Source organism: Brucella sp. HL-2, from assembly GCF_025846885.2.
GTDB lineage: Bacteria > Pseudomonadota > Alphaproteobacteria > Rhizobiales > Rhizobiaceae > Brucella > Brucella quorumnocens.
The window spans coordinates 459,510-517,180 of record NZ_JAOYTK010000001.1; the positions used below are offsets into that span (position 1 = coordinate 459,510).

The window sequence follows — 57,671 nt, forward strand, 5'->3', positions numbered from 1 at the left end:
TACGCCATACGCTGGTTCTTGCGCTTCTCGTTGTGTTGAGCACCTCGGTGTTAACTGTGCGCTACGAACCGTTGCCCTGGTATCCGGGTGAAACCCTTGATCTGCCATTTCTTTTCGTAGCAGGTATCTGGTGCGCGATCATCGCAGCACTGGGTTTTACTGGCGTCTATGCCTATCGTATTGCTGAAGAAACGCGTCAGCTTGGTGATGCTTTGGCTGCAACTGAACTTATTTTGCAACGCGAACAACATCTGACGGCGCTCGATGGGCTGGCTGCCGCTGCCGCACACGAGCTTGGCACACCGCTTGCCACCATTACTTTGGTGGTCAAGGAAATGCAGCGCAGTTATGCAAAGAAGTCCGATGGTGATCCGGCACTTGCAGAGGATATTGCGCTTTTGCAATCACAGGCTGCGCGCTGTCGCGAAATTCTGCAACGGCTGACCAGTCTGTCCTCGGAAAACGAGGAACACATGTCGCGTCTGCCTTTCTCATCATTGATCGAGGAAGTGATTGAGCCACATCGGGATTTTGGAATTCTGCTTCAAGTGACCAAACAGGAAGGACCGAAGCCAGAGCCTGTTGTGCGTCGTAATCCAGGGCTGCTTTATGGGCTTGGCAATCTGGTGGAGAATGCAGTCGATTTTGCGCGTGATGAGGTCAGCGTTACATGGGGCTGGACCGACAGCACTGTCAGCGTCACCATTCAGGATGACGGTGAGGGGTTCAAACCAGAAATTCTGGACCGAATCGGTGAACCTTATATGACCAGTCGCGATAGCGCACATAACGGCGGCGGCGGTCTTGGATTGGGACTTTTTATCGCAAAAACTCTGCTGGAACGCTCTGGAGCGCAGATTAGCTTTAAAAATCGCAAGAATCCGGGGCAGGGTGCGGAAGTAAAAGTGACATGGCCCCGTTCCGCTTTCATTGTAAACTAATGAATATATTGCAGAATTAATCTTGGGTTGAAGCGCTGCCGCTTAACGTGCGGTGTTTCATTTTCATCAAATTTTCGTGCTCGTGATTAGAAATTGCATTTAATCACAATGCTTTACGCTCTGTTGCAATTTAAATTTTGCTGAGATTGCTTCAATAATTCAATGGCTATTTGACTTTTTGACGCAGGGATATCAATAAGGAAACAAAAATACAGGCAGGAAGTACCCCATGGAAGACTTGAAGCAGGAAGACACCGAAGCCATTGGCAACGATCCCACCCTCCTTCTGGTTGATGATGACAAGCCTTTCTTGCAGCGTCTTGCCCGTGCCATGGAAGGCCGGGGTTTTCAGGTAACGACTGCAGAATCGGTTGAAGAAGGCATCGCCGCTGCAAAGGCCGCTGCGCCCGCTTATGCGGTCGTAGACATGCGGCTGGGAGATGGTAACGGGCTTGATGTTATTGAGGCTATCCGCTCTCGTCGTACCGACACGCGCGCTATCGTGCTCACCGGTTATGGTAATATCGCGACAGCGGTTAACGCGGTAAAGCTCGGCGCGATTGACTATCTCTCCAAACCTGCCGATGCGGATGAGGTTTTTGCTGCTCTAACCCGTCGTCCCGGTGAAAAGGTTGCACCACCGGAAAATCCGATGTCGGCTGATCGCGTGCGTTGGGAGCATATTCAGCGCGTTTATGAGATGTGCGAGCGCAATGTTTCCGAGACAGCCCGCCGCCTCAATATGCATCGCCGTACTTTGCAGCGCATTCTGGCCAAGCGCGCACCGCGTTAATCTATATCGGTCTCGGGCACATCGAGACCTGCAAGCTCTGCAATCGTCAGACGTGCAGCACCTGCTCTTGCAAAGCGCAACATCAGCGCTTTGCGTGTGGCACCCGCAAGCTTATGCTCCGGTGCATCTCGCAGAATTTCTGCGCCATATCCATCCGATAGAATGAAGCCGCAATCTTCCGGAAAGATTTCGCGCGGCACCGACGGATGCGTCGCGAAAAACAGCCGGTCACAAAAAGCGCGGTAGTCTGGCCATTTCCGGTCTGCCTTCCAGTCTTCGATTGAAGATTTTATCTCAACGATCCAGATTTCACTTTTGCGGCTGACAGCAATCAGGTCAGCGCGCCTACCGGATGCCAGCGGCAATTCCGGTAAAGTTGCCAGCCCCATTTCCAGAAACAGGCGCTGCACACCACGACGCACGAGCATTGCGTTTTCGGACTGGCGTCCGTCAGAAAGGGGGTGCGTTTTGTTGGGAATCACGATTGGCATGGGTACATTTTGCGCCCTCAACTCGCGTTGAGCAATCAAAGAACGTTGATTTTAAGCGGCATTCCAGCGGCTTAATCTTGGAAAAGGTGGCGATAAAATGGCAAAATTACGTTTTTCAATTTACGGTTAACGGCTGGTTAACAATACTGACGCATGTTTTCACATGAATGGGCGATTCGCTCCTGTTGACGATAAGAAGCAATTTAGGGGAAATTCATGAATTCTCGCGTCTTGCGGCTGAGTGCAGCCCTTCTTCTTGGTGGTGTACTGGCCGGTTGCTCAACAGTTGGCGGCACCTTCTACACCGCGTCTTATTCTGCGGTCAGCGACGCTGGTTACACGATCCCGGCAATTCCCAATGAAAAGATTCCGCAGCAATATCGCCGACAGATCGTGAAATATCAGACCGACGAAGCGCCGGGCACGATCATTGTTGAGACGCGCGAGAAGTTTCTCTATTACGTCATGCCTGACGGCAAGGCTATGCGCTATGGCATCGGCGTGGGCCGTGAGGGTTTTGGCTGGTCAGGAACAGCACGTGTCGCCATGAAGCGCGAATGGCCGACATGGACGCCACCGGCTCCTATGATCAAGCGTCAGCCGGAACTGGCAAAATATCGCAATGGCATGGGTCCGGGTCTGAAAAACCCGCTCGGTGCACGCGCACTCTATCTTTATAACAAAGGCGGAGACACTGGCTATCGTATCCATGGAACGCCTGAATGGTGGTCGATTGGTAAAGCTATGTCTTCCGGCTGCGTACGCATGATGAACCAGGATATTATTGATTTGCATGAGCGCGCTGAGCAAGGTGCCAAGGTTATAGTGAGGCAGTAAACCTTACGCTGAAATCAAAAAAGGCCGCTGAGAAGCGGCCTTTTTGCTGAAGTAAAATCGGCAATCAGATCTGTTCGACCTGCTGCACTTCCGGCACGAAATGGCGCAGAAGATTCTGGATGCCATGCTTAAGCGTTGCGGTCGATGATGGGCAGCCAGAGCAGGCGCCCTTCATGTGCAGGAACACTGTGCCATTTTCAAAGCCGCGGAATGTGATATCGCCGCCGTCCTGTGCAACAGCCGGGCGAACGCGAGTTTCGATCAATTCCTTGATGGTTTCGACGATTTCGGTGTCGGCTTCATCGAAGAACTCTTCATCTTCATGAGCGGCGGCTGCGTCTGCGTTGGCATTACCAGCCATGGCTGGCAGGCCCGACATGAAATGTTCCATGATCGTACCAAGGATGGCAGGCTTCAGGTGCTGCCATTCGCCGTCGTCTTTGGTGACCGTGACAAAATCATAGCCGAAGAAGACGCCGGTTACGCCGGGTACCGCAAAAAGCTTGGCTGCGAGCTGCGAGGTGTTGCCCGCGCTTGCCGCGTCGCGGAAATCCGCGGTCCCCTCAGGCATGACAACCTTGCCTGGCAGAAACTTCAGGGTCGCCGGGTTTGGCGTCGTTTCAGTCTGGATGAACATGCCCGTTCTCCGCTTTCAACTCTGGATGGGTTCTAGTGGATTGAGTTTGACGTTTGAATCCCGACCGACATAGATGCTGTTTCAAACGTCAAATTCTAAAAATCCACTAGATTCATAAATTTTCTAGTGGTCTTTTTCTTCCGACATCGGCTCGACGCCTATATTCAAGGGATGCAAATGTCGGAAGTAGACCACTAGTAAGCGCCAATGAGCGAGGAAGCAAGGCTTGCTTCGATCAGCTGCATATCAGTTACGATCAATATAGGGTGATTATGTCACCGCATCAATGTCATCATTGGAAAGTCCTGCGGGGACCACGGTAACGGGGATCTGAAACAGTGCTCGCCCAGCAAGAGATTGGACCAGAGGCCCGGGACCTTCCTTGCCAGAACCAGCAGCCAGAACCAGAATGGCTATGTCCTGATCTTCTTCAATCAGACTTGGCAACTGATCATTGGTGTTGCCTTCGCGAATGATGAGTTCAGGCTCAATGCCCTGTGCTTCGCGCACGGCGGCTGCGAATTTTTCGAGCGTTGAACGTGCGCGTTCTTCTGCTTCCTGCCGCATGATTTCGCCAACGCCGAGAATCTGCTGAAAATCCGAATTATCGATGACAAACAGCATAACGAGCGCGCCATTGGTATTCTTGGCGCGGCGTGCGGCATAGGCGACAGCACGCTCGCATTCGGGCGTGTCGTCAATAACGGCAAGAAACTTGCGGCGGTGGCCGGCTTCGCGGCTAAGTCGTTTGGATACCATGGCGATAATGTGGCATTGCAAAGAGCCGCCCGCAAGCGGGCAGCTCCTGATTATTTATCAGTCCTGCAACCAGCCGATAATATCGCGGACGTGGCGCATGTTTGCCTCTGCAATCACGCTGGCGCGTTCGCCACCGTCTTTCAAAACACTGTCGATATAGGCGGGATCGGCCACCAAACGACGCATTTCATGGGTGATGGGCGACAGCTTTGCCACAGCGAGATCAGCGAGTGCTGCTTTGAATTCGGAGAACTGACGGCCTCCGAATTCGCTCAGGATTTCTTGCTTGGATTTCGATGACAAGGCAGCATAGATGCCGACGAGATTATCCGCTTCCGGACGCCCAGCGAGGCCGTCGACTTCCGTAGGCAAACCATCCGAATCGGTTTTGGCTTTGCGGATCTTCTTGTTGATGGTCTCTTCGTCATCAATCAGGTTGATGCGCGAAAGGTCTGAAGGGTCGGATTTCGACATCTTCTTGGTGCCGTCACGCAGCGACATGATACGCATGGCCGGACCTGAAATCATCGGCTCGGTTAGCGGGAAAAAGCCAGAAACCTGTTCGTCACCAACCTTCATGTCGACACCAATGCCTAGCGAAGCGATGCGATCAGAATAATCGTTGTTGAACTTCTGTGCGATGTCACGGGTCAGTTCGAGGTGCTGCTTCTGATCTTCGCCGACTGGAACATGGGTCGCGCGATAAAGCAGAATGTCGGCAGCCATGAGGCTTGGATAGGCGAAGAGGCCGAGCGAGGCGTTCTCGCGGTCTTTGCCTGCCTTGTCCTTGAACTGCGTCATGCGGCTCATCCAGCCAATGCGCGCAACGCAGTTAAATACCCAAGCGAGTTCCGCATGCTGCATGACGCGGCTCTGATTGAAGACGATGCTTCGCTTGGGATCAATGCCTGCGGCCAGAAATGCCGCCGTGACTTCGCGGGTCGACTGAATGAGTTCAGCCGGATCAGGCGACACGGTCAGCGCGTGCATATCGACGACACAGTAGATGCATTCCTGCGTCTCCTGAACCTCTACCCACCGCTTGATCGCACCCAGATAATTGCCGAGGTGAAGATTTCCGGTCGGTTGGACGCCGGAGAAGACAAGCGGTTTAAACGTGCTCATGACTTTATCCTGATGTTGGCCTCCGCCGGTGGAGAGCGAAGGATTTAAGAATGTCGTTGCATAATCTTACCTAACGTTGAAATCAACTTCAGGAAGATTATGCAACAAATCTAAATTGTTAGAGTGCCGTGCGCGCAATGGGGCGCACGGCACTCTAATCTTTTCGCAGAGGCATAGCGGCCTTTCAAGGGCAATAAAAGCGCATCCCGAAAAGTGTGAAACGGTTTTCGGAAAAGATGCGCGCTTTTACTTGTCGCTCTCAGGCTCTTTCTTCACAGCGCCACGTTTGATACCGCGGCGGATCATTCCGGTATTGGCACCGCCAAGACCAAAGGCCAATGCGAAGTAGACAATCATCGCAGCGACAACCATCGTCGTAACAGTGCCAGCTCTGACCGCGAACGGTGCAGCAGATGAGAGTTCATACGCAAAATGCCCGATGGCAAAATAGATACCTGTCGCCATCACGCCCGCTGCAATCAGCAGGCGCGGAATTCGGGTCAGCAACGGTATATCGCTCCCCCAATGGCCACGCTTAACGAGTGTTGCGAACAAGAGCGCTGCATTGACCCAACCGGCAGTAATTTCGGCAATCGCTATGCCGCTTGGACCCATGCGTTGAAAAAGCGTGATGGCCAGCGACACGTTCACAACCACTGAAATGGCTGCGAAGATCATTGGTGTACGGGTATCTTCGCGCGCGAAGAAGCCCGGAATGAAGGCTTTGATCAGAACAAACGCTGGAAGGCCCAAACCGTAAATCGCGAGAATATTGGAAACGACGATTGTCGATTCAGCACTGAACTGGCCGCGTTCAAACAAAAGCCGCACTATCGGCTCCGACATGACAAGTAGGGCTGCGGCTGCCGGAAGGGTGAGAAACAACGTGAACTCGACCGAGCGGTTTTGCAGGTTCGAAGCCTCTTTCATGTGTCCGCCGCGCAATGCGCGGGAGAGCTCCGGCAAAAGCACAGTCGCAACCGCAATACCCACCACGCCGAGCGGCAACTGATAGATGCGATCAGCATAGACGAGCGAGGAGACAGCGCCTTCCATGCCTGATGCGATATTGGTGTTGATCAGCAGATTGATCTGCGTAATTCCGCCGGTAATCGCAGCAGGCAGTGCCAGCACCAGAAGTCTTTTGACATTTGTGGTGAGGCGCGGGCGACGGAAACCGATTTTGATGCCTGCATTGCGCACAGCAAGCCATACGATAGCCAGCTGCACCACACCGGCCGCCATGACACCCCATGAGAGCCCATAGCCGACAGCAAGCGCGTCGTAGCCCTTCCACCATGCAAAGGCCAGAACGCCAATGAGAATGATGTTGAGGAAAACCGGCGCGATGGCTGCCGCAAAATAACGATGCAGCGAATTGAGCATTCCGCCCATCATTGCCGAAAGCGACATGCAGGCGAGATAGGGGAACATGATGATCGCAAGCCGCACAGTATTGTCGAACTTTACCGGATCATCGGTGAAGCCAGGCGCAATGACTGTGCGCACGATAAACGGCATGGAGAGTTCCATCACGATAGTGATGAAAAGCAGGACCGTGAAAAGAACGCCAAAAACTTCTTCAGAAAAGCGGCGTGCGCCTTCCATGCCGTTCTTTTCTATCTCCTTGGCAAAAAGCGGTACGAAGGCCGCATTGAATGCACCTTCAGCAAAAAGCCTGCGGAACGTGTTCGGGAAGCGGAAGGCAGCATTGAACGCATCCGCCACGGGGCCGGTGCCGAGTGCTGCTGCCATGAACATTTCGCGCGTAAAGCCGAAAATGCGGCTCATCAGCGTGCCGGACGCGACCGTTGCGAACTTTTTGACCAAACTCATTTAATCTAAAAACCTATGCTGCTGCGCGACCGTTGGTCTTTGCGCTGTTTTCCCCACCAAGAACGGCAAGGAGCTTGCGCTTGATATTGCCCTGTCGGGTTGCGTTTGAAATCTTGTGCCCGACGAGATCGGTTACATAGAAACTATCGATCACCTTTTCGCCAAACGTGGTGATGTGAGCCGAAGCAATATCCAGCGAAAGGTCAGAAATAAGGCCGGTCAGTTCCGAAAGAAGGCCGGGGCGATCTAGCCCTTCCACTTCGATGACGGTGAACTTGTCGGACAGCGTGTTGTTGATCTCGACATGCGGCTCCACCTTGAAGGCTTTGGCGCCTCTCTTGGGCTTGGTGCGCTTGGCAAGAACATCCGGCAAATGGGATTTGCCGGAAAGCACGTCTTCGATCACCTTGCCCACACGCTCGGCACGTCTGCGCTCATCGTCGTCAGTGTCGAATTCACGGCTGATCAGGATTGTGTCGAGCGCGCGGCCGTCGCCCGTGGTGAAGATCTGCGCATCGACAATGTTGCCGCCAGCCGCAGCACACGCACCGGTAATAATCGACAGCAGACGCGGATGATCGGGGGCGAGCACGGTGATTTCTGTGACGGCCTCAAAAGTATGTGGTTTGGCCATCGTGGCAAGCGCACGACCATTCCAGTCCGTTTCCCGTATGAAATGGGCGTGGCGTACCTGATCATCGAGACTGACGGTCAGGAAATAGTTGGTGTAGTGGAGGCCAAGATAGGCATCACGTTCTGCTGCTGGCCACTCGGAGAGCTTGTCCGCCAATGCAGCACGCGCCTGCCGGTCACGGTCGGCACGCGGCAATTCGGAGAAGCCGCCCGTCAGAACCAGTTCAGTTTCATAGAAAAGAGTGCGCAGAAGCTGGCCCTTCCAGCCGTTCCAGACGCCGGGGCCCACGCCTTTGATGTCGCAGACCGTCAGGATTAGCAAAAGCTTCAACCGCTCCATCGTCTGAACCGTGTCGGCAAAGTCGACAATCGTTTTGCGATCATTGAGATCGCGAGACTGCGCAACCATGCTCATGGTCAGATGCTCGCGCACTAACCATTCCACGGTTTCGGTTTCTGATGCAGACAGGCCGAAGCGCGGGCAAAGCCTACGGGCAATGCGGGCACCAGCGATGGAATGGTCTTCTGGTCGGCCTTTGGCGATGTCATGCAGAAGAATAGCCACATAAAGTAGAACACGATCACGCTTCATGGTGGTGACGAGATGGTTGGCTAGCGGATGCTCGTTTTCGAGCTCACCGTGCTCGATTTCAGACATGACCTGAATGCAGCGCAGCAGATGTTCGTCCACCGTATAATGGTGATACATGTTGAACTGCATCATCGCGACGATCTTGCCAAAATCCGGGATGAATTTGCCCAGCACGCCGGATTCATTCATGCGGCGCAGGATCAATTCCGGATTGCGCGGCGACGTCAGTACTTCAAGAAACAGGCGATTGGCTTCAGCGTTCTCGCGTAGTTCCCCGTTAATGAGTTTCAGCGAACGGGTGAGCTGTTGCATCGCATCGGGATGAAATTCCAGCCCATGCTTGTCGGCAAGATGGAAGATGCGGATGATGTTGACCGGGTCTCGTTTGAAGACGTCGGGATCAGCAATGTTGATGCGATGATTTTCGGAGACAAAATCTCCACTGGCTGAAAGCTTGCGCTTGCGGCGTGAGAAGGTGAGGAAGATGCGGTTGAAGCCCGGAACATGCTTGGCTTGTTCTTCTTCGAGCGCCGCACAAAGAATACGCGTCAGATCTCCAACATCCTTGGCCACTAGGAAGTAATGCTTCATGAAGCGTTCGACATAGTTCTGGCCCGGATGCGCTGTGTAGCCAAGGCGCTGCGCAATTTCCGGCTGGATATCGAAGGAGAGGCGTTCTTCTGCTTTAAGCGTTGCAAAATGCATGTGGCAACGCACAGCCCAAAGGAAATCTTCGGCCTTGTTGAAAAGGCGCAATTCGGCTCGTGATAGCACGCCGAGCTTGATCAGCTCTTCCTTGCTTTTCACGCGATAGAAATATTTTGAGATCCAGAACAGCGTATGCAGGTCGCGCTGACCGCCTTTGCCTTCTTTCACATTGGGCTCGACGAGATAGCGCGTCTCGCCTGCTTTGCGATGGCGGGCATCGCGTTCGGCAAGCTTGGCCTGGATGAATTCAGGTCCGGTATTTTTGACCACTTCCTCGTCAAAGCGGGTAATCAGTGCGGTGAAAAGATCTTTGTTTCCGATGATGAACCGCGCATCCAGAAGGGCTGTACGGATCGTCATGTCTTCGCGCGAAAGACGAATGCATTCGTCGATATTGCGTGTCGAATGGCCGACTTTCAGCCCCATGTCCCAGAGCATGTAGAGCATATATTCGGCGACCTGTTCGCCCCATGGGGTCTGTTTGTACGGCAGCAGGAACAAGAGATCGATGTCGGACCCCGGAGCCAGCCCGCCGCGCCCATAGCCGCCAACGGCGACGATCGCCATGTTTTCAGCTTTTGACGGGTTCGTCATCGGATAGGCTTTGGTGCTGGCAAATTCGAACAACGCGCTGATCAGCGTGTCCATGAGATAAGACAGGCGTCGAACACAAAGTGTGCCGCCGCCATCTTTCATCAGCATGCTTTCCGCATTCGCACGACCGCGTATCAGAGCATCTTTAAGCGCTTGCAGCACGACTTTACGCACGGACGGGCTTGTGTAGCTCTCATCTGTGGAGTCAGCCAGTTCGTTTAGCTTACGACGAAGTGTTTCGGGATTGACGATTTCTTCAAGCTTCAGGTCGTGTGCGCTCATGCGGCTTTGATGTCCGGCTTGCAGGGAAGGGCTTGCGGTTATCATCCTATAGCCGGTTTTAGATATGGTGAACATACTCCCGCTGCGATCCGATAACGACAAGCGCATACAAACAAAAAGGCCGGGCATTGCCCGGCCTTTCTCGTGTTTTAAAGCATTTCCAGCAAAAGTGAGAACCGATTTCGCGTTCGGAAATGCGTAAAAACAAATAGTTACAGCGGTTCCAACGATTCAATATTAACTGGAACCGCTGTAGTCGTCTTTTCAGCTGGTCGCATTATAGGCTGCAATTGCTGCCATATTCACGATATCTGTATCTTTTGCGCCGATATTGACGATCTGCGCTGGCTTGTCGAGACCGACGAGCAGCGGACCGATAATTGTCGCGCCACCCAGCTCCTGCAACATATTGGCTGCAATCGAAGCCGAATGATTGTCAGGCGTGACGATGACATTGGCCGGACCTGACAGCCGAATGAACGGATACCGGTCCATCAGCTTCGGGTTGAGGGCAACGTCTGCGCTCATTTCGCCATCGAATTCAAAATCGACATGACGCGTGTTTAGAATACGAACTGCTTCCTGAATGCGTGCCGAGCTTTCGCCGACCATATGGCCGAAGGTCGAGAACGCTGTCAGTGCCACGCGCGGCACGTAGCCCATGCGGCGCGCCATACCCGCTGCTTCAACGGCGATATCCGCAAGTTCTTCGGCTGTTGGCTGTTCGTGCACGGCAGTGTCTGCGATGAAGACTGTGCGGCCACGGCAAAGCGCAATGGAAACACCCACCAGACGATGGCCGGGCTTTGAATCGATTACACGGCGTACATCTTCAAGTCCGGTTGCGTAGTTACGGGTGATGCCCGTTACCATGCCATCGGCATCGCCCAGCGCTACCATGCAGGCCGCAAAATGATTGCGGTCATTGTTGATCAGACGGTGGCAGTCACGTGTCAGATAGCCTTTGCGTTGCAGTTTCTCATAGAGATAATCGGCATAGACGGTATTGCGGCTCGAAAGACGCGCATTGATAACCTCGATGCCGGGACGGTCAAGATCAAGACCTGCAGCTTTTGCAGTTTCCGCAACGCGCTCCTCGCGGCCAACAAGAATTGCAGTGCCAAGACCTTGATTAACGTAGGACACAGCGGCACGCATCACCTGCTCTTCTTCACCTTCGGCAAAGACGATACGTTTTGGCTGACGGCGCACACGCTCATAAATGCCACGCAATGTCGAAGCAATCGGATCACGACGCGCCAGCAATTCGCGCTTATAGCCTTCAAGATCGTCAATTGCGCGACCGGCAACGCCGGTTTCCATTGCAGCCTTGGCGACAGCTGCCGAAACGGTTGCAAGCAGGCGCGGATCGAACGGGACCGGGATGATATAACTCGGACCGAAGCGCGGACGGCTGCCCTGATAGGCGGCAACAACATCGTCCGGCACGTCTTCGCGTGCGAGTTCTGCGATCGCATAGACGGCGGCGATTTTCATCTCATCGTTGATCGTGGTGGCACGAACGTCGAGTGCACCACGGAAAATATAAGGGAAACCCAGAACGTTATTGACCTGGTTCGGATAGTCCGAACGGCCTGTTGCAACAATCGCGTCATCGCGCACTTCTGCAACATCTTCCGGTGTGACTTCTGGATCGGGATTGGCCATGGCGAAGATGATCGGATTGGGCGCCATCGAGCGCACCATTTCCTTGGTCAGGGCCCCCTTGGCGGAAACGCCGAAAAAGATGTCAGCATCTTGCATCGCTTCTTCAAGCGTGCGCTTCGACGTTTTTACCGCGTGGGCTGACTTCCACTGGTTCATGCCTTCTTCGCGGCCCTGATAGACGACGCCCTTGGTGTCGCAGAGGGTAACGTTTTCGGCAGGGAAACCGATAGCCTTGATAAGCTCAATACAGGCAATGCCAGCAGAGCCTGCGCCATTGCAGACAAGTTTGGTGTTCTTGATATCGCGGCCTGTCAGATGCAGCGCATTGATCATGCCGGCGGCGGCAATGATTGCCGTTCCGTGCTGATCGTCGTGAAAGACCGGAATGTCCATCAGCTCACGCAAGCGGCTTTCTATGATGAAACAGTCTGGTGCCTTGATGTCTTCGAGATTGATGCCGCCAAACGATGGTCCTAGATAACGCACCGCATTGATGAAGGCGTCGATATCGGTTGTGTCGATTTCAAGATCGATGGAATCCACGTCGGCAAAGCGCTTGAACAGTACGGCCTTGCCTTCCATGACCGGCTTGGACGCAAGCGCACCCAGATTGCCGAGGCCGAGGATTGCCGTGCCGTTGGAAATGACAGCGACGAGATTGCCCTTGGCCGTATAGTCATAGGCCAGAGCGGGATTTTCCGCGATGGCCTTGACCGGCACGGCAACGCCGGGCGAATAGGCAAGCGACAGGTCGCGTTGCGTCGTCATGGGCTTGGTCGGATTGATTTCCAGCTTGCCCGGGCGGCCCTGAGCGTGAAAGTCGAGCGCTTCCTTCTCACTGGCTGTGGGTGTGCGTTCTGGCGTGTTGCCCTTCGGCGTCGAGGCTGGCATGTTCCCTCCGGGTTCATCTGCGGGACAAATTCGATAACGCCAGTGATGCACGGTGTAAACAGTGCATATTGGAACAGATGTTGATCCAAAAGTGATGAGTTGTGAAACTTTATGACTTTAAACGATTTAAATGAGCAATAAACGAAGGCTTCAGTATGGAATCGAAAGCAGGCGACAATAACCCACAGGCAGATGAAAGCGCTGTGCAGGAAACCGCTGTTCGCCTCACGCCCATGATGGAGCAATATATCGAGATCAAAGCCGCGAATGTTGATTCGCTGCTCTTTTATCGCATGGGCGATTTCTACGAACTATTCTTCGATGACGCGGTGGAAGCATCCCGCGCGCTCGGCATCACGCTCACCAAACGTGGCAAGCATCTGGGCGAAGACATTCCGATGTGTGGCGTGCCATTCCATGCGTCTGATGACTATTTGCAGAAGCTGATTTCCAAGGGCTATCGGGTCGCCGTCTGTGAGCAGGTGGAAGATCCGGCTGAAGCGAAGAAGCGTGGCTCGAAATCGGTCGTTCGTCGCGATGTGATCCGTCTTGTAACTCCTGGCACGATCACCGAAGAAAAGCTGCTTGATCCGTCCGAGGCAAACTTCCTCATGACGCTCGGCCGCACCAAAGGTGACGGCGCGCTGGCACTCGCGTGGATCGACATTTCAACCGGCACCTTCCGCGTGGCAGAAACAGCCGAAGACCGTCTTTTTGCCGATATCATGCGTGTGGACCCACGCGAGCTGATTGTGGCCGACACTGCATTCCATGACGCGGAACTGCGTCCGGTGTTCGATCTGATCGGAAAGGCTGTGTCTCCACAACCTGCAACTCTGTTTGACAGTGGTGCAGCGGAGGCGCGCATTCAACGCTATTTCAATGTCGCAACGCTTGATGGTTTTGGCCAGTTCAGCCGTTCGGAGCTTTCGGCCATTTCCGGTGCTATTGCCTATATCGAAAAGACGCAGATTTCCGAACGCCCGCCGCTGATGCGACCTGAACGCGAGCAGGAAGGCGGCACGATTTTCATCGATCCTGCCACCCGCGCCAGCCTTGAACTCGCCCGCACAATGTCCGGCAATCGCGAGGGCAGTCTGCTGAAAGCGATTGATCGAACTGTGACCGGTGGCGGCGCGCGTCTTCTCGCCGAACGTTTGACAGCACCACTGACGAACCCTGTAGAAATCGCGCTACGCCATGATTCCGTTTCATGGTTCTTGCGCGAACAATCGCTCTGCGACGCTATGCGGCTTGAACTTAAGGGTGTGCCGGATATGCCACGCGCGCTCTCGCGTCTGGCGGTTGGTCGCGGTGGTCCGCGCGATCTGGGCGCTTTGCAGCGAGGCTTTGAAGCCGCCGGTGGGATTGCATCCTTGCTAGAAGGCGCGCTTTTGCCAGACGAACTTCGCTATGCCTGCGACGCGATTGTGAAAATACCGGCAAGTTTTGCAGCCCATCTCGACCGGGCCTTGGCTGATGAAATGCCGCTTTTGAAACGCGACGGCGGTTTCGTGCGTCAGGACTACAATACAGAACTCGACGAAATGCGCGCGCTCCGTGATCAGTCGCGCCGGGTGATCGCGGGTCTTCAGGCCGATTATATCGAGGAAACAGCCATCAAATCGTTGAAGATCAAGCATAACAATGTGCTTGGTTATTTTATCGAAGTGACAGCCAATAATGCAGGGAGCATGACCGACACAGATGCTGCCAAGGGACGCTTCATCCACCGTCAGACGATGGCAAATGCCATGCGCTTCACCACGACGGAACTGGCAGCACTTGAAAGTAAAATCGCTAATGCTGCCGACCGGGCTTTGTCGATAGAATTGGCGATTTTCGAGGAACTCACTGCGGAAGCGGTTAGCCATGCGGATAGCATTCGTGCCGCCGCAGCAGCGCTCAGCGTGTTCGACGTTTCGGCTTCTCTTGCCGTTCTTGCCGATGAGCAGGGCTATTGTCGTCCGCTGGTCGATGACAGTTTGTCGTTCAATATTGTGGCCGGTCGCCATCCGGTGGTCGAACAGGCATTGCGCCGTCAGGCAGCCAATCCATTTGTTGCCAATGATTGCAATCTTTCTCCGCAAACGGTTGGTGGAAATGGTGCGATCTGGCTGCTCACTGGCCCTAATATGGGTGGTAAATCGACCTTCCTGCGCCAGAATGCACTGATCGCGATCATGGCGCAGATGGGGTCTTTCGTTCCTGCTGGTTCTGCTCAGATTGGCGTCGTGGATCGATTGTTCAGCCGCGTCGGCGCATCGGATGATCTGGCGCGGGGCCGTTCGACTTTCATGGTGGAAATGGTCGAAACAGCAGCAATTCTCAATCAGGCAGGTGAGCGTTCACTGGTCATCCTTGATGAGATCGGCCGTGGAACGGCAACCTTTGATGGGCTTTCCATTGCGTGGGCGGCCGTGGAATATCTGCATGAGAAGAACCGCTGCCGTGCACTTTTCGCCACGCATTTCCATGAAATGACGGCGCTGTCTGAAAAACTCGACCGGCTGTCAAATGTCACCATGCGGGTTAAGGAATGGGACAATGACGTGGTCTTCCTGCATGAAGTGGCGAAGGGGGCAGCTGATCGTTCTTATGGTGTGCAGGTCGCGCGTCTCGCCGGTCTGCCGGAAGCCGTGGTCAATCGCGCGCGCGATGTTCTGCATCAGCTTGAAGCGGGTGAAACATCCGGCAAAGCCGACAAGCTGATTGATGATTTGCCGCTGTTTTCCGTTGTACTTCAACAAGAGAAGCCAAAAGCCCAAGCTGCCGCAAAGGACAGCGAGCTGGCCAAAGCCGTTACGGCAATCAGCCCGGATGAACTGACCCCGCGCGAGGCGCTTGATCTGGTTTACAAGTTGAAGGAATTGGCGGGCAGGGGGTAACCCTCCCCTTCGCTTTTCGCTCCGCACTTTAGGGCGTGGGCGGTGAGAGGCCCGCCCTCACCTATCGCGCGCTGTGTTTCCCCTCATCCTGAGGAGGCCCGAAAGGCCGTTTCGAAGGGCGAGGGGAAAGCGTTAATTTTTAGACGAAACGGTTCGCTTCCGCGCCATAATACGTGATGTAGCGGCTTGAAATGCGCTCAATCGGCAGGATGATGAACACATCGGTCGTGCCGAAAGCCTCATCAATCACAGCACCGTCGCCGATCATCGCACCAAGACGCAGGTAACCCTTCACTAGTGGTGGCATCGAGAACAGCGCGACCTTGTTGTTGATTGCTTCCTTCGGCATCAGATCCATTGGCTGATAGCGATGCGGAAGCGCGCGCACATCCCAGTCGGATGTTGCGCGGCAGTTCTGGTGCAGGAAGGATAGACCCAGGGCATGTGCCGCAGGCACAGCGCCGTGGAACGAGGCGCAACCAAACATCACGTCAATGGAATGACGACGGCAATAGGCCCAGGCACCCTGCCACAAAAGTTCCACCGTGCGCTTGGAGCGATACTCCGCCTTAACGCAAGAGCGGCCAAGTTCCAGTAGCTTCAGGTTCGGACGAGAAAGTGTCAGACGCTGAACGTCATATTCATCGGCCGAGTAGAACCCGAGTGCCTTTTCAGCCTGATCGCTACGCATCAGGCGATAGGTACCAACGATTTGCTGATGCTCGGGAACCGGCAATGAGGTATCATAAACCAGCAGATGATCGCAGATCGCATCGAAGCGATCGGAATCGCGCAGTTCTACTTCTTCGATGGTTTCCTTGCGTGCGCCCATTTCTTCAAAGAAGACGCGGAACCGCAATTCCTGCGCCGCGTCAATCGCATCGCGAGAATTTGCAAGTCGTACTTCCAGGGACCCGATGCGCCCCAGAACAATGGGATCGCTTGCGGATGTGAAGAGCGTTGGTTGTGCTTCTATGCCCGACATGACCGTATCATCAATGATTTGCTGGCCCATTCCAAGCAGTACTGACATGATGATTCGCTCCTGATCCTGTTGTTCACGCATTCCTGAACGGTTTTCCGACTGATATTTCAGCCGGAGCTAACCAATTCCGATTCTCTTACGGTCTGGTTGCGTGGACATGACGTCCAATCTGACCGCAGCAATACAGATTCAGTGCTACGCGAGGATGACAGAAGCGTGTCACCAATGTGTCATTTGGGGTGGGTGAAGCTTATCCCCTTCAAAAATCAGTTAAATTTCATAGTCAAAATAGGGGAAAGCTTGAGTCTGATCAAGCGTTTCGCATTGGGGGCAAAAAAGAGCTGAAAATATCAGCTAGCGTGCTGCCCGCTCGCGTCGCCAACCGAGAAATTCTTCCAGAATAATAAGTGCTGCACCAATGGTGATAAAGGTGTCGGCCAGATTGAAAACGGCAAATGACCATGTCGGCAGATGGAACAGAATGTAATCGACCACATAGCCATGCATGACGCGATCGATGAGGTTGCCAATAGCGCCACCGACCACAAGCGCAAATCCATAGCGCGCAAAAGTACGTTCAGAGGGGTTGGTCCACCAGAGATAGAGCACAAAAAGGATTACGGCTGCGGTTATCGCGACCAGGCCCCAGTCATGCAGCCATGCCAGCATTGAAAAGGCGATGCCTTCATTATGTGTACGGAACAGCGCGAGGAACGGCAGCAGATCGATCTGCTGCCCATAACCCATGCGGGTTTCGACCAGATATTTAACGCCCTGATCGATCAGGACTGCGATAATGACAACGAGAAACGACGACAAAACCGCATGACGCTTCATCCGCTGGCCCTTTCATCGAGAGTGAGTGCCTCGCGGCGAATTTCATAAAGCATGATACCGGTAGCAATCGCCAGATTAAGCGAATCTGCGCGGCCTGCCTGCGGGATGCGTGCGAGCTTGTCGCAGGTTTCAGCGAGTGTGTCCGGCAGGCCCTGCTGCTCATTGCCCATCATCAGGATAACAGGCTTTTTGGTGTAAGGGATCGAGCGATAATCGACAGCACCTTTGAGGTGTGTGCCGACGATCAAGCCCGAAAAACCTTTGCGCCAATTGAGAAATTCGGTTTCCGTCACCTTATAGAGCGGCATCGAGAACACCGAGCCCATGGTGGCGCGCACAGTTTCCAGCGAATAGGGGTCGGTGGTGTCGCCGATCAGGATGATGCCCTTGGCACCAACCGCATCGGCGGTGCGGATAACTGTACCCAAGTTTCCCGGATCGCGCACGCGATCAAGCGCGATATAAACATCGTTGCTTTTCGGCTTGAGGTTTGCAAGCTGCTGATATTGCTGTTCGAAAACGCCAACCACCATCTGCGGATTATCGCGGCGGGTGATTGCCGCCATGATCTTTTCAGTCACTTCGAGTACCAGTCCGCCCTTGGCGAAGGTGCGTGCTGCAACCTGCTCGACCATCTTGTTGCCCTTGCCAGACTTGGCAAACACGAGCGTCTTGATGCGCCAGTCCTGCTCAAAAGCATCGATGACGAGCTTAAGACCTTCTGCCAGAAAAACGCCCTGCTGATCGCGATATTTTTTCAGTGCCAGCGAACGCAGATCTTTGACAATCGGATTGGTAAGGCTTGTGACTTCCTTCACCTGCCCCACACGAGGACTCGAATGCTGTTGATTGCCGCTTTTGGAAAAATCGTCGTCTCGGCTCATTTTGCTACCCAGCGGCTGAACATGGATGTGGAAAGCGCACGCTTGGCTGAGCGTTCACGCAGAATAAGTTCGCCTGATTCGACCGTGCCGCCAAGACCAGTGAAACGATCACGAACCAGCTCGTGAATGGCGAAGAACGAAGCGCGGATCGAATAAGCGGTCAAGATGACAGCCAGCGCGTTTGGCGTGAGGATTGAACGGCAGGTATCGACCATGGCAGGCAGATGTTCGAATAGCTGCCAGACTTCGCCGTTCGGACCGCGGCCATAGGCTGGCGGATCAAGCAGGATGATGTCGTAGAAGCTGCCGCGGCGTTCTTCACGTTGCACGAACTTCATAGCGTCTTCGCAAATCCAGCGAATGGGCTTGTCGGAAAGGCCAGCCATTTCCTGATTTTCGCGTGCCCAGACGATGGCCTTCTTGGAAGCATCGACATGGGTCACTTCGGCGCCTGCGCGTGCCGCAACAAGCGATGCAACGCCTGTATAACCAAACAGATTGAGAACCTTCACGGTGCGGCCAGACTTGGCTGCTTCGCGGATCAGACTATCCATATAGGACCAGTGTGCTGCCTGCTCAGGGAACACACCCACATGGCGGAACGAGGTGAAGCGGCCGTGAAACGAGATGCCGTCATGCTGCATTGGCCAGGTTTCGCCAAGGGTCACATGTGGGAACGCCCAACGTCCCATGCCTTCTTCATCGGTATTACCGGTAAAGACCGCGTCGGCTTTGTCCCATTCGCTTTTCGGCAGGCTCGGAAGCCAGATTGCCTGACCTTCCGGGCGCACGATGCGATAGGGACCGTATTGCTCAAGCTTCAGCCCGTCGCCGCTGTCCAACAGCGCGTAGTCGTCTGATGGCTCGGTTTCAAGGATGACGGGTGTGCGTTCACCGGGGCGCTCGCCTTTGTAAGCTTTGATCTCGCGCTGAGGTGCTACGATATGCTTTTCTTCTGCAGGTTTGGGCGCAGCTTTGGCGAATTGCGGACGCGGCTTCCTGAAGAACGAACCCTTGTCGTCGGGCTTGCTTCCATGCTTGGCAGCCGAACGCGGCTCATCCTGCTTTGCACGACCGAAACCGCGCTGCTCTTTACCGCCCGATGGCTTTTTGCCTTTTCCTTTTGGCGCCTTCACCCGTCACTCCGTTCTTAATTTGACGTGTAGGTAGGGCAAATGCAGCCGGAACGGAAGTGAAAAAGAAGGCGTGATGCGATCAGATCTTGGAAACTGTGCCTGGCACATGGCGCTTTTCTGCCGATTCCGCACGTTCCAGAAGCTGTGACGCTTCCTTTTTAAAGCGACGTTCCCGGCGGCGATGCTTGCCTTGGGTCAGCCACGTGACGGCGGCGCCGATCAAAGCGCCAAGGATAAGCGCGCCAAACAGCCAGATAAACAACGGTGCCTGATAGGTCAGCGCAGGATTGCCGGGATTGAATGGATCAATTGTCAGGCCAACCGTTTCACGGTTGGCGACCGAAAGAGCGATCAGAATGACCGCCAATGGCACCAGAATGACAATTGTTACAACGCGCTTTGCCACCATGACGATCGATCAGATGGCGCCGTTGAGACGGTCGCGCAGCTCCTTGCCTGTCTTGAAGAATGGCACCCACTTTTCTTCAACATCCACCGTGTCGCCGGTGCGTGGGTTGCGGCCGCTGCGAGCCGGGCGGTTTTTTACCGAAAAAGCGCCGAAGCCGCGTAATTCGACGCGATTGCCATCAGCAAGAGCATTGGTGATCTCTTCAAAAACTGCGCCGACGATGTTTTCGACATCGCGCTGGAAAAGATGCGGATTACGGCTGGCGATAACCTGAACGAGTTCCGATTTGATCACGGCTTTAAACCCCTGTGTTTCTCTTGTCCGGTGAAAGGACTCATTTATTTGCCGGGGTGACACCCGGCGTTCCGTCAACGTGCCAAACCGAAAGAAGTCCGTCAAGGAAGATACGATCCTTGGCGATTTCCTTCAACATAGCATCGGCCTCTTGTGGCACGCCGAGAAGGCGCGCACCGGCATGAATAATCAGATCACGCAGAGAAAAACCGGTGTCGCTGCTGACAGGTTTCCATTCAAGCTTTGGCAGATCCTTGGAAACACCTTTGCTGGTAAGCCAGGCAACCGCTTCTTCCTCGCCACCAAGGCCGTCGATCAGCTTATTTTGCAACGCCTGACGACCGGTAAAGACTGCGCCATTGGCCAGAGCTAGCGCTTCTTCATGCGTGAAAGAGCGGCGTTCCTGGACAATTCCGACGAACCAGTCGTAAGAATCCATGATCATGTTGCGGATCATGGCTTTGGCTTCGTCGCTTGCCGGGCTGAAATAGTTTGGCTCTGCTTTCAATGGCGACGATTTGATGGTCTCAACCTTCACGCCAATGGTGTCGAGCAGTTTGGAAAGATCAGGATACTGAAACAACACGCCGATCGAGCCGACAATCGATGTTTGACGCGCTAAGATATGATCGGATGCACTGGCAATCATATAGCCAGCCGATGCTGCAAGTGTCCCGACCTGGGTCACGACCGGCTTCTTTTTTGCGATTTTCCGTACTGCTTCGTAAATTGATTCGCCGCCAACGGTTGTGCCGCCGGGTGAATCGAGGATGAGGATCACGCCCTTGACTGCATCGTCATCGGCAATCTTGTTGAGGCGCTTTATAAGCTCTTCATTTTCAAAAATGGTGCCTTCAATGCGAACTTTTGCAACATGCGGTGTCGCAAAATTGGCACCTCGCATGGAATAAGATGCAATTCCGGCAATGAGAGCCGCGAGCAAAAGCAGAAAAGCGATGCGCCACACTGTGAGCTTTCTGCGCAGCTTGCGTCTTTCGATCAGTGCTTCGGCGTCCTGAGCCATACTCATCCATCCATGATTCAAGCGAAATGCTGTCGATATTCTTTAATCTATGACCGATGATAGGGGAAGGCGGCAAGCTCCCCAACGATTTTGCCGGCCGAATGGCAAGACTATAATCAAAATCAGTTGTATGTTAACAATGAAGTGATCGGGCTTTTGCTTCTTTAAGAGCCTGAAGAAAAGCCAGTTTTCCGTCCTTCCGCAATGTTCATGTCATTTTTGCATGGCAGGTGCGGTGTTTTGTGACGTGTATTAGACTTGAGTGTCAGGGTATTGCACCCCAAATAAACCGTATTGAGCTAAGATAGCATCGCATGAAAAAGTTTCTTGCTTGATGCGTCTGTAAACAGTTGAGCAATAAAACAGCTTTAAAAGCTGCTGAATTATAGACCGAATTATAGATTGAGTAATCGAAAGACACGATGAGCGCTGACACACCACATATCCATGCTTCGCAAGGATCCGCTTCTGCGGCGTCCAATGGCGGTGGCATGCATTTTGGAGCGTCCGAAAAGGCAGCCTCGCTTTTTAAAGCTGCACAGCGTCATTCGATCCGCGTTCGTGTTCTTAAAACGGCATTACCTGTTGCCGCAATTGCGCTTGCAGCGGTCTTTTCCTGGTACACGTTTCTGGCCACTCCAGCCGCTCCTGTGAAGGTGGAAGTTAATAACGGTGGCGAGAGCGGTAAGCTTGTCATGAGCAATCCACAGCTCAACGGCTATACCAAAGACAATCGCCCCTATTCGATGATTGCGGCAAAGGCTGTGCAGGACGCCAAAAATAGCGGCGCAATCTCGCTTGAAGGTATTTCCGCCGAGTTGCCAGTTGGTGACAATGGTAGTGCTAAGGTAGAGGCTGCATCCGGCGTGTACGATAATGCGAACGGTCGTTTGCAACTTGATAAGGATTTTACTGTTACGACGAACGAAGGCTTGCATGCCGTCATGCGTTCTGCGGACGTCAATCTGAAGAGCGGTCAGGTGACGACCGACAAGCCCGTCGATATTCGTAACGGCACTACGCAGATTAGCGCTGACAGCATGCAGATCAAAGAGAGCGGCAAGATCGTGATCTTTGAAAACAAGGTGCGCGTCGTCATTGACGGCGGCGCAGTTTCGGGCAACAACACGCCTTGAAATTAGGGTGTAAAGCGCATGCGCAGTATTGCATAATTCCTTAAACTTGAATTGGTTTAAGGTTAAATTATGCAGCAAGTTTAAACTGTTAGAGCGATATTTGTGCGCCCGATAGGGCGCACTGCGCTCTAAAAGATATTGTATGACGCAGGTTCTGCGGGTTTCGTTTCTTTTCTGCGCAGTCAGATATTTCTATCTGGCTGCGTTAAGTTTAAGATTGAGGCCGAATGATTGTGGCTTGAGGTGTAGGTCTGAAAGGTTGATAGACTTTTCGGACACATTTATGCGTCGGGCAGGGATTTGACGTGCTCGACCCGATTCCTGAAACAGGAACTGTAGGGGAGCTGGAGAGTAATGGAACGCGAGACGGGCAAGATGAACAAGAGCATGAAGACCCGCACTTTGCGGATGGGATTTGCAGCTTTGGCGCTTGGCCTCGTTGTTGCGCCTGTCTCCGCTCTGGCTCAGGACAGCCAGCAGGTGCCATTTGGCAGCCTCAAGCTCTCCGGTGGCAAGGATCCTATCAAGATTGACGCAGATAAGCTCGAAATGCTCGACAAGGAAGGCAAAGCCATTTTCACTGGCAATGTCTCCGTCGTGCAGGGCGACGCGCTTTTGAAGTCAGGCAAGATGATCGTCTATTATAACAAGGATTCGCAGGGCGAAGGCGGTCAGGCTGCTGGTGGTACTGCTGGTCTGAGTGGGTCCGGTATTGATCGTCTCGAAATCAGCGGCAAGGTTTACCTCAAGTCCGGCACGCAGGTCGCAACCGGCGACACCGGAAACTATGACGGCAAGAGTCAGGTCATGGTCTTGCAGGGCCAGAAGGTTGTGCTGACTGATGGTGACAATGTTGCAACCGGTTGCAAGCTCACTGCCAATATGAGCACCGGCAAAGCTTTCCTCGAAAGCTGCAAGGGCCAGAGCAAAGGTCGCGTATCCATCATCATGGCGCCGCAGGATCAACAGAAGCAGGGCGGTGCCGCGCCCAAATCGAATTAACCGGAGCGCGCGTGGGATTGTTCTGGAACAAGAAAGCCGACGAGCAGCAGGGCATGTCTGAAAATGCAGCCGCTATTGAGGGTGCGGATGGTATGATGCCATCGCAGCCCGGTAAGACGACCCGTCTCAAAGGGACGTTGGTCGCTCGGGGCCTTTGCAAAAGCTATCGCGGACGACAGGTCGTCAATGGTGTGTCGTTTGGCGTGCGCGCTGGCGAAGCCGTGGGTATTCTTGGTCCAAACGGTGCCGGTAAGACAACCTGCTTCTATATGGTGACAGGGCTTGTTCCAGCCGATGCTGGTGCAATCGAAATCGATGGTTACGACGTAACATCAATGCCGATGTACCGCCGCTCGCGTCTTGGTATTGGCTATCTGCCGCAGGAAGCCTCGATTTTTCGCGGCCTGTCGGTTGAGAACAACATCAAGGCTGTGCTGGAAGTGGTCGAAAAAGACCGCAAGAAGCGGGCCACCGAGCTCGATGCTCTGCTTGAAGAATTTCATATCGCACACTTACGCAAGGCCCCGGCCATCTCCCTTTCGGGTGGTGAACGCCGTCGTCTGGAAATCGCACGTGCGCTGGCATCTCGCCCGAACTTCATGCTGCTCGACGAGCCATTCGCCGGTGTCGACCCGATTGCAGTCTCCGATATTCAGCAGCTCGTGCGCCATTTGACCAGTCGTGGCATCGGCGTTCTTATCACTGACCATAATGTGCGTGAAACGCTCGGGCTGATCGACCGTGCCTATATTATTCACGCCGGTCAGGTTCTGACGCATGGTCGTCCAGCGGAAATCGTCGCCAATCCAGATGTTCGCAGACTTTACCTCGGCGACCAGTTCACGCTCTGATCAAACTCTGAATTTAGGCTATAGTCTGCGCGCGGCTGTACAACGTTGCTCCCGTTTCCCAAAGCGCGTCATTTCTGCGACTATTTTCCTCTTTTGTCAGAAAAATCCACATTCTGAATTGACAAGCAAGGTTCGTACCAGTTTTGATGGCCATCGCGCTTTAATTGAAAATAATTCAGGAACAAGCGGTTTGCCAGCTGAGAGCATAATCCGACCGGAGTGAAACGAGGGTCGATAAGATTATGCTTTAAGTAAAAGAGTTTAGAGCACCGATCTGATTGCATCAGATCGGTGCTCTAAAATGCTGTCAGGGAAATGGGGGAACGACACAACGCATGGCACTTTCGCCGAAGCTTGATTTTCGCCAGTCACAATCGCTGGTGATGACGCCTCAACTGATGCAGTCGATCAAACTGCTACAGATGACGCATATCGAGCTGGACCAGTTCATCGATCTTGAAATTGAAAAGAATCCGCTGCTGGACAGAATAGAGGCAGCGAATGATGATTTTGCAGACGCAGAGCCGCAACACGAAGGCGATGATGCCACGCCGGATGCGTCTTCCGATGAAGACTGGTTCAAGACAGGTGCCGTCGATGATGCGCAAAATCTCTCTTCAACATTTGATAGCTCGCTTGAAAATATCTTTCCAGATGATCCCGGTCGCAGCGATGATGCGCATATCGACCTGGTTGCTCAATGGAACACCTCTGCCGGTGAGACTTATAGTGCGGGCGGCAGCTACGACATTGATCAGGTAACGGCAAGCCGCGTATCGCTGAGCGAACATGTCGCTGAGCAAATAGCGCTGACGTTTTCCACCCCGGCTGATCGCTTTATTGCAGCGGCTTTGGCAGATGCGCTGGATGAAAGCGGTTATCTGCGTGCGGATGTTTCCTTGCTTGCGCAGAATCTCAGTGTCGAAACTATCCATGTCGAACGCATTCTGCATGAAATGCAAAGCTTTGATCCGGCGGGCCTTTTTGCACGCGATCTGCGCGAGTGTCTGGCAATTCAGCTTCGTCTCAAGGACCGGTTTGATCCGGCGATGGAAGCGCTCATCGACAATCTCGATCTGCTCGCGCGTCGTGATTTTGCGACGCTCAAAAAACTTTGCGGCGTCGATCAATCCGACATTCTCGACATGCTGACTGAGATCAGGATGCTGGATCCGAAGCCCGGGACCCAGTTCGAGGTTTCGGTTGCAGATGTGATCATTCCCGATGTGCTGGTTGCAGCCGCCCGCGATGGAACTTGGGGTATTGAGCTTAATCCGGCAGCCCAGCCGCGCCTTATCGTGAACAACGAATATTATGCAGAAGTGACCCCTTCAATCAAAGGCGAAGAAAAGACGTTTCTGTCTGATTGTATGCAATCGGCGAACTGGCTGGTACGCAGCCTTGATCAGAGGGCGCGTACAATCCTGAAAGTAACACAAGAAATCGTGCGCCAGCAGGATGGGTTCCTCCGGCACGGAGTCACCCGCCTCAAACCGTTGAACCTGCGTACCGTTGCCGACGCTGTGGGTATGCATGAATCAACCATCAGCCGCGTGACGGCCAACAAGTTCATGGCAACGCCGCGTGGCGTCTTTGAATTGCGCTATTTCTTCAACGCATCCATTGCTTCTTCCGAGGGGGGAGATGCCCATTCATCCGAAAGTGTGCGCCATCGTATCCGTCAGATGATCGACGCGGAAAAGCCTGATGATGTATTATCCGATGATGCAATCGTCGAAGCCTTGAAGAAGGACGGTGTGGATATCGCGCGCAGAACGGTCGCAAAATATCGGGAATCGATGAATATTGCTTCTTCAGTACAGCGCAGACGCGAGAAAAAAGCGAGATTATCGGCCCGTTGACTGATGTTTCCGCAACATGAAGTTGCGTATGCGCTAATATACGCATTCGGAAACGACCGGATCGATGTTGGTTTTTGAAACAGTATTACCCTGAACGCGTGAAATTCGATCTTATAGAGGGAATTGGCCGTATTGCATTGTCTGTTGCTGGAAGAAGGTACAATTGACAATTGACGTTTCAGTCAATAGAAGCCCCGCTCGCATTAAGATATGCACCCGCATAGACCGGAATACCGGGGTCTGATTATTGAGCGCATCTTGAAAAGTGTGAAGTAATTTTCGGATAAGAGGTGCTTAGAAACGAACAATTAGAGCGCTGACTGGATTCAATCGGATCGAGATGCGTTCTAAACGAAAGGCAAGGTAATATTCCGGGAAACGCTTCTGCGTTTCCAGCGTTACATATAAGAACGATGTGCAGCGAGCATTCCAGGCATGTGTTGTGAAAACATATGACGGGGAAATTACTCGAATAGTCGCGATAAAGAGCGCTTTCTGGGCAGTGTTTCGACACCTGCCCTGAGCGCGTGAAGCGGGGCTGGAAATTAGCACAGGACGAAAAGCAGAATTGATGCTGGTTCGCTTTGCGCTTCGCTCACCTTGTGATTAGACTACGTCCTGTTGTGTAACGCAAATGAGGTGTACCAAATGACTCTGCGTGTATCTGGAAAGCATATGGACGTCGGTGAAGCTTTCACGACCCGGATTATTGATCGGGTTAATGAAGCGGTCGGCAAATATTTTGATCATGGCTTTTCCGGGCAGGTAACGGTCACCAAGTCCGGATCGCGATACAGCGCGGATTGTACCTTGCATCTTGATAGCGGTGCTACCTTGCAGAGCACCGGAGATGCACAGGATCCGCAACTGGCGTTCGATGCGGCTGCGGACAAGATTGAAACACGGTTGCGTCGTTACAAGCGCCGTTTGAAATCGCGTCCAGCGACTGCACCAAATGCGATCTATGATGATGTGGCATATCGTGTTATGGCACCGCTGCCGGAAGAAGAGGAGGACCTTCCGGTTGATTACGCACCGACTATCGTTGCGGAATCGTCTGTCGCCCTTCGCACCCTTTCGGTCGCGTCGGCGGTTGTGGAACTTGACCTGATCGAAAACCCGGTTCTGGTCTTCCGCAATGCGGGCAATGATGAAGTAAATATCGTCTACCGTCGTGCGGACGGCAATATTGGCTGGGTTGACCCATCAACGGTTACCCGCCAGGCCGCTCCTCGCGCTTGACGGCAAACCTGAAGCGCACGCAGTTTTGAGCTGTCGTGCGCTTCCCTAAACCGGGCCTACGATGGCCTGATTGAAGAAGGAACGGAGAGAATGGATCTTAGTGATCTGATTCAGCCAGGGGCGATTATCCCTGCGCTGAAAGCCAGCTCCAAAAAGCAGCTTTTGCAGATTTTGTCTGAAAAAGCCGCGGAACTGACCGGTCTCCCTGAGCGTGAAGTTTTCGAAACAATTCTCCAGCGTGAGCGCCTCGGTTCTACCGGGGTTGGCAACGGTGTTGCCATTCCGCACGGTAAGTTGGCAAGCATCGACAAGATTGCAGGAATTTTTGCGCGCCTTGAAACTCCAGTGGATTTTGAAGCACTGGACGATCAGCCCGTCGATCTCGTCTTCCTGCTCCTCGCACCAGAAAACGCGGGCGCGGATCATTTGAAAGCCTTGTCACGCATTGCTCGCATGTTGCGCGATGCGGATACAGTGGCAAAGCTGCGCGGAACACATGACGCGCAGGCACTTTATTCATTCCTGACATCACAGCCAGCGTCCAACGCTGCCTGATTTTGACTGTTTAAGCTAACAAAGCCGCCGTTCACGCATGAACGGCGGCTTTGTCATTTTTACGGTGCACTATTTCTGTCGCTATATCTCTCGATTTTCAAGGCTGGTCGATACCGCTAAACCCCTTACATTCATGGTTTTGAATTTGATGAAAGGTATTTTGTGACTTTACTTAAACCAATTGCAGTCGCGGCAATTTCACTACTGGTGATTTCCAGCTCGGCACTAGCGGAGCGTTCAGTGTCAAACATGTCGCGGATGGAAAGTTCAGCGACATCTGATCAGTGCAGGAAAGTAGCCGAGACCCTTTGCCGAAATTACAAGAAAAAGGGTGAAAAATGGTATCAATGGTGCTTGCGCGAGCAATATGCCAACTGCATGCACCAGAATCCGCCAAAATGATCGTTTGACGGAGAGCTGCAATGCCGGTCCGTTTGTCGGACCGGCATCACGCAAAGAATTTAGTGCAGCATCACGGTGCGCAGTTCATGTTCATGCGCGCCTTGCAGCGCAGTGGCACGGACATCGGAAAGCACAATCGGCTCGCCGCTTGCGCCAAACAGTGCCCAAAGCTCGAGGCCCGGTGCAATCGGTGGGAGGGCAGGGAAGGTGCGGGTAAGATCATCAGAGCGGATCTTGCGCACATAGGCCACTTCACCTTCACCCAGATGAGCGAATTCATGTTCGGTGAGAATGTGTCTGTCCATGGTCTTAGCCTCCAATTTCGCAGCACATCATTAGCGATCATACTGCTTAAGAGCTTAACAATTTCACTATAGCGGCTTTAGCCTGAACCCAGCCTGAACCAGTTTCATTCCTTCACTGCTATATTTATACGTTTGATTAGCCGTTCTGGTTCAGGTCGATCGAGATCAATGGCAAGCAAGCCATTTTTCAGTTCACAACCCACCACCCGCATGCCGTCGGCCAGAACGAAGACGCGCTGAAACTGACGAGCAGCAATGCCACGGTGCAGAAACTCACGTTCGGTATCGTCTGACTGGCGCCCTCGGATGACAAGCTGATTGTCCTCCGTCATGACCTCAAGATCGTCGCTGGCAAAGCCTGCAACAGCCAGCGTGATACGCAGGCGTTCAGACCCAGTCTCGCCGCGCAGACGTTCGATATTATAGGGCGGGTATCCATCGCCGGATTTGGCAATCCGTTCCAGCGTCTTTTCCATTGTGTCGAATCCGAGCAATAGCGGGCTCGAAAACGGTGTCATTCTTGTCATTGCATCAGTCCTTATCGAAGCGACCGTCATGGAAAGCACCCTTTCGGCGTATCTTTCGCTCAACTGATATGGCTTGTGAAAAGGGCGACTTCAAGGGCCGAAATCGGATTCCTGACTTCGCATCATAAAACTGATGCCTTCGGGGTAAAAGCCGTCAACATATGTGGAAAAGTTATAGCGCTTCTTTAGAGCGCGTTTCGATCTGATTGAATCAGATCGGCGCTCTAAAACCTTTTATTTTAAGCATGATCTTATCGAACCTCGTTTCACTCCGGTCGGATTATGCTCTAGCGCCGGGCTTCGCTTAGGGCATTGCCAAAAGCCGTGGCGAAGCTCTCGCGATCATCAGGATTGAGGAAACTACCGACGGGGACACTGTCGTTGCGGCTTTCAACACGCATGGTCGTGATGCCGATATCTGGCTTTCTGGCGACATTGAATCTTGTCCAGAACGGATGAAACAGATGGCTGGTCACCTCGCCCGAGGCTTCATATTTGCGGATGTGCAGGGCGGCGCGCGATACGGATATTTCTTCGCGAGTATTTGCTGAACGGTAGTTCCAGCGAAAAGCCAAATAGATCGCCAGCACATCAAGGCCAAAAAAGCCGATGATCGGCCATGCCCCTATTGACCAGAACACGATACAGACAAACAGCCAGCAACAGATCATTGAACCCATCAGCACACGAAACCCAGTTTGACCCAATGAGCGATAGGGCGTCAGCAGTGCTTCAAAAATGGGAGTATCAAATCTGTCTGGATTTGCGCCGTCTGGATGCTGCATGCAAAGCTCCCTCCGGGCTGCGTCAAGCTGTGAACTGTTTTCCGAAGACAGAGGCAAGTATAGAGACAAAATGGAAAACGCCAAAATCAAATCGCCCGTGAATGCTTCCGCTTCGAAATCTGTGCGTCGTCCACGCCGGGTCACAGGTACGCTTTATACGGCTGATGAAATCCATGAGATTTTCCGTCGCTTTTCCATTTTGCGACCGGAACCGAAGGGCGAGCTGGAACATACCAATCCGTTTACATTGCTTGTAGCCGTGGCGCTGTCAGCGCAGGCAACCGATGTGGGTGTGAACAAGGCGACGCGCGCACTCTTTGCGATTGCCGATACGCCGCAAAAAATGCTGGCTCTCGGCGAAGAAACAGTCGGGGATTATATCCGCACCATTGGTTTGTGGCGCAACAAGGCTAAGAACGTCATTCTGCTATCTGAAGCGCTTATCCGTGATTATGGCGGTGAAGTTCCTGATGATCGCGATGAATTGGTGAAGCTGCCGGGCGTTGGCCGCAAGACCGCCAATGTCGTGCTGAGCATGGCTTTTGGTCATTCGACCATGGCCGTGGATACGCATATTCTGCGCATTGGAAATCGGATCGGTCTTGCACCAGCTAAGACACCCGATGCGGTGGAAGCTATTCTCATGCGGGTTATTCCAACGGAATACTTGTTCCACGCGCATCACTGGCTGATCCTGCACGGTCGCTACACGTGTAAGGCGCGCAAGCCTGAATGCGAGAATTGCGTTATTGCTGATATCTGCAAATATTCCGGAAAGACTTGCGATATTCCGGCAGCGCTCATTCCGCTACCGCCGCAGTTTTAACGTTTCACGCTGCGTTATAGCCTTATGCAAATGGATCATCATAGCGGCTGCAAAAAGCGGGGTCAGCAGATTGACAAGCGGGATCGCCATGAAGGCCGCGATCAGCAGTCCTGCTAGAAACACCGTGACACCATATTGAGAGCGGAGTGCCTTGGCCTCGCTCTCGGACCGATAACGCATCGCGGCAAATTCAAAAAATTCCCGCCCCAGCAAATAGGCGTTGATAACGAAGAAGGCGATCAGATTGATGCCTGGAACGAACAGCAGAACCAACGCCACGATATTGCCGAGAATGACCACACTCAGGAATTTGAGCGAAACGACTACAGAGCGCCCGAGCGGCAGAGGTGTGCCAGCTGGCTCTCTGGGATAATCTTCGCGCTCAACGACATCTGCGACGTCATCGAGGAAAATACCGGCGACCAGCGCTGTCACAGGCGCAATCATTAATGCCAGCACAAGAGCAAGCCCAAGACCTGCCACGATTGCTGCAGCAATACCGAGCCAGCCTGCCCATCCAGGCATTCCGGGCAGCAATTGCTCCATCCAGGGCCATGCGAAAGTAAAAAATATTTGTCTTATGGCGACCCAAAGCCCGACAAGTAACAAAAGCGTCAAGCCAAGCGTTTTCCATAAAACGGAGCGAAATTCCGGCGTTGGAAGACGTTTAAGTGCCTTCAACGCAGCATCAATGATCATTTTGGATCCACTTTCAGCAATCTCATGCGATCAAAATAAGAAGGCTGTTCGTTCTGCACAAGACGGCCTGCCCACAAGTCACAAGACTGACGGACTAGCCAAAAACTTTTCAAAAGGCTAAACCCGCCCCACATGACTGCCGCCGCACCGCTGTCTGAATGCCTCGGAGAGAGGCTGGCAGCAGACAAAAAGGGGAGCCCCAGACCAGCTCATGGCTACATTCGACGTTCTTTGCATTGGCAACGCCATTGTCGATATTCTTTCGCGCACTGAAGACGCGTTCCTTGAGGCCAATGGTATCATCAAAGGTGCCATGAACCTGATTGATGGTGATCGAGCAGAACTGCTCTATAGCCGCATCAAGGGACAGTTTACTGAAATGTCCGGTGGTAGTGCAGGCAATACAGCTGCAGGCGTTGCAAGTCTCGGCGGACGTTCTGCCTATTTCGGTAAGGTTGCAACCGATCATCTTGGTCGGGTATTTGCCCATGACATTCGTGCGCAGGGCGTAGCCTTTGATACGCGTGCTCTGGAAAAAGGTTCACCGACTGCGCGTTCGATGATTTTCGTCACAGCGGATGGCGAGCGTTCAATGAACACCTATCTGGGTGCCTGCGTCGAACTTGGACCCGAAGACGTCGAAACCTCCAAGGTTGCCGACGCTCGCGTCACCTATTTCGAAGGCTATCTTTGGGACCCGCCACGCGCCAAGGAAGCCATTGTTCTCGCTTCCAAGATCGCGCATGAGCATGGCCGTCAGGTTGCCATGACCTTGTCGGATCCATTCTGCGTAGACCGTTATCGCGAAGAGTTTCTCGATTTGATGCGTAAGCGCACTGTCGATATCGTTTTTGCGAACGAAGACGAGGCAAAATCGCTTTATCAAACCAAGTCGCTTGATGAAGCTGTGGAAGCCATCCGCAAGGATTGTCCACTTGCGATTATCACGCGTTCGGAGAAAGGCGCAATTGTCATCACCGCTGACCAGACGCTGCATGTCCCCGCGATTGAAATTGAAGAGCTGGTCGATACGACGGGTGCAGGCGATCTTTACGCTGCCGGCTTCCTATACGGATATACCAAAGACCGTTCGCTTGAGGATTGCGCGCGTCTTGGTTCGCTTGCCGCAGGCATGATCATTCAACAGATGGGTCCACGTCCGCTGATCGACCTTCAGGCCGTCGCAAGTCAGGCCAAACTGATCTGATTTCTTGACGCATTACCCGACGCAAAACTGCTTTGCACTTTTGCTGGAAATACTCTGATTATTTATCCAATCTGACAATTCGGTCGCGCTTGAGTTCTTCTTCAGTGCGGCCGGGACGGCTCTTATAAACCGGCAGGTTCCAGCCGAAGTACAGCGCACCGCCGCGCACGATGAATGCGGTGAGCGCTGCTGCAAGGGCTGCGAATATCGGGTCAAATCCGAAGCGCTCCAGCACCACATAAAGACAAGCGCCCGCGAGTGCTGCCGAAACATAAATTTCCCTGCGCATCAGCACGGACGGCTCACCTGCTACCATATCGCGCAAAATGCCACCAAGTGTGGCGGTGAAAATGCCCGTCACAATCGCGACCGATGGCCCGAAACCAAGTGCTAGCCCTTTGGCAGCGCCCACGACTGTATAGGCCGACATACCGATGGCGTCACACCACAGCAAAAGCCTGTAGCGTGATTCCACCAGGTGGGCTGTGAAGTAGACGATGATTGCCGCCGATGTGCCTGCCAGCAGATAAAAGGGTTGGACGACCCAGAAAACCGGCGCGCCCAACACCAGATCGCGCATCGTGCCGCCGCCAATGCCTGTAATATTGGCCAGGAAAATGAAGCCGATAATGTCGAGCTGACGACGTGAAGCCGCAAGAGCGCCAGTGGCAGCGAAGACGAAAACACCTGCAAAATTTGCAAAATCAAAAATCGTCACGCATGCGCCTCCCAGCTGGTATTTTGTCGATATTCCAACGGATAAGGACAAAAAGAAAGAGCGGCGATGTATATCGCCGCTCTCAATCGATCAATCAATCAGATCAAAATGCGCCCTAAGCATCGCCCTCTGCTTCAGTTGCGCCGCTTTCGGCAGCGACCTTCGGGCCGCCCTTTGAAACGCCAACCATAGCTGGACGCAGCACGCGGTCGCCGATGGCATAGCCTGCCTGCATAACCTGTACGACCGTGTTGGCTGGCAGTTCAGGGTTTGGCACTTCAAAAATAGCCTGATGGAAGTTCGGATCGAACTTTTCACCTTCTGGACTAAGCTTGGTCACGCCATGGCGTTCCAAAGCCTGCAGCATGGCACGTTCGGTCATTTCCACGCCTTCAGCCAGTGACTTGAGGTTTGCATCGGTTTCCAGTGCATCCACAGGAATAGCTTCATGTGCGCGGCTCAGGTTGTCGGAAACCGACAGCATGTCACGAGCAAAATTTGTCACTGCGTAAGTGCGGGCGTCCTGAACATCGCGCTGGGTGCGCTTGCGCAGGTTTTCCATCTCGGCAACGAGACGCAGCATCTGATCCTTGAGTTCAGCATTGTCAGCTTCGAGCGCTGCAATCGTATTTGCAGCCAGGCTCTCGGCATCAACGGATTCCTCTTCGGCTTCCGCGCGTGCCTCAGCCTTGCGGCTTTTCAGAAAATCATCGGCAGCACGCTTCAGCGCATCACGATCCCGAGGATTGTTGATATCGCGCTGCTCAAGATCGGGGTTTTCGGTTTTGTTTTTTTCATCAGCCATAATGCTTCTTCCGTCTTGAATAGTGTTTGGGCCGGATATCGAGTTTCGCGGCATTAAAATCAAGGTCTAAATTCTTCACCTTGGCAAGTCTGACACTGCATATCAGCATTTGAGCCAAAAGTGCGAAGCGGTTTTGCGTTGGATAAAGCGCAAAACAAACAGTGAGACGTGGCTCCACCGGTTCAGTCTTAGCTGGAGCCGCACTAGATTCAATATCATACTAGCGCAGCAGTCGGGATACGATCTGAGCAGTGTAATCAACCATCGGCACGATGCGGGCATAGTTGAGCCGCGTCGGGCCGATCACGCCAAGAGCACCAATAACCCGCTGCTCGCTGTCACGATAAGGGGCTACGACGAGTGAAGATCCCGAGAGCGAGAACAGCTTGTTTTCCGAGCCGATGAAAATCCGCACGCCAGAACCCGATTCAGCAAGATCCAGCAATTGGATCATGCCGTCCTTGGTTTCAAGATCATCGAAGAGATGACGCAGACGTTCGATATCTTCTTGTGCATGAATGTTTTCCAGCAGATTGGCGCGTCCGCGTACGATAAGCCGCGCGGGCTGGTCGGACCCTGCACCACTCCATACGGCAAGCCCTTGTCCCACCAGTTCCTGCGAGAGCTGATCAAGCTCCTGTCTGGTTTCTTCGGAAAGTTTTTCGAGTTCCGATTTTGCTTCTGACAGCGTATGCCCGTGGATATGGGCATTGAGAAAGTTCGATGTTTCCACGAGTTGCGAAGCGGAAATGCCGGCAGGCAGATTGATGACACGGTTTTCAACATCGCCGTTCTGCATCACAAGGACAGCAAGCGCACGTGTCGGCTCAAGCCGCACAAATTCGATGTGTTTGAGTGCACCTTCCGCTTTGGTGGCAAGCACAAGACCTGCGCCGCGCGAAAGGCCTGACAAAACCTGACTGGCTTCGGTCAAAACGCTTTCGACAGAATTACTGGTGCCTGCGGAACGAACCTGTGCTTCAATCGATGAGCGTTCATCGGGCGGCAGGTCGCCCACTTCCATGAAAGCATCCACGAAGAAACGCAGGCCAATCTGCGTCGGCAAACGTCCGGCGGAGATGTGTGGCGCATAGATGAGACCCAATTGTTCCAGATCGCTCATCACATTGCGAATGGTGGCAGGCGAAAGACTGTGCGGCAGCAGACGTGATAGATTGCGTGAGCCGACCGGATCACCATCATTGAGGTAGCTATCGACGATCAGCCGAAAAATATCACGCGACCGCTGGTCGAGCGCGCTAAGGAGCTGATGTTCCGGTGATTTGATCATTGTCTCAATGCGCGCCTTTTGAATTGCATGCTTTAAATATAAGACTGCTGGCGAAGGCGTCAAAGGCTTTGCACCTATAATGACAGGTCTCTTAACACCTCTCTTGGGTGATCTTGCGAAATTCCTTTCCATTCTTGTGCGACAGGCCTAAAAAGCCGCAACGAAAAACGAATTGAGGAATTACCATGCGTCCATCCAAGCGCGCTGTCGATGAAATGCGCGCCGTGTCTTTTGAGCGCGGCGTTTCCAAGCATGCCGAAGGCTCTTGCCTCGTCAAGTTTGGCGACACCCATGTTCTGTGCACGGCTAGCCTTGAGGAAAAGGTCCCGGGCTGGATGCGTAATAGCGGCAAGGGCTGGGTCACGGCCGAATATGGCATGCTTCCGCGCTCGACGGGTGATCGTATGCGCCGTGAAGCGGCAAGCGGCAAGCAGGGCGGTCGCACGCAGGAAATCCAGCGTCTGATCGGGCGTTCGTTGCGGGCAGTTGTTGATCTTCAGGCACTTGGCGAATTCCAGATCACGGTTGACTGCGACGTTATTCAAGCCGATGGCGGCACGCGCACAGCAGCCATCACCGGCGGCTGGGTTGCATTGCATGATTGCCTTCGCTGGATGGAAGCGCGTCAGATGATCCGCATCGAGAAAGTGCTCAAAGATCATATCGCCGCCATCTCTTGCGGCATTTATGAAGGCCAGCCGGTGCTTGATCTAGATTATGCAGAGGATTCGGCTGCTCAAACCGACAGCAATTTCGTGATGACTGGCCAGGGTGGCATCGTCGAAATTCAGGGTACGGCTGAAGGTGCACCGTTCTCGGAAGAAGAGTTCGCATCGCTTATGAAGCTTGCACGCGGCGGCATTAATCAGCTCGTCGAGTTGCAGAAAGCAGCCATTGCCTGATAGTTAAGGCCTTCTCTGGTTAGAGCGCATCCCGAAAAGTGTGAAGCGGTTTTCGGACAAGATGCGCTCAAAAACAAATATTTGGAGCGTTTCCTCTGATTCAGAGAAATTGAAAGCGCTCTAAGAGGAGGCCAAGGCTATGCAGGCAGCCCGCATTCTTGAAACTGCGCTCTATGTCCGGGATGTTGCCGAAGCGATTAAGTTCTATCGCGACATCATAGGGCTTGCGCCGGTGGGCAAAGTCAGTGAACGCAATGCATTCTTCCGCTGTGGTGACGGCATTTTGCTGCTCTTCAAGGCGGAAGAAACGTTGAAGCCGCCTGCACCGGGATCGCTGCCGGTGCCGCCTCATGGTACAACGGGCCCGGGGCATGTCTGTTTTGCAGCCGCGCGCCATGAGATTGACGCTTGGCGCACTTATCTCGAAAAGCAGGACATTGCGATCGAGTCTGATTTCGAATGGCCAAACGGCGCACGTTCGATTTATTTTCGTGATCCCTTCGGCAACTCGTTGGAATTCGCTGAGCCGAAACTTTGGAATTAAAGCATGATCCCGAAAAGTGGGAACCGGTTTTCGGCTAAGATCATGTGTGGAAAAAGGGCATGATCCCGAAAAGTGGGAACCGATTTTCGGATGAGATCATGCGTTGAAAAAAACAGGACTGAAATGAGAGCACTTGAAAAAGGCAAACTGATCGTCGCATCGCATAATGCGGGCAAACTGCGCGAGTTTGATGGGCTGATCGCCCCGTTTGGTTTTGAGGTCAGTTCTGTTGCGGCTCTCGGCCTCCCTGAGCCGGAAGAAACCGGCACAACTTTTGAGGAAAACGCTTACATCAAGGCGCTGGCCGCAGCACAGGCTACGGGTCTGCCATCGCTTTCTGATGATTCCGGCATGGCCGTGGATGCGCTTGATGGCGAACCCGGCGTTTACACGGCTGACTGGGCAGAAACTGAAGACGGCACGCGCGATTTCAACATGGCAATGCAGAAGGTCGAAGATCTTTTGCAGGAAAAGGGCGCGACGACGCCAGATAAGCGTAAAGCACGCTTTGTTTCAGTGATCTGCCTTGCTTGGCCGAATGGTGAAGCACAATATTACCGTGGTGAAGTGGAAGGCACGCTGATCTGGCCACCGCGTGGCGATATTGGTTTCGGTTATGATCCGGTGTTTAAGCCCGATGGCTATCAAAAGACCTTTGGTGAAATGACCGCCGACGAAAAGCATGGCTGGAAGCCGGGCGATGCGTCAGCTCTTTCGCATCGTGCGCGCGCTTTCAAGCTTTTCGCTGAAAAGGCACTTGACGTTGTTTCGGACCCCGCTGAATGAACCATCATTTTTCTCTACCCGCCGATAATGCTGATATTTTGCCGATCACGCGTACGGATGGGGAGAGTGCGTTTGGTGTTTACGTGCATTGGCCGTTTTGCCTCGCCAAATGCCCCTATTGCGACTTTAACAGTCACGTGCGTCATCAGCCGGTTGATCAGCAGCGCTTTGCGCAAGCCTTCAACCGGGAGATGGACACATTGCGTGCCCGCACCGGCCCGCGTACCATCACCAGTATATTTCTGGGCGGAGGCACGCCATCGCTGATGCAGCCTTCAACGGTTGGCAGCCTGCTCGACGGTATCGCATCGCGCTGGTCGGTGGCACCCGACATTGAAGTCACGCTGGAAGCCAATCCGACGAGCGTGGAAGCTGAACGCTTTCGCGGCTATCGTGCAGCTGGCGTCAATCGCGTGTCACTCGGCATTCAGGCATTGAATGACACCGATCTGCGCCGTTTGGGTCGTATGCATTCGGTAGAGGAGGCTAAGGCCGCAATTCGGTTGGCGCGTGAGATTTTCCCGCGTCTGTCTTTCGATCTCATCTATGCGCGCCCCAACCAGACGATTGAAGCCTGGCGTGAAGAGCTGAAAGAAGCAATTGATCTGGCTGCCGATCATCTGTCGCTCTACCAGCTGACCATCGAGGAAGGCACGCAGTTTTATAATCTGTGGAAAGCGGGCAAACTGACTACGCCTGACCCCGATCACGCTGCGGCTCTCTATGAGGAAACGCAGAAGGTGACAGCGGAGCATGGCCTTCCGGCTTACGAAATTTCGAACCATGCCGTGCCTGGACGTGAATCGCAGCACAATCTAGTTTACTGGCGCTATGGGCAATATGTCGGTATCGGCCCCGGCGCTCATGGGCGTTTCGTTGAGAATGGCGCTCGCACTGTAACGATCACGGAAAAACATCCGGAAACATGGCTCGAAAAGGTCGAGCAGCGTGGTCATGGCATCAACGAAGAAGAATATCTTGAACGCGATCAGGAAGGCGATGAATTCCTGATGATGGGATTGCGTCTGCGTGAAGGCATTGATCTTGATCGATATCGTCGCCTGACGGGACACGATATCGACAGACAACGTCTTGCGAGACTGGTTGCATCGGGCATGATCGAACCGATGGATGGGGATTTCATCCGTGCGACCCCGGATGGCGCTTTGGTGCTTGATGCGCTTTTGGCTGATCTTGCGGCATAAATATAGGCCTGCATAAGGATACGGAATGACCGAATTATACGACGATGTGAAGCGCGAATTTGTGGTTGGTGGCACCGCCCAGCGTGCCCGACCCATTGAATCTGCGCTCTATATCGTCTCGACCCCGATTGGCAATCTCGGCGATATGACTTTGCGCGGACTAGAAACGCTGGCAAGCGCTGACATTGTGGCCTGTGAAGACACCCGCGTTACCCGCGTGTTGCTGGATCGTTATGGCATTGTGCGTCGTCCGATCAGCTATCATGAACATAATGCCAATGAAGCAGGTCCAAAGCTCATCGCTGCCTTGCAGGCTGGCAAGAGTGTTGCGCTTGTTTCGGATGCCGGAACGCCACTCGTGTCCGATCCGGGTTTCCGGCTGGTTGGTGAAGCGCGTGATGCGGGTATCCGGGTTGTGCCAATTCCGGGCGCATCGGCGCTTCTTGCAGCCCTTGCAGCTTCAGGGTTGCCAACCGATGCGTTCATGTTTTGCGGTTTTCTGCCAGTCAAGCATGGTCAGAAACAATCGAAGCTTGAGAGCCTCAAGAATATAGATGCGACGCTGGTTTTCTATGAATCACCGAACCGCTCCGCGGCAACATTGGCTGATATGGTCGAGGTTTTCGGCGCAGATCGGAAAGCAGCGCTTTGCCGTGAACTGACCAAAGCCTATGAGACCATCGTAACCACGACGCTCGGTGAATTGTCCAAGCAGTTCGATGGTGAAGACCGAATTCGCGGTGAGGTGGTGCTGCTGGTCGGCCCGCCTTCAGGGGAAGCCGGTCCGCAAAGCGAAGAAGATATAGACAAGTTGCTTTTATCGCTTGCTGAGGAACTTCCGCCGTCAAAAGCCGCAGGCGAGGCCGCGCGCATGACGGGCGGGCAGAAATCGGTACTTTATCAGCGATTGATGCAGCTGAAGGCGCAAGGCTGATGAGTGATTTCCGCGAGAAAAAGCGTGTTGCTTTCTTTCGCGGACACAGCGCTGAGCGCTTGGCCGCTTTCGCGCTTATGCTCAAGGGTTTTCGTATCGTCGCGCGCCGCTATCGCACTAGGCTTGGTGAGATTGATCTCATTGCCCGGCGTGGTGATCTCATTCTCATTGTAGAAGTCAAAGCACGATCGAGTGTGGAGGCAGCGCAACTTGCCGTCACATCGTCCGCTATGCGTCGCATCGAAGGGGCTGCCGATATGTGGCTGCAACGTCAGCCAGATTATGCTCGGCTGTCGTTGCGGTTTGACCTTGTGGCCGTACTTCCACGTCGCTGGCCCAAACATGTTCCGGCATTTTTCACGTCTGGCAACTATAGCTAAGTTAATGTAAATCCTATAAAAATTATGGGATATAATTTGGGGCAAACAGGAATTAAAATCCTCAAAAAGCCTTTTCCGAGAAAAAGTGATGCTCCGCGCGATTTGCGCGCGCAAGCCCGTTTCTTATAAAATTTCACCACTCCGGGGATAATGGCCGCTATCTGAAAAAGGATAGTCTCGTGTCCCATTCACAACCGCGCCTTCTTGCTGATTTTCCTGCCTTCTTCCGTGTTTCGGAAGAGGTGGTGGTTATTGTCGGCGGTGGCGAGGAAGCGCTCAACAAAGCGCGCCTCGTAGCTCAGACATCTGCTCGTTTGCGGATTGTTGCGGAAGAGTTCGAGCCCGCGCTGACAGCTTTCATTGAAAGCCATGGTGTGGAGCAAGCAGAGGAAGCTTTCAGACCAGAACATCTTGAAGGTGCGAAGCTGGTTTTTGTCGCAACCGGCGACGAGGCAAAGGACCGCGCCATTGCAGCCAGCGTGAAGGCTGAGAAGGTCCCGGTCAATGTTGTGGACCGACCAGCCCTTTGCGATTTCCTGACACCAGCCATCGTGAACCGCGCACCGATTGCGATTGCGATTGGCACGGAAGGATCAGCCCCTGTTCTGGCGCAGATGGTGCGTGCGCGCATCGATGCAGCCTTCTCACCACGTCTTGGCGAATTGGCGCATTATGCCGAAAGCTGGCGTCCGCTGGTCGAAAAGCTTCTGCCAAAAGGCCTGGCCCGCCGCAGTTTCTGGCGCGGTTTCTTCTCCGGCTCCGTAGCGCGTGCTGTTGAAAACGGTGATCGTGAGAGCGCATACAAAGCCGCAAATGAGTTGATCGCTCAGTCGCAAAACGCTGCCGGCTACGTCTGGCTTGTCGGTGCTGGTCCTGGCGCAGAAGACCTGCTGACCTTGCGCGCCCATCGCGTTCTGATGGAAGCGGATGTCATCGTGCATGACGCGCTGGTGCCGGAAGGTGTGATCGCCATGGGCCGCCGCGATGCCGAACGCCTAGCGGTAGGCAAACGCAAAGGTTGCCATTCCAAGAGTCAGAATGAAATCAACGATCTTCTGGTCCGCCTTGGTCGTGAGGGTAAGCGTGTGGTGCGCCTGAAAGCAGGCGATCCGCTTGTTTTTGGTCGCGCTGGCGAGGAAATGGCGGCATTGCGCGCCGCGGGTATCGGCTTTGAAATCGTGCCGGGCATCACGTCCGCTTTCGCCGCCGCAGCCGATATGGAACTACCGCTGACTTTGCGTGGTGTTGCTTCTTCGTTGGTATTTACGACTGGCCATGACATGGCAGGCGATGTGCTGCCGGGCTGGGCCAAGCTTGCTGTCTCCGGGGCAACAATTGCCGTCTATATGGGTTCAAGTGTTGCAGCCTCGGTTGCAAGCCGTCTGATCTCTGCCGGTCTGCATGAAGATACGGCAGTCGCGGTTGTTGAGAATGCCAGCCGCAAGGATAAGCGGCTGTTTCATGGAACATTGAAAGATCTCCCGTCTCTGGAAGAGCGCAAAGAACTCTCCGGTCCGGTCATGGTCATCATCGGCGATGCTGTTGCAGGCGCCGCTATCGACAAAGCGCAGGCGCTGGCAGTCAAGCCAAGCCTTGTTGCAGCTTAAAGCGCATCCCGAAAAGTGGACCCCGGTTTTCGGAAAAGATGCGCGTGAAGAAAAAACGAACGTAGCGCCGATCTGACTTAATCAGATCGAAATGCGCTCAAAGTTCAGGAGTTGGGAAAATGGTTGTAAAAGTTCTCACTGCAAACCGGCTCATCGATGGACAGGCTGTGTGGCTTGGCGCTGACGGATCATGGCAGGAAACCATCGATGGTGCGTTGGTTGCCCGTCATGCGGAAGCCGTCAGCGCACTTGAAGAAGCAGGTAAAGTCGCAGCGAAAGCCAATCTGGTTGTCGACGTGAATGTCATCGATGTCGAAGAGCGCGACGAAGGGCTTTATCCCATTCGCCTCCGCGAACGTATCCGACTCTCCGGTCCCACCATCATTACGCTTGGTCAACCAGCGTTAAAGCAAGCCTCCTGATCTGAATATCGGAAGTAAATATGTATCGTTATGATGAATTTGACCGTGACTTTGTTGCGGCCCGCGTTGCACAGTTCAAGGATCAGGTTGGGCGTCGCCTTTCTGGCGAATTGACGGAAGACCAGTTCAAGCCTTTGCGGCTGATGAACGGTCTTTATCTGCAATTACATGCCTATATGCTGCGTGTTGCGATCCCTTATGGCACATTGTCGAGCCGCCAGCTGCGCAGGCTTGGCTCCATTGCGCGGGATTATGACCGTGGCTTCGCGCATTTCACGACGCGTCAGAATATCCAATACAACTGGCCAGCACTTAAGGATGTGCCGCAAATTCTGGAAGAGCTGGCCGAAGTGGAAATGCATGCAATCCAGACGTCGGGAAATTGCATTCGCAACGTGACAGCCGATCATTTTGCAGGGGCTGCGCACGACGAAGTCACCGATCCACGCCCGTTTGCCGAGATTCTCCGTCAGTGGTCGTCACTGCATCCGGAGTTTTCTTATCTGCCGCGCAAGTTCAAGATAGCGATTGTCGGCTCAGAGCAGGATCGTGCGGCCATTCAGGTGCATGACATTGGCTTGCAGCTTAAAAAGAACGAAGCAGGCGAACTTGGCCTTGCTGTTTATATCGGGGGCGGGCAGGGGCGTACTCCAATGGTCGCCAAAAAAATCCGCGACTTCCTGCCGGTCGAAGACATGCTGACCTATGTGACGGCTATCGTGCGTGTCTATAACCTATACGGTCGCCGCGACAATAAATATAAGGCGCGCATCAAAATTCTCGTGCATGAAACTGGCGTTGAGCCGTTGGTACAGGAGATTGACGCCGAATGGGAACAGATCCGCTACGGTGATCTAAAACTGCCGCAGCGTGATATTGATGCGATTGAAAGCTATTTCAGGATGCCGGACCTGCCGCAGCGTCCCGAAGGCTGGGAAATTCTGGCTGTTACGCAGAAGTCCGATGCCGATTTTGCGGCCTGGACCAGGCGCAATATAACGCCACACAAGAATCCCGATTATGCCGTTGTCACGGTTTCGTTGAAGCCTATCGGTGGGATTCCGGGTGATGCCAGCGCCGAGCAGATGGAACTGGTGGCGGATATTGCCGAAACCTATTCGTTCGATGAAATCCGCGTCAGCCATGAGCAGAATCTGGTTCTGCCGCATGTGGCCAAGGCTGACCTTCCTGCGGTCTATGATCTGCTCGCCTCCGATGGTCTGGTGACGGCCAATGCCGGTCTCATCACAGATATCATCGCATGTCCGGGCCTTGATTATTGTGCGCTGGCCAATGCGCGCTCGATCCCGGTCGCGCAGCGTATTTCGGAACGCTTTGGCGATCATCAGCGCCAGCTTGAAATCGGCGATCTCAAGATCAAGATTTCCGGCTGCATTAATGCCTGCGGTCATCATCATGTCGGGCATATCGGTATTCTTGGCGTCGAGAAGAAGGGCGAAGAACTCTATCAGATCACGCTTGGCGGTTCCGGCGATGAGCATACGTCGATTGGCGACATCACGGGACGTGGATTTTCTTCCGAAGAAGTGGTCGATGCCATCGAGACTGTCGTCGATACCTATCTCGGTTTGCGCGAGAGCGATAAGGAAACATTCCTCAATGCTTACCGTCGGGTTGGCATGGAGCCCTTCAAGCGCGCGCTTTATGGAGAGGTGAGCCGTGCGGCCTGACGCTGATCCCAGTTCGGACCAGAGAGCGGAGGCGCAAGCCCGTCTCCTGGAAGGAAGTCATGGCGCTTCCTCTCCGCAAGAGGTGATCGCACTCAGCATCCACGAACTCTTTGAAGAACGCATCGCAGTCGTCTCGTCGTTTGGAGCGGAGTCCGCCATTCTGTTGCACATGATCGCGCAGATCGATCCGGCAACACCGGTTCTGTTTCTCGATACGGGTAAGCATTTCCGCGCAACGCTCGATTATAGGCATGATCTCGTAGAACGGCTGGGTCTGACGGATGTTCAGGATATTCTGCCGCTTGAGGAAAACGTGAAAGCCGATGATCCGTTCGGTGCTTTGTCGATGACCGACAAGGATCGCTGCTGCTTCATTCGCAAGGTTGAACCGATGGCGCGTGCCGTCGCACCTTATCGCGCGTGGATGACAGGCCGGAAGCAATTTCAGGCCTCCACCCGCAATGCTTTGCCAGTTTTTGAATCTGTCGGCCCGCGTATCCGCATCAATCCGCTTGCGCATATGCAGTCGGAAGACTTGCGCGCCTATGCGCAAAAGTACGACCTTCCCGTGCACCCACTGACCACGCAGGGGTATCGCTCCATTGGTTGCATGCCCTGCACACGACCAGTCCGTGATGACGAAGATCAGCGTGCCGGACGCTGGGCGGGATCGGAAAAGACCGAATGCGGCATCCATCTGACCGGCCTTGCTGAAAGCCTGAATAATCTTGGAGCTTTGGACCCGAAATGAGTGAAACGATCTTGGAAACGAAGCTCTGGTCTGAGCAAGGCTTTCGTGAAGACGACTATATTTTTGCGGATGATTTGGAAACCGCAGGTGATGCGCCCGCGATCATCATCCCTTTGGCCGTCTGGTTGGGATTTGATGAGGAGCTGCGTCGTTCTTCCAATCGCCGCATAGGTGTGTTGGTGACGCCGGGTGAAAAGGTCGAGCCACTATTCGATCATCTCGACAGCCTGCCGGTTATTGCCTTACAGTTTCCGGCCTTCAACGATGGCCGTTCCTATTCAAAGGCAGAAGTTCTGCGTCGTGCGGGCTTTGAAGGCGAATTGCGGGCGACAGGGGATGTGCTGATCGATCAGGCAGCTCTTATGCTGCGCACCGGGTTTGACAGCCTTCAGGTAACCAACAAGGTGGCCCAAAGCCGCCTTGGCGAGCAGCGTCTTGTGGATACGCCCGGTTATTATCAGCCCGGCCGTGGTTCGGTGCAGCAGGAGGGTGGGTTCGCCTGGCGTCGGGTAAAGGCGGGCTAATTCTTAGCAATCACCTTTTTTGTGGTTTTGCTTGTTCGCTTGATGGGGTAGATACGCCCCATCAAAGCATTTCCAGCAAAAGTGCGAAGCGGTTTTGCGTCGGATAATGCGTCAAAATAAAAAGATAGAGCGGTCAAAGGTTTCATATTATCCGGAACCGCTCTGGATTTGGAGACAAGACGTGATCCGCCACATTGTTTTCTTCAGCGTCAAGCCAGATCAGGACATCGATGTCGTCCGGAAGGGCTTGGAGCAGTTGGGCACTATTCCTTATTCCGACGTTTTTGAAGTTCTGCCGAATTCCAAGGTCGACCCGATGGGCAACGCAATTGATCTTGTTGTCTATGCCGAGTTCAAGGATGAGGAAGCGCTCTTCGCTTATAAAAACCATCCGACCTATGATGCATCCACGCAATATGTGCGCCCTATGCGTGAACTGCGTTTCTCCGCAGATGTCGTAACTGACAAGGGCTGATAGACTTTACCCATTCTGGCTCTGATCGAGGTGGCAGGCATATGTTTATCGTATTTGCAGGTTTGCCGGGTGTTGGAAAAAGTACGATTGCACATAAACTGGCGGGCATTTTGCCCGCTTTTTATTTGCGTATTGATACGATCGAGAACGCAATCATTGCTTCCGATGTGCTTTCACAGCAGGGAAAGCCAGGCGTTTCGGGCTATATGACCGCATACCGGCTTGCCTCCGATAATCTATCGTTGGGGCATATGGTCATTGCAGATTCTGTGAATCCGCTCAAAATTACGCGTGATGCTTATAGATCTCTTGCGCTATCTGCGAATGTGCCGCTGGTGGAAGTCGAAATCATCTGTTCTGATTTAGCGGAGCACAAAAGACGCGTTGAGACACGTAGAGAGAAGTCTCAAGATCCATCTCAGCCGACATGGAGCGCTGTTCAGTCTCGTCAATATGAGCCTTGGGACAGACCGCATCTTGTGATCGACACGGCGTTGTTCTCACCCGAGGAAGCTGTCGGATTGATCATAGATCAGCTGCGTCAATCGGGTCATTGGGATTTGCGTAATTAATCTTCGGTTGTTGGTCGTGCCTGCAAAGGCAGACCACCGAACAAATCCGGCTCAAGTGATGTTCTGGCGCGTTCGATATTGAGCAGGCGCAGCTTGGTCGCTGTACCACCCGCAGCCGAAAAACCGCCGACTTTGCCATTGGAGCCTAAAACCCGATGGCAGGGGACAATGATCGGAAACGGGTTTTTGCCGAGCGCATAGCCAACTGCCTGCGAAAGACTGACATCACCGAGCCTGCGCGCGATTGCGCCATAGGTGATGGTTTCACCAGCTTTGAGTTCCAGAAGGATTTCATAGACCCTGCGATTGAGGTCCGGTACCGAATCAAGTGCGAGAGGCGTTACGGAAAAGTCCGGATCGCCGCCTTCAAGCAACACGCGAACATTGTCGATCGCTTCTGTGATGAAAACAGGTGGGGATGTGACTTCTATTTCGGAAAAGCGGCTTTTCAGCCTGTAACGGGTCTCGTTTTCATCGGCATCGCCGATTTCCACGCCGACAATTTTGTCTGCATGCCAAGCGATGCCGCAAGGGCCTATCGGTGTTTCAAATATGCTGAGACCTGACGATTCCATAGCAGCAATCATAACATGAGTTGGTCGTTTCCGTGAAAACGCTTGCGTGAAATTCGCAATATTTGCAGCGGACGGCACAGCGAAATGGTTGAAGAACGACGCAAATAGTGATTGTGTGAGAGTAACCCGCCAGTGACATGGAAAGTTGCATGTCTTTAAATGGCCAAATGATTGAGTGATATCTTCTGGCGCGCGTTTTGGCGTGATCGGGACGAGGAATTTTAAATGGACGATTACGAACGCTATGCCACAGGGCTGATGATCGTTTTTGGTGCGCTGATCGTCGGTGCACTGATGGCAGCCAATCTTTATCATGGCGATAAGCCGGGTTTTCTTTTCGCGCTGGGTGCAGCGGTGGTAGCCTGGTTCTCTGCTTTTGCAGTGCTTTTCGATAAGCCCCGCGTCTATGGCGTGATGATCGCCATTGCGATCGGACTGGTCGCAGCTTCTATCGGCGCTTTCGTAACCTGACTTTCGAAGCTTATAGCATTACAAAAAAGCCCCGGATTGTCCGGGGCTTTTTTGTTTAAATATAGGGCGAATAGCACTGACGCCTTGGCCCATAATTGGGCTGGAACGTATTGTCATATGCGCGGTAGGAGCGATAGCGATTGTAGCACCAGCGCACATGCGCGTTGCCACCACGATACATCGGGGCTGGGCGATAGCGCGGCGGATGACGATAGACCGGCGGACCCCAATCTCGATAATACGGCCGATAATGCGGGCGATAATGCCTGTATCCATCGCGATAACGTGGCCGATCATGACGCCAATAGCGTCGATCTCCGCGGTAATCGTAGTATTGCACGTTCTCGACCGGAGCCTGCGCGCTGGGTGTGATTGCAGGTGCGATAAGCGCTGTTGGCTGTGCCGCATTTGCGCTTGCTGTGATGGCGGGCACACCTATGCCGAGTGACAGACACGCTGCGAAGAAGGAAGCTGCAAATTTCTTCATCGGGTTCTCCCTGAAACATGTCGCGGAAAAGTGGGGACGGTTTTCCGATCTCGACATGCGAAAAACAAGAATAGAGCGCATAGCGCTTATGGTCTCGCTGTCCCTGAAGGCGATTTTGCTCCAGCAATATGGCGGGTAGGTGGCTGCGAATGCTCACTTTTTCTTCCCCTTGGCAACAGTTGGGTGAAGGCTTGTGTAGGGGCCTAAAACATGCGTTCAGAATTGACATAAAGATATGTTTATGTCATTAAGCGGTGCTTGTGCGTTGTGGGTTCACGCAAAACCTTCGAACGCGCACGATGTGATGTGATCTACACACTGGATTAATTGAAAATCCTTTGCGGATTTCGGCCGGTGTTGTAGCGATGAAGCGTATTTGAATACAGGCGGTAATCCCCTATGACGTCTTCCCTCGATAATCTTTTTGGTGCAACGGCAGCAAAGCCGGACGGTTCGGAAGTGCTCGCAGCACTGACCCAGGCCGCTAGAGAGCGCATTCTGATTCTCGATGGGGCCATGGGTACGCAGATTCAGGGGCTCGGCTTTCACGAAGAGCATTTTCGCGGCGAACGTTTTGGTGCCTGCGACTGCCAGCTTCAGGGCAACAACGATCTTCTGACACTCACCCAGCCAAAGGCGATTGAAGAAATTCACTATGCTTACGCCATGGCTGGAGCGGATATTCTTGAAACCAATACGTTTTCTTCAACTACCATCGCTCAGGCCGATTACGGCATGGAGGATGCGGTTTACGAACTGAACCGCGATGGCGCGCGCCTTGCCCGACGTGCAGCCTTGCGCGCTCAGCAGAAAGACGGTCGCCGCCGCTTTGTTGCAGGCGCACTCGGACCGACAAACCGTACCGCCTCGCTTTCGCCGGACGTGAACAATCCGGGCTATCGTGCAGTCACCTTCGATGATCTGCGTATCGCCTATGCTGATCAGATTCGCGGATTGATGGACGGCGGCTCCGATATCATTCTGATTGAAACGATCTTCGATACGCTGAATGCAAAGGCTGCAGTCTTTGCTGCCGAAGAAGTATTTATCGAGAAGGGCGTACATCTGCCGGTCATGATTTCCGGCACGATTACCGATCTTTCAGGTCGTACGCTTTCCGGCCAGACGCCGACGGCATTCTGGTATTCGCTGCGCCATGCCAAGCCTTTCACCATTGGCCTTAATTGCGCGCTCGGCGCCAATGCGATGCGTGAACATCTGGCGGAAATCGCAGGCATCGCCGATACGTTTGTCTGTGCCTATCCAAATGCCGGTCTGCCGAATGAATTCGGTCAGTACGACGAAAGCCCGGAAGCAATGGCCGCGCAGATCGAAGATTTCGCGCGTGAAGGCCTCGTCAACGTGGTTGGCGGTTGCTGTGGCTCGACGCCTGACCATATTCGCGCAATCGCTGCGGCTGTCGCCAAGCATCCGCCGCGCAAGCCGGTTAACGTGCCACCATTGATGCGCTTGTCTGGCCTTGAGCCTTTCACGCTGACCAAAGACATTCCCTTCGTCAATATCGGTGAGCGTACCAACGTTACCGGCTCTGCCCGCTTTCGCAAGCTGATTACGGCTGGTGATTATTCGGCAGCACTCGTTGTTGCCCGCGATCAGGTGGAAAACGGCGCGCAGATCATCGACATCAATATGGATGAAGGCCTGATCGACAGCCAGAAGATCATGGTTGAGTATCTCAACCTGATTGCAGCTGAGCCGGACATCGCTCGCGTGCCAGTGATGATCGATAGTTCTAAATGGGACGTGATCGAAGCTGGTCTTAAATGCGTGCAAGGCAAGCCCATCGTCAATTCCATCTCGCTCAAAGAAGGCGAGGAAGCCTTCCTGCATCATGCGCGACTGGTCCGCTCCTATGGCGCGGCAGTTGTGGTCATGGCATTTGATGAAACCGGGCAGGCTGATACGGAACAGCGCAAAGTCGAAATCTGCACTCGCGCTTACAAGATACTGACCGAGCAGGTCGGCTTCCCACCGGAAGATATCATCTTCGATCCGAACGTCTTTGCGGTCGCGACCGGTATTGATGAGCACAATAATTACGGCGTCGATTTCATTGAGGCCACGCGCAAGATTACTTCAACCTTGCCGCACGCCCATATTTCCGGCGGTGTTTCCAATCTGTCGTTCTCGTTCCGTGGCAATGAGCCGGTGCGCGAAGCGATGCATGCGGTCTTCCTCTATCATGCCATTCAGGTTGGCATGGATATGGGCATCGTCAATGCCGGTCAGCTCGCCGTTTATGACACGATTGATCCGGAACTGCGCGAGGCCTGCGAAGATGTGGTGCTCAATCGTCGTGCAGACGGAACCGAACGCCTGCTGGAAATTGCCGAACGTTTCCGGGATAGCGGTACAAGGGAAGCCAAAACGCAAGATCTGAGCTGGCGTGAATGGTCAGTCGAAAAGCGGTTGGCGCATGCGCTGGTCAACGGCATTACTGAATATATCGAAGCTGATACCGAAGAAGCTCGTCTGGCCGCAGCGCGTCCGCTGCATGTGATCGAAGGCCCGCTGATGGCCGGCATGAATGTGGTCGGCGATCTGTTTGGTTCGGGCAAAATGTTCCTGCCCCAGGTGGTTAAATCCGCACGCGTGATGAAGCAGGCTGTTGCGGTGCTTCTCCCTTACATGGAAGAAGAAAAGCGCCTGAGCGGTGGCGAAGGCCGCCAGAGTGCAGGAAAAGTGCTGATGGCAACCGTGAAGGGTGATGTGCATGACATCGGCAAGAACATTGTTGGCGTGGTTCTCGCCTGCAACAATTACGAGATCATCGATCTTGGCGTGATGGTGCCGACACAGAAAATTCTCGATACTGCGCGCGCGGAAAATGTCGATGTGATCGGCCTTTCGGGCCTGATTACGCCATCTCTCGACGAGATGGTGCATGTCGCGGCCGAAATGGAACGCGAGGGCTTTAACGTGCCGTTGCTGATTGGCGGTGCGACAACCAGCCGTGTTCATACGGCGGTGAAAATTCATCCGCGTTATGAGCAGGGACAGGCGGTTTATGTGATCGATGCCAGCCGTGCGGTTGGCGTCGTTTCCAATCTTCTGTCACCGGAAAACAAGGCAGGCTATATCGAAGGTATCCGTTCTGAATATGCCAAGGTTGCAGCAGCACATGCGCGTAACGAAGCGGATAAGAAGCGCTTGCCGTTGGCTCGTGCGCGCGAGAACGCGCATAAGCTCGACTGGGATGCTTACAACCCGCCGAAGCCGACTTTCCTTGGCACCAAGACGTTCGAGAACTACGATCTCGCAGCAATTGCTCGTTATATCGACTGGACGCCTTTCTTCCAGACCTGGGAGATGAAGGGGCGCTATCCGGCAATTCTCGAAGATGAAAAACAGGGCGAAGCCGCGCGTGCGCTTTGGGCAGACGCGCAGGCAATGCTTGCCAAGATCATTGAAGAAAAGTGGTTTGCACCGCGCGCCGTTATCGGTTTCTGGCCCGCCAATACGGTGGGCGACGATATCCGTCTCTTCACTGATGAGAGCCGGAAGGAAGCGCTAGCGACCTTCTTCACGCTACGCCAGCAATTGTCCAAGCGCGACGGTCGTCCAAATGTTGCTATGTCGGACTTCGTAGCGCCTCTAGACAGCAGCAAGCAGGATTATGTTGGCGGCTTCGTTGTGACCGCAGGCATTGAGGAAGTGGCAATTGCAGAGCGTTTTGAGCGAGCCAATGACGACTATTCGTCAATTCTCGTTAAAGCGCTGGCGGACCGCTTCGCTGAAGCTTTTGCGGAATTGATGCATCAGCGCGTGCGCAACGAGTTCTGGGGCTATGCGCCGGGTGAAGAACTACCGAACGACGATCTGATCCACGAGCGTTATGCGGGTATCCGCCCCGCACCTGGCTATCCGGCGCAGCCTGACCACACCGAAAAATCAACACTGTTTGAGCTGCTTGATGCGACCACTCAAACTGGGGTTGAGCTGACGGAAAGCTATTCCATGTGGCCGGGCTCATCGGTTTCGGGGCTCTATATCGGTCATCCGGAAAGCTATTATTTCGGCGTTGCCAAAGTAGAGCGTGATCAGGTTGAGGATTACGCTGAACGTAAAGGCATGAGCGTTGAGGAGGTTGAGCGCTGGCTGGGACCGATCCTCAACTATATACCGGGGCAAACACCGGAGCCAGTTGAAGCAGCTGCTTAAGTAGTTTATTAAATAATAAATATAAAGGCCCCGCATTATGGGGTCTTTATATTTAATTTACTAAAGTTTTATTTTCATAGAATAAATATTGGCTTTTTGAAAATGCCGAAAAATCTTGAAATCATTATGTATGGCTGACCCAAGAATCATGTGTTATGTAATACAGGTGGCTTACGGTTTTGTAGTCGATGATTTGAATTCGCGGATTCCGGCGCCATAGAATCCCTTCAGTTTATATTTGTTTGTCTGGCAATATATCGATGCCGGAGTGTGTATGCTTGCAGCGTTTTTAGAGTAAATATTGCTTCATAAGGAAAATGTTGGGATTCATGCAATGAAATGGGAAGATTTATACGAGAAGATACAATCATCCGATAATGCAGAGCAGTTATTTGAACACGTTAGATCTTATGCTGAAGCGCTCGGCTTTCAATATGCTTCATATGCCATGTGTGTGCCGTCTCTGAACAGTGTTGCTCGCTGGGTGCGTTTTGAATCCTTGCCCGACGGCTGGCAGAAGCACTACGCCGCCAAGAAATACGCGGATATTGATCCGATTATCAGGCGAGGGATAAATAGCATCGAGCCTTTGGTTTGGTCGGCTCGACAGTTTGCGGAAGCTCCCCAAATATGGGCGGATGCACAAGCGTTTGGTTTGAAGGCTGGTATTTCCCAGCCATGCTGGGCGGCTCAGGGCGTTTTTGGAATTCTCACATTCCTGCGCGAGAGACCAGCTTTGTCAGAAGGCGAAATCTCGATGCTGCGTCGCCAGATGCAGATTGTAACCAATCTTCTGCATCTTGCCATGTATGAACATGTCGATGTTCCCAGCATCAATTGTGTGGCGGAGGTTAATCTGACGGCACGTGAGCGCGAGATCCTGCGGTGGACGAGCGAAGGAAAGACTGCTGAGATTATCGGTAGGATCCTCAATATCTCGACCCGGACCGTTAATTTTCATATCAGCAATGTTCTCATCAAACTTGTTGCTGTGAACAAGGTACAGGCTGTCGCCAAGGCGCGGACTTTTGGTCTGCTCTAGAGCAGAATCTGACCGGAGTGAAACGAGGATTGATAAGATTATACTGAAATAGACTAAATTAGAGCGCCGATCTGATCCAATCAGATCGAAACGCGTTCTAATAACTTCTATCCTTCGGCGGTTTGGACCGAAGGATGCTTCAATCCTTGTTTGACAAAAGTTTTGCCTTCAAAAAACTGCTTTAATACCACAAATTTAGTAGTATTTTCCGTCACTTGGCTCAGAATACAGTTTCTTGATGCTGCGCAAGTTTGTTCCTGCTTCTGGCAAAAAACAGGCAAGTTTTCGCTCAAGCCTCTCGCAATAAGCGATAGCATACTTTTCCTTTTGTCCTGTCTTTCACGACAATGCGCTCAGAGTGGTTTTCCACGCTAGCGCCGGATCAAGGCATCTGCCCACCCTCCCGCCAGCTACTACGCATCGTGCTTTGTGCGTCCGAAAGGACGCACGACGCTCTAAAACCAAAGTTCATTGAGTAAGACTCATCGGACTTTGGTTAAGCCGGTGTGGCGATTGAACATTTTCAAGGCGTGATGCGTCAGCATCTTGAGCCGCCTTGGTATAAAGCGCATCCCGAAAAGTGTGAAACGGTTTTCGGATTAGATGCGCGTCGAAGTTAAAGTCCGATCCGGTTTCCGGGAGAAACAGACGTGCATCACGCATCCCTGACCAAGAACCTGACGCATCTTGAGCGTCTGGAAGCAGAAGCAATTCATATCTTTCGCGAGGTTGCCGCGACCTTCTCCAATCCGGTTATGCTATATTCGGTGGGCAAGGACTCGTCAGTGATGCTGCATCTGGCGATGAAGGCATTCTATCCTGCGCCACCGCCATTTCCTTTCCTGCATGTCGATACGACATGGAAATTCCGCGAGATGATCGAGTTTCGCGATGCGCAAGCCCGCGATAAGGGCTTTGAGCTGCTGGTGCATATCAATGAAGACGGCGTGCGCGATGGTGTTGGCCCCTTCTCCCATGGCTCCAATGTTCACACCCATGTTATGAAAACGGTGGGACTGAGACAGGCACTTGATAAATACAAGTTCGATGCTGCTTTCGGTGGCGCGCGCCGAGATGAAGAAAAATCCCGCGCCAAGGAGCGCATTTTTTCGTTCCGCAATGCACAGCACGGCTGGGACCCTAAGAACCAGCGTCCTGAAATGTGGAGGGTCTATAATACGAGGGTTTCAGCTGGTGAATCGATCCGCGTCTTTCCGCTCTCCAACTGGACCGAGCTGGATATCTGGCAGTATATCCTGCAGGAAAATATCCCGATTGTGCCGCTCTATTTCGCCGCGAACCGTCCTGTGGTTGAGCGCGATGGCATGCTGATCAAGGTCGATGACGACCGCATGACGCTTCGTCCCGGTGAAAAGGTGGAAGAACGCCTGGTGCGCTTCCGCACACTCGGTTGCTACCCGCTCACTGGCGCGATTGAATCAAGCGCCACCAATCTGTCCGATATTGTCGAAGAAATGCTGATCGCCCGCACATCCGAGCGTCAGGGCCGCGCCATTGACCGCGATGAGGCTGGTTCAATGGAAAAGAAGAAGCGGGAGGGCTATTTCTGATGAACGCCGTACTAAAGGCCTCTGTAACAAGTGCAGCCGTCAGCGATTTTCTGGCCGATCAGGAGCGCAAAACGCTTCTGCGCTTTCTCACTTGCGGCTCCGTTGATGACGGTAAGTCCACGCTGATCGGTCGCCTTCTTTACGATACCAAGTTGATTTTTGAAGACCAGCTTGCGACGCTGAAGAACGACAGTCGCAAGTTCGGCACGACCGAAGATGATTTTGACTTTGCCCTGCTGGTTGATGGTCTCGAGGCAGAGCGCGAGCAGGGCATCACCATTGATGTCGCTTATCGCTTTTTCTCAACGCCACGCCGCAAATTCATCGTAGCTGACACGCCCGGCCATGCACAGTATACGCGCAACATGGCAACTGGCGCATCGACTGCCGATCTTGCTGTTGTGCTGATCGATGCACGTCAGGGCGTGCTGACACAGACGCGTCGTCACTCCTTCATCGCTTCGCTCTTAGGCATTCGGCATATTGTGGTGGCCGTCAACAAGATCGATCTGGTTGATTTCTCACAAGAAGCCTTTGACGGAATTGTCGCTGATTATATGAGCTTCGCCAAAGAATTAGGCTTTGCGAGCATCCAGGCCATTCCGCTTTCGGCACGCTACGGGGATAATGTTACCAGCCTGTCTCCACGTATCGATTGGTATGAAGGGCCATATCTGCTTGAACATCTGGAAACGGTGCGGATTGATACGGAAGCGAATGCCAGGCCATTTCGCTTGCCCGTACAATATGTAAACCGGCCTAATCTCGATTTTCGCGGTTTTTCCGGGACCGTCGCTTCTGGTGTAATCACACAAGGCGACACAGTTGTTGTCGCAAAGTCGGGCAAGCAATCGAAGATCAAACGCATCGCCACTTATGATGGGGATTTACCGCGTGCTTCCGAAGGGCAGGCGGTAACTCTGGTTCTCGAAGACGAGATCGAGGTCTCTCGCGGTAACATGCTTGTGGGAGCTGAGGCACGCCCAGAAGTGGCCGACCGTTTCAGCGCGAATGTGGTCTGGTTTGGCGAAGAGGCTTTGCTGCCGGGCCGTTCCTATCTCCTGCGTACCGAAACGGACCAAACACCGGTCACGATCAACGAGATCAAGTACCGCACTGACGTCAACACATTCGCGCAGGAAGACGTTACACAACTGGATCTGAACGAGGTTGGCTTCTGCCATCTTCAGACGGCGGATCAGATTATATTTGATCCTTATGCGGATAACCGCGTGACGGGCGCTTTCGTGCTGATTGACCGTCTCACCAATGCAACTGTTGGTGCCGGCATGATCGATAGTGCGCTGCGTCAGGCGACCAATGTGCATCTGCAGGCTTTTGATCTCGACAAGCAGGCGCGTGCTGCGCAAAAATTCCAGAAGCCTGCCGTGCTTTGGTTCACGGGGCTTTCAGCATCTGGAAAGTCCACGATCGCCAACCGGCTCGAACAACGGCTTCACGCGCTCGGCAAACATACCTATTTGCTCGATGGCGATAATGTGCGTCATGGTCTCAATAGCGATCTCGGCTTTTCCGACGAAGATAGGGCGGAAAATATCCGCCGTGTTGGTGAAGTGGCGGGGCTGATGGCCGATGCTGGGCTGATTACGCTGGTATCGTTCATTTCGCCGTTCCGTTCTGAACGGGATCGCGTGCGTTCACGGCTGCCGGAAGCTGAGTTCATCGAAATCTTTGTCGACACACCGATTGAGGAATGCATGGCGCGTGATCCGAAGGGGCTTTATGCGCAGGCACTGCGAGGCGAGATCAAAGCCTTTACGGGTATCGATTCTCCTTATGAAACACCGCTTTCACCCGAGTTACATCTCAACACCGCAGGTCGTGACATTGACGAACTCGTCGCAGAGGTGGAAAAGTATCTGGCCGAACGTGGTGTTATCGGCAGCTATGGCAGCGATTCCTGGTCGATTTGAGAAAATGAAGATATCCGCCTCTCCAAAAGCTGATCTTGACGGCCAGGCACTTCTTGCCGTTTTGCAAGAGGCGACGCTTGAGGCCGGGCGCGTGATCATGAAGCATTATACCGACGGATGTGCGGTGAGTGCCAAGAAGGATCAGTCCCCGGTCACTGAGGCGGATCATGCGGCTGAAGCCATTATTCTCTCCGCGCTCGCTTCTGTTGCCTCCAATATTCCGGTGGTGGCAGAAGAAGAAGCGGCTGCAGGGCGCTTGCCTGCGCATCTGGGACGAAAATTCCTGCTGATCGATCCACTGGATGGAACGAGGGAATTTCTACTGCGCAATGGCGACTTCACAGTGAATATCGCGCTTATAGAAGACGGTGCACCTGTGGCTGGTCTGGTCTATGCGCCGGTGCGCAATCTTCTCTATGTGGGAAGCCCTGATGGTGCTGTTGAAATTGTAACGAGTTTTGACCATATCGCCAAAAGCCAACGATCGATTAAGGCGCGCATTGCTCCTGCGAAGCGCGTCGTGGTGTGCAGCCGGTCTCATATTACAACGGAGACAGAGCAGTTTCTGAAGGCCAACCAGATCGGCGATAGTGTTTCCGTAGGGTCTTCGCTCAAATTTTGCATGATTGCGCGCGGTGAAGCCGATTTATATCCCCGCTTTGGCCCGACAATGGAGTGGGATACGGCGGCTGGTGACGCAGTACTTCGCGCGGCTGGCGGAATGACGACCACATTTGATGCGCTTCCACTGACTTACGGTCAACGGTCCGATGGCACGGTGCAAAGCTTCGCCAATCCCGATTTTGTCGCTTATGGCGCAGGGACAGTTCCTGTTTTTGCTTAAACTAAAGCATTTCCAGCAAAAGTGGGAACCGGTTTTGCGTTCGGAAATGCGTAAAGACAAATAGTTACAGCGGTTCCAACCATTCAATATTAACTGGAACCGCTGTAAGCAGCATCAAAGCCCCTCTGTGCGACTGATAAGTCGGCTAATCGGGACATGTCTTCAAAAGACTGGAAAAAAAGCGCATACGCCCCTTGCGACTTGAAAACGGCAGCGCTATAAGCCGCTTCACGGTCGGGCTTAAGAGTCACGATTATATGGACACGGAGCGTAGCGCAGCCTGGTAGCGCATCTGGTTTGGGACCAGAGGGTCGG

At 53.4% G+C, this 57,671-nt stretch carries 54 protein-coding genes and 1 tRNA gene (2 of these 55 cut by a window edge); 32 read left to right on the forward strand and 23 right to left on the reverse strand.

All coding sequences use genetic code 11. The features are described from left to right. Together OIV19_RS02170 and regA are read left to right on the forward strand one after the other, a co-directional pair. Window positions 1–941, forward strand: partial view of an ActS/PrrB/RegB family redox-sensitive histidine kinase gene (locus OIV19_RS02170; protein ID WP_095447827.1) — the 3' portion only. The gene continues 367 nt to the left of window position 1, outside the view; the window shows 941 of its 1,308 coding nt (coding positions 368–1,308); its start codon lies off the left edge, out of view; the stop codon is at window positions 939–941. Between the two features lie 229 nt (window positions 942–1,170). After that, window positions 1,171–1,734 (forward strand): global response regulator transcription factor RegA, encoded by a 564-nt coding sequence (gene regA / locus OIV19_RS02175; RefSeq protein ID WP_024898183.1) that lies wholly within the window; start codon window positions 1,171–1,173, stop codon window positions 1,732–1,734. On the opposite strand, the gene OIV19_RS02180 is transcribed toward regA, so the two are convergent. Next, window positions 1,731–2,225, reverse strand: coding sequence for an MmcB family DNA repair protein (locus tag OIV19_RS02180; protein ID WP_095445897.1), 495 nt, complete (start codon window positions 2,223–2,225; stop codon window positions 1,731–1,733). The genes regA and OIV19_RS02180 overlap by 4 nt on opposite strands. A gap of 216 nt (window positions 2,226–2,441) precedes the next feature. Here OIV19_RS02180 and OIV19_RS02185 point away from each other — a divergent pair, with 216 nt between their 5' ends. After that, window positions 2,442–3,062 (forward strand): L,D-transpeptidase, encoded by a 621-nt coding sequence (locus OIV19_RS02185; protein ID WP_095445898.1) that lies wholly within the window; start codon window positions 2,442–2,444, stop codon window positions 3,060–3,062. 64 nt (window positions 3,063–3,126) lie between these two features. Here OIV19_RS02185 and OIV19_RS02190 read toward each other — a convergent pair whose 3' ends face one another. The 6 genes from OIV19_RS02190 to OIV19_RS02215 all read right to left on the reverse strand — a co-directional run bounded on the left by OIV19_RS02190 (window position 3,127) and on the right by OIV19_RS02215 (window position 12,787). Beyond that, the gene (locus OIV19_RS02190; protein ID WP_095445899.1) at window positions 3,127–3,699 is read right to left on the reverse strand and encodes a NifU family protein; all 573 of its coding nucleotides are present in this window, start codon (window positions 3,697–3,699) and stop codon (window positions 3,127–3,129) included. Between the two features lie 270 nt (window positions 3,700–3,969). Continuing rightward, on the reverse strand, window positions 3,970–4,509 hold the full coding sequence (locus OIV19_RS02195; RefSeq protein ID WP_208636306.1) for a universal stress protein: 540 nt from the start codon (window positions 4,507–4,509) through the stop codon (window positions 3,970–3,972). A gap of 6 nt (window positions 4,510–4,515) precedes the next feature. Beyond that, window positions 4,516–5,583 (reverse strand): tryptophan--tRNA ligase, encoded by a 1,068-nt coding sequence (gene trpS / locus OIV19_RS02200; protein WP_095445901.1) that lies wholly within the window; start codon window positions 5,581–5,583, stop codon window positions 4,516–4,518. 246 nt (window positions 5,584–5,829) lie between these two features. After that, window positions 5,830–7,419 (reverse strand): murein biosynthesis integral membrane protein MurJ, encoded by a 1,590-nt coding sequence (murJ, locus tag OIV19_RS02205; protein ID WP_095445902.1) that lies wholly within the window; start codon window positions 7,417–7,419, stop codon window positions 5,830–5,832. A 13-nt stretch (window positions 7,420–7,432) separates the two neighbouring features. Continuing rightward, the gene (locus tag OIV19_RS02210) at window positions 7,433–10,228 is read right to left on the reverse strand and encodes a [protein-PII] uridylyltransferase (RefSeq protein WP_095445903.1); all 2,796 of its coding nucleotides are present in this window, start codon (window positions 10,226–10,228) and stop codon (window positions 7,433–7,435) included. Between the two features lie 264 nt (window positions 10,229–10,492). Next, window positions 10,493–12,787 carry an NADP-dependent malic enzyme gene (locus OIV19_RS02215; protein WP_264230538.1) on the reverse strand — a complete coding sequence of 765 codons (2,295 nt, stop codon included), beginning with the start codon at window positions 12,785–12,787 and terminating at the stop codon, window positions 10,493–10,495. A gap of 155 nt (window positions 12,788–12,942) precedes the next feature. Between OIV19_RS02215 and mutS the strand changes: the two genes are divergently transcribed. Next, entirely contained in the window at window positions 12,943–15,675 is a 2,733-nt protein-coding gene (mutS, locus tag OIV19_RS02220; protein ID WP_095445905.1) for a DNA mismatch repair protein MutS, read from the forward strand. A 139-nt stretch (window positions 15,676–15,814) separates the two neighbouring features. Here mutS and olsB read toward each other — a convergent pair whose 3' ends face one another. The 7 genes from olsB to sppA all read right to left on the reverse strand — a co-directional run bounded on the left by olsB (window position 15,815) and on the right by sppA (window position 21,244). Next, window positions 15,815–16,708, reverse strand: a complete 894-nt coding sequence (gene olsB / locus OIV19_RS02225; protein WP_264230539.1) for a l-ornithine N(alpha)-acyltransferase — start codon at window positions 16,706–16,708, stop codon at window positions 15,815–15,817. Window positions 16,709–17,014: 306 nt separating this feature from the next. After that, window positions 17,015–17,497 carry a signal peptidase II gene (lspA, locus tag OIV19_RS02230; RefSeq protein ID WP_264230540.1) on the reverse strand — a complete coding sequence of 161 codons (483 nt, stop codon included), beginning with the start codon at window positions 17,495–17,497 and terminating at the stop codon, window positions 17,015–17,017. Next, on the reverse strand, window positions 17,494–18,381 hold the full coding sequence (locus OIV19_RS02235) for a TrmH family RNA methyltransferase (RefSeq protein WP_264230541.1): 888 nt from the start codon (window positions 18,379–18,381) through the stop codon (window positions 17,494–17,496). Before OIV19_RS02235 ends, lspA begins: the two co-directional genes overlap by 4 nt. Next, window positions 18,378–19,517 carry an RsmD family RNA methyltransferase gene (locus OIV19_RS02240; RefSeq protein WP_095445908.1) on the reverse strand — a complete coding sequence of 380 codons (1,140 nt, stop codon included), beginning with the start codon at window positions 19,515–19,517 and terminating at the stop codon, window positions 18,378–18,380. The genes OIV19_RS02235 and OIV19_RS02240 overlap by 4 nt, the downstream gene beginning before the upstream one ends. 79 nt (window positions 19,518–19,596) lie before the next feature. Next, on the reverse strand, window positions 19,597–19,926 hold the full coding sequence (locus OIV19_RS02245; RefSeq protein ID WP_095445909.1) for a lipopolysaccharide assembly protein LapA domain-containing protein: 330 nt from the start codon (window positions 19,924–19,926) through the stop codon (window positions 19,597–19,599). Window positions 19,927–19,935: 9 nt separating this feature from the next. Then, window positions 19,936–20,220 (reverse strand): integration host factor subunit beta, encoded by a 285-nt coding sequence (locus tag OIV19_RS02250; RefSeq protein ID WP_007873253.1) that lies wholly within the window; start codon window positions 20,218–20,220, stop codon window positions 19,936–19,938. A 40-nt stretch (window positions 20,221–20,260) separates the two neighbouring features. Beyond that, entirely contained in the window at window positions 20,261–21,244 is a 984-nt protein-coding gene (sppA, locus tag OIV19_RS02255; RefSeq protein WP_095445910.1) for a signal peptide peptidase SppA, read from the reverse strand. Window positions 21,245–21,666: 422 nt separating this feature from the next. Here sppA and lptC point away from each other — a divergent pair, with 422 nt between their 5' ends. From lptC to ptsN, 6 genes are all read left to right on the forward strand, one after another. Beyond that, window positions 21,667–22,380 carry an LPS export ABC transporter periplasmic protein LptC gene (lptC, locus tag OIV19_RS02260; protein WP_095445911.1) on the forward strand — a complete coding sequence of 238 codons (714 nt, stop codon included), beginning with the start codon at window positions 21,667–21,669 and terminating at the stop codon, window positions 22,378–22,380. Between the two features lie 354 nt (window positions 22,381–22,734). Further along, the gene (locus tag OIV19_RS02265; RefSeq protein WP_095445912.1) at window positions 22,735–23,382 is read left to right on the forward strand and encodes an LptA/OstA family protein; all 648 of its coding nucleotides are present in this window, start codon (window positions 22,735–22,737) and stop codon (window positions 23,380–23,382) included. A gap of 11 nt (window positions 23,383–23,393) precedes the next feature. Beyond that, window positions 23,394–24,233, forward strand: coding sequence for an LPS export ABC transporter ATP-binding protein (lptB, locus tag OIV19_RS02270; protein WP_095445913.1), 840 nt, complete (start codon window positions 23,394–23,396; stop codon window positions 24,231–24,233). Window positions 24,234–24,568: 335 nt separating this feature from the next. After that, the gene (gene rpoN / locus OIV19_RS02275; RefSeq protein ID WP_095445914.1) at window positions 24,569–26,095 is read left to right on the forward strand and encodes an RNA polymerase factor sigma-54; all 1,527 of its coding nucleotides are present in this window, start codon (window positions 24,569–24,571) and stop codon (window positions 26,093–26,095) included. A gap of 648 nt (window positions 26,096–26,743) precedes the next feature. Continuing rightward, window positions 26,744–27,337 carry a ribosome hibernation-promoting factor, HPF/YfiA family gene (gene hpf / locus OIV19_RS02280; protein ID WP_095445915.1) on the forward strand — a complete coding sequence of 198 codons (594 nt, stop codon included), beginning with the start codon at window positions 26,744–26,746 and terminating at the stop codon, window positions 27,335–27,337. Between the two features lie 90 nt (window positions 27,338–27,427). Continuing rightward, window positions 27,428–27,892, forward strand: a complete 465-nt coding sequence (gene ptsN, locus OIV19_RS02285) for a PTS IIA-like nitrogen regulatory protein PtsN (RefSeq protein WP_024898162.1) — start codon at window positions 27,428–27,430, stop codon at window positions 27,890–27,892. A 461-nt stretch (window positions 27,893–28,353) separates the two neighbouring features. On the opposite strand, the gene OIV19_RS02290 is transcribed toward ptsN, so the two are convergent. The 3 genes from OIV19_RS02290 to OIV19_RS02300 form a co-directional block, all read right to left on the reverse strand. Further along, on the reverse strand, window positions 28,354–28,599 hold the full coding sequence (locus OIV19_RS02290; RefSeq protein WP_095445917.1) for a BQ00720 family protein: 246 nt from the start codon (window positions 28,597–28,599) through the stop codon (window positions 28,354–28,356). A 104-nt stretch (window positions 28,600–28,703) separates the two neighbouring features. Then, window positions 28,704–29,126 (reverse strand): Hsp20 family protein, encoded by a 423-nt coding sequence (locus tag OIV19_RS02295; RefSeq protein ID WP_095447829.1) that lies wholly within the window; start codon window positions 29,124–29,126, stop codon window positions 28,704–28,706. A gap of 287 nt (window positions 29,127–29,413) precedes the next feature. Then, window positions 29,414–29,911 carry a DUF2244 domain-containing protein gene (locus tag OIV19_RS02300; RefSeq protein ID WP_264230542.1) on the reverse strand — a complete coding sequence of 166 codons (498 nt, stop codon included), beginning with the start codon at window positions 29,909–29,911 and terminating at the stop codon, window positions 29,414–29,416. A 70-nt stretch (window positions 29,912–29,981) separates the two neighbouring features. Between OIV19_RS02300 and nth the strand changes: the two genes are divergently transcribed. Next, entirely contained in the window at window positions 29,982–30,737 is a 756-nt protein-coding gene (nth, locus tag OIV19_RS02305; RefSeq protein ID WP_264230543.1) for an endonuclease III, read from the forward strand. On the opposite strand, the gene OIV19_RS02310 is transcribed toward nth, so the two are convergent. Further along, a complete protein-coding gene (locus tag OIV19_RS02310) occupies window positions 30,720–31,436 on the reverse strand; it encodes a sulfate transporter family protein (RefSeq protein ID WP_264230544.1) in 717 nt (238 codons plus the stop codon). The genes nth and OIV19_RS02310 overlap by 18 nt on opposite strands. Window positions 31,437–31,647: 211 nt before the next feature. Between OIV19_RS02310 and OIV19_RS02315 the strand changes: the two genes are divergently transcribed. Next, a complete protein-coding gene (locus OIV19_RS02315; protein WP_095445921.1) occupies window positions 31,648–32,643 on the forward strand; it encodes an adenosine kinase in 996 nt (331 codons plus the stop codon). Window positions 32,644–32,701: 58 nt separating this feature from the next. Here OIV19_RS02315 and OIV19_RS02320 read toward each other — a convergent pair whose 3' ends face one another. From OIV19_RS02320 to hrcA, 3 genes are all read right to left on the reverse strand, one after another. Next, window positions 32,702–33,361: a trimeric intracellular cation channel family protein gene (locus OIV19_RS02320; RefSeq protein WP_095445922.1), complete on the reverse strand. Its 660-nt coding sequence runs from the start codon at window positions 33,359–33,361 to the stop codon at window positions 32,702–32,704. Between the two features lie 115 nt (window positions 33,362–33,476). Then, window positions 33,477–34,166, reverse strand: coding sequence for a nucleotide exchange factor GrpE (gene grpE / locus OIV19_RS02325; RefSeq protein ID WP_264230545.1), 690 nt, complete (start codon window positions 34,164–34,166; stop codon window positions 33,477–33,479). Between the two features lie 220 nt (window positions 34,167–34,386). Next, window positions 34,387–35,457, reverse strand: coding sequence for a heat-inducible transcriptional repressor HrcA (hrcA, locus tag OIV19_RS02330; RefSeq protein ID WP_095447830.1), 1,071 nt, complete (start codon window positions 35,455–35,457; stop codon window positions 34,387–34,389). A gap of 185 nt (window positions 35,458–35,642) precedes the next feature. Here hrcA and rph point away from each other — a divergent pair, with 185 nt between their 5' ends. The 13 genes from rph to OIV19_RS02395 all read left to right on the forward strand — a co-directional run bounded on the left by rph (window position 35,643) and on the right by OIV19_RS02395 (window position 46,250). Beyond that, window positions 35,643–36,359, forward strand: coding sequence for a ribonuclease PH (gene rph / locus OIV19_RS02335; RefSeq protein ID WP_264230546.1), 717 nt, complete (start codon window positions 35,643–35,645; stop codon window positions 36,357–36,359). Window positions 36,360–36,498: 139 nt separating this feature from the next. Further along, window positions 36,499–36,903: a VOC family protein gene (locus OIV19_RS02340; protein WP_264230547.1), complete on the forward strand. Its 405-nt coding sequence runs from the start codon at window positions 36,499–36,501 to the stop codon at window positions 36,901–36,903. Between the two features lie 123 nt (window positions 36,904–37,026). Continuing rightward, on the forward strand, window positions 37,027–37,689 hold the full coding sequence (gene rdgB / locus OIV19_RS02345) for an RdgB/HAM1 family non-canonical purine NTP pyrophosphatase (RefSeq protein WP_264230548.1): 663 nt from the start codon (window positions 37,027–37,029) through the stop codon (window positions 37,687–37,689). After that, window positions 37,686–38,894: a radical SAM family heme chaperone HemW gene (gene hemW, locus OIV19_RS02350; RefSeq protein WP_264230549.1), complete on the forward strand. Its 1,209-nt coding sequence runs from the start codon at window positions 37,686–37,688 to the stop codon at window positions 38,892–38,894. The genes rdgB and hemW overlap by 4 nt, the downstream gene beginning before the upstream one ends. 25 nt (window positions 38,895–38,919) lie before the next feature. Continuing rightward, window positions 38,920–39,828 carry a 16S rRNA (cytidine(1402)-2'-O)-methyltransferase gene (gene rsmI / locus OIV19_RS02355; RefSeq protein WP_095445927.1) on the forward strand — a complete coding sequence of 303 codons (909 nt, stop codon included), beginning with the start codon at window positions 38,920–38,922 and terminating at the stop codon, window positions 39,826–39,828. Further along, window positions 39,828–40,208 carry a YraN family protein gene (locus tag OIV19_RS02360; RefSeq protein ID WP_264230550.1) on the forward strand — a complete coding sequence of 127 codons (381 nt, stop codon included), beginning with the start codon at window positions 39,828–39,830 and terminating at the stop codon, window positions 40,206–40,208. The genes rsmI and OIV19_RS02360 overlap by 1 nt, the downstream gene beginning before the upstream one ends. 179 nt (window positions 40,209–40,387) lie before the next feature. Further along, window positions 40,388–41,815: a siroheme synthase CysG gene (gene cysG / locus OIV19_RS02365; RefSeq protein WP_264230551.1), complete on the forward strand. Its 1,428-nt coding sequence runs from the start codon at window positions 40,388–40,390 to the stop codon at window positions 41,813–41,815. A gap of 119 nt (window positions 41,816–41,934) precedes the next feature. After that, complete coding sequence (locus OIV19_RS02370) at window positions 41,935–42,237, forward strand: DUF2849 domain-containing protein (protein WP_095445930.1); 303 nt, start codon at window positions 41,935–41,937, stop codon at window positions 42,235–42,237. A gap of 20 nt (window positions 42,238–42,257) precedes the next feature. Next, window positions 42,258–43,928 (forward strand): nitrite/sulfite reductase, encoded by a 1,671-nt coding sequence (locus tag OIV19_RS02375; protein WP_264230552.1) that lies wholly within the window; start codon window positions 42,258–42,260, stop codon window positions 43,926–43,928. Then, a complete protein-coding gene (locus OIV19_RS02380; protein ID WP_264230553.1) occupies window positions 43,918–44,679 on the forward strand; it encodes a phosphoadenylyl-sulfate reductase in 762 nt (253 codons plus the stop codon). The genes OIV19_RS02375 and OIV19_RS02380 overlap by 11 nt, the downstream gene beginning before the upstream one ends. Further along, window positions 44,676–45,203 (forward strand): DUF934 domain-containing protein, encoded by a 528-nt coding sequence (locus OIV19_RS02385; protein WP_095445933.1) that lies wholly within the window; start codon window positions 44,676–44,678, stop codon window positions 45,201–45,203. The genes OIV19_RS02380 and OIV19_RS02385 overlap by 4 nt, the downstream gene beginning before the upstream one ends. 181 nt (window positions 45,204–45,384) lie before the next feature. Continuing rightward, on the forward strand, window positions 45,385–45,678 hold the full coding sequence (locus OIV19_RS02390; RefSeq protein WP_007873331.1) for a Dabb family protein: 294 nt from the start codon (window positions 45,385–45,387) through the stop codon (window positions 45,676–45,678). Window positions 45,679–45,719: 41 nt separating this feature from the next. After that, window positions 45,720–46,250 carry a P-loop nucleotide/nucleoside kinase family protein gene (locus tag OIV19_RS02395; RefSeq protein WP_264230554.1) on the forward strand — a complete coding sequence of 177 codons (531 nt, stop codon included), beginning with the start codon at window positions 45,720–45,722 and terminating at the stop codon, window positions 46,248–46,250. Here OIV19_RS02395 and OIV19_RS02400 read toward each other — a convergent pair. Then, window positions 46,247–46,825, reverse strand: coding sequence for a methylated-DNA--[protein]-cysteine S-methyltransferase (locus OIV19_RS02400; RefSeq protein WP_095447832.1), 579 nt, complete (start codon window positions 46,823–46,825; stop codon window positions 46,247–46,249). The two genes, OIV19_RS02395 and OIV19_RS02400, sit on opposite strands and share 4 nt — an antisense overlap. A gap of 225 nt (window positions 46,826–47,050) precedes the next feature. Here OIV19_RS02400 and OIV19_RS02405 point away from each other — a divergent pair, with 225 nt between their 5' ends. Further along, a complete protein-coding gene (locus OIV19_RS02405; RefSeq protein WP_094578781.1) occupies window positions 47,051–47,296 on the forward strand; it encodes a hypothetical protein in 246 nt (81 codons plus the stop codon). Window positions 47,297–47,351: 55 nt separating this feature from the next. On the opposite strand, the gene OIV19_RS02410 is transcribed toward OIV19_RS02405, so the two are convergent. After that, on the reverse strand, window positions 47,352–47,783 hold the full coding sequence (locus OIV19_RS02410) for a BA14K family protein (protein ID WP_264230555.1): 432 nt from the start codon (window positions 47,781–47,783) through the stop codon (window positions 47,352–47,354). Between the two features lie 399 nt (window positions 47,784–48,182). Here OIV19_RS02410 and metH point away from each other — a divergent pair, with 399 nt between their 5' ends. The 6 genes from metH to OIV19_RS02440 form a co-directional block, all read left to right on the forward strand. Further along, entirely contained in the window at window positions 48,183–51,965 is a 3,783-nt protein-coding gene (gene metH / locus OIV19_RS02415) for a methionine synthase (protein ID WP_264230556.1), read from the forward strand. Between the two features lie 334 nt (window positions 51,966–52,299). Continuing rightward, on the forward strand, window positions 52,300–53,007 hold the full coding sequence (locus tag OIV19_RS02420; RefSeq protein WP_264230557.1) for a LuxR family transcriptional regulator: 708 nt from the start codon (window positions 52,300–52,302) through the stop codon (window positions 53,005–53,007). A 650-nt stretch (window positions 53,008–53,657) separates the two neighbouring features. Next, window positions 53,658–54,578, forward strand: coding sequence for a sulfate adenylyltransferase subunit CysD (gene cysD / locus OIV19_RS02425; protein WP_264230558.1), 921 nt, complete (start codon window positions 53,658–53,660; stop codon window positions 54,576–54,578). After that, window positions 54,578–56,512: a sulfate adenylyltransferase subunit CysN gene (gene cysN, locus OIV19_RS02430; protein ID WP_264230559.1), complete on the forward strand. Its 1,935-nt coding sequence runs from the start codon at window positions 54,578–54,580 to the stop codon at window positions 56,510–56,512. Before cysD ends, cysN begins: the two co-directional genes overlap by 1 nt. Window positions 56,513–56,516: 4 nt before the next feature. After that, window positions 56,517–57,356, forward strand: a complete 840-nt coding sequence (cysQ, locus tag OIV19_RS02435) for a 3'(2'),5'-bisphosphate nucleotidase CysQ (RefSeq protein WP_095447833.1) — start codon at window positions 56,517–56,519, stop codon at window positions 57,354–57,356. 264 nt (window positions 57,357–57,620) lie between these two features. Then, window positions 57,621–57,671, forward strand: a tRNA-Pro gene (locus tag OIV19_RS02440); it runs 26 nt beyond the window's last position.

Excerpts from the sequence above, each read along its gene's own strand:
- OIV19_RS02375 (WP_264230552.1), top strand. The coding sequence starts at position 42,258 with ATGTATCGTTATGATGAATTTGACCGTGACTTTGTTGCGGCCCGCGTT.
- OIV19_RS02235 (WP_264230541.1), bottom strand. The coding sequence starts at position 18,381 with ATGAGCCGAGACGACGATTTTTCCAAAAGCGGCAATCAACAGCATTCG.
- OIV19_RS02185 (WP_095445898.1), top strand. The coding sequence starts at position 2,442 with ATGAATTCTCGCGTCTTGCGGCTGAGTGCAGCCCTTCTTCTTGGTGGT.
- olsB (WP_264230539.1), bottom strand. The coding sequence starts at position 16,708 with ATGTCAGTACTGCTTGGAATGGGCCAGCAAATCATTGATGATACGGTC.
- OIV19_RS02315 (WP_095445921.1), top strand. The coding sequence starts at position 31,648 with ATGGCTACATTCGACGTTCTTTGCATTGGCAACGCCATTGTCGATATT.
- hpf (WP_095445915.1), top strand. The coding sequence starts at position 26,744 with ATGACTCTGCGTGTATCTGGAAAGCATATGGACGTCGGTGAAGCTTTC.
- cysQ (WP_095447833.1), top strand. The coding sequence starts at position 56,517 with ATGAAGATATCCGCCTCTCCAAAAGCTGATCTTGACGGCCAGGCACTT.
- OIV19_RS02400 (WP_095447832.1), bottom strand. The coding sequence starts at position 46,825 with ATGGAATCGTCAGGTCTCAGCATATTTGAAACACCGATAGGCCCTTGC.
- regA (WP_024898183.1), top strand. The coding sequence starts at position 1,171 with ATGGAAGACTTGAAGCAGGAAGACACCGAAGCCATTGGCAACGATCCC.
- rsmI (WP_095445927.1), top strand. The coding sequence starts at position 38,920 with ATGACCGAATTATACGACGATGTGAAGCGCGAATTTGTGGTTGGTGGC.
- nth (WP_264230543.1), top strand. The coding sequence starts at position 29,982 with ATGGAAAACGCCAAAATCAAATCGCCCGTGAATGCTTCCGCTTCGAAA.
- OIV19_RS02210 (WP_095445903.1), bottom strand. The coding sequence starts at position 10,228 with ATGAGCGCACACGACCTGAAGCTTGAAGAAATCGTCAATCCCGAAACA.
- metH (WP_264230556.1), top strand. The coding sequence starts at position 48,183 with ATGACGTCTTCCCTCGATAATCTTTTTGGTGCAACGGCAGCAAAGCCG.
- OIV19_RS02405 (WP_094578781.1), top strand. The coding sequence starts at position 47,051 with ATGGACGATTACGAACGCTATGCCACAGGGCTGATGATCGTTTTTGGT.
- hemW (WP_264230549.1), top strand. The coding sequence starts at position 37,686 with ATGAACCATCATTTTTCTCTACCCGCCGATAATGCTGATATTTTGCCG.
- OIV19_RS02370 (WP_095445930.1), top strand. The coding sequence starts at position 41,935 with ATGGTTGTAAAAGTTCTCACTGCAAACCGGCTCATCGATGGACAGGCT.
- OIV19_RS02190 (WP_095445899.1), bottom strand. The coding sequence starts at position 3,699 with ATGTTCATCCAGACTGAAACGACGCCAAACCCGGCGACCCTGAAGTTT.
- rpoN (WP_095445914.1), top strand. The coding sequence starts at position 24,569 with ATGGCACTTTCGCCGAAGCTTGATTTTCGCCAGTCACAATCGCTGGTG.
- grpE (WP_264230545.1), bottom strand. The coding sequence starts at position 34,166 with ATGGCTGATGAAAAAAACAAAACCGAAAACCCCGATCTTGAGCAGCGC.
- OIV19_RS02290 (WP_095445917.1), bottom strand. The coding sequence starts at position 28,599 with ATGGACAGACACATTCTCACCGAACATGAATTCGCTCATCTGGGTGAA.
- OIV19_RS02420 (WP_264230557.1), top strand. The coding sequence starts at position 52,300 with ATGAAATGGGAAGATTTATACGAGAAGATACAATCATCCGATAATGCA.
- OIV19_RS02295 (WP_095447829.1), bottom strand. The coding sequence starts at position 29,126 with ATGACAAGAATGACACCGTTTTCGAGCCCGCTATTGCTCGGATTCGAC.
- rdgB (WP_264230548.1), top strand. The coding sequence starts at position 37,027 with ATGAGAGCACTTGAAAAAGGCAAACTGATCGTCGCATCGCATAATGCG.
- lptC (WP_095445911.1), top strand. The coding sequence starts at position 21,667 with ATGAGCGCTGACACACCACATATCCATGCTTCGCAAGGATCCGCTTCT.
- hrcA (WP_095447830.1), bottom strand. The coding sequence starts at position 35,457 with ATGATCAAATCACCGGAACATCAGCTCCTTAGCGCGCTCGACCAGCGG.
- sppA (WP_095445910.1), bottom strand. The coding sequence starts at position 21,244 with ATGGCTCAGGACGCCGAAGCACTGATCGAAAGACGCAAGCTGCGCAGA.
- OIV19_RS02180 (WP_095445897.1), bottom strand. The coding sequence starts at position 2,225 with ATGCCAATCGTGATTCCCAACAAAACGCACCCCCTTTCTGACGGACGC.
- OIV19_RS02360 (WP_264230550.1), top strand. The coding sequence starts at position 39,828 with ATGAGTGATTTCCGCGAGAAAAAGCGTGTTGCTTTCTTTCGCGGACAC.
- OIV19_RS02310 (WP_264230544.1), bottom strand. The coding sequence starts at position 31,436 with ATGATCATTGATGCTGCGTTGAAGGCACTTAAACGTCTTCCAACGCCG.
- OIV19_RS02300 (WP_264230542.1), bottom strand. The coding sequence starts at position 29,911 with ATGCAGCATCCAGACGGCGCAAATCCAGACAGATTTGATACTCCCATT.
- lspA (WP_264230540.1), bottom strand. The coding sequence starts at position 17,497 with ATGAAGCGTCATGCGGTTTTGTCGTCGTTTCTCGTTGTCATTATCGCA.
- murJ (WP_095445902.1), bottom strand. The coding sequence starts at position 7,419 with ATGAGTTTGGTCAAAAAGTTCGCAACGGTCGCGTCCGGCACGCTGATG.
- OIV19_RS02410 (WP_264230555.1), bottom strand. The coding sequence starts at position 47,783 with ATGAAGAAATTTGCAGCTTCCTTCTTCGCAGCGTGTCTGTCACTCGGC.
- OIV19_RS02245 (WP_095445909.1), bottom strand. The coding sequence starts at position 19,926 with ATGGTGGCAAAGCGCGTTGTAACAATTGTCATTCTGGTGCCATTGGCG.
- OIV19_RS02215 (WP_264230538.1), bottom strand. The coding sequence starts at position 12,787 with ATGCCAGCCTCGACGCCGAAGGGCAACACGCCAGAACGCACACCCACA.
- OIV19_RS02395 (WP_264230554.1), top strand. The coding sequence starts at position 45,720 with ATGTTTATCGTATTTGCAGGTTTGCCGGGTGTTGGAAAAAGTACGATT.
- OIV19_RS02340 (WP_264230547.1), top strand. The coding sequence starts at position 36,499 with ATGCAGGCAGCCCGCATTCTTGAAACTGCGCTCTATGTCCGGGATGTT.
- ptsN (WP_024898162.1), top strand. The coding sequence starts at position 27,428 with ATGGATCTTAGTGATCTGATTCAGCCAGGGGCGATTATCCCTGCGCTG.
- OIV19_RS02265 (WP_095445912.1), top strand. The coding sequence starts at position 22,735 with ATGGAACGCGAGACGGGCAAGATGAACAAGAGCATGAAGACCCGCACT.
- rph (WP_264230546.1), top strand. The coding sequence starts at position 35,643 with ATGCGTCCATCCAAGCGCGCTGTCGATGAAATGCGCGCCGTGTCTTTT.
- OIV19_RS02385 (WP_095445933.1), top strand. The coding sequence starts at position 44,676 with ATGAGTGAAACGATCTTGGAAACGAAGCTCTGGTCTGAGCAAGGCTTT.
- mutS (WP_095445905.1), top strand. The coding sequence starts at position 12,943 with ATGGAATCGAAAGCAGGCGACAATAACCCACAGGCAGATGAAAGCGCT.
- trpS (WP_095445901.1), bottom strand. The coding sequence starts at position 5,583 with ATGAGCACGTTTAAACCGCTTGTCTTCTCCGGCGTCCAACCGACCGGA.
- cysN (WP_264230559.1), top strand. The coding sequence starts at position 54,578 with ATGAACGCCGTACTAAAGGCCTCTGTAACAAGTGCAGCCGTCAGCGAT.